Genomic DNA, 57,143 nt, shown 5'->3' with positions numbered 1-57,143 from the left:
GAACAAGGCCGCGTCCAGCGCATCGTCCAGGGGCTCATCCAAGGTCGTTGTTTCCCGCCGGTAGCGCTGCCGAAGGCGGTCGGTGATCTTGTGCTTGAGGATGCCGAAGAGGTATCGCCGGGGATCCATCCCCGACAGGCTGGCCAGCGGCACCGACAGCAACGCCGTCAGTGCATCCTGAACGGCGTCTTCGGCATCTTCGCGGGGCTGAATGTGCAGCATGGCAAAGCGCAGCATGGCCGCCCGCCATTGGGCAGCCCGCTCGGGTTGCCAGGTGTTGGCGACCACTGGATCTGGGGTGCCCCCGTCGATCGACACCGCCGACATCACCGACGTCGCAGCCAGGCATCCAGGGACAGCCGCCCGCCGCCCTGCGTGACGATGGTCAGCAGCATCAGGCCCATGATCAGCGGCACCTTGAACCCCTGGCCCTCGTCGCTGTCAATCTGGTTCCAGCCGGCCCACCCGAGGTCGAAATGCACGGTGTAGACCGCCACCCAGGTGATGAACATCAAACCCAGTCCGGACAGGCGCGACAGCAGCCCCACGGCCAGCAGGGTGCCCAGCGCGATCTCGCCCGCACCGGCCGCCAGCCAGTTGGCATCCACCGGCAGCAGCGACACCGGAAACGGAAAATCCAGCCCGGCAAACCACTCCGGGGCGCTCAGGCCACCCGACAGCTTGCGCCAGCCGGCCATGACGAACTCCTGTCCGAGCCACAAGCGCAAGCCCAGCAGGCCCAGGCCGCTGAGGTGCTCAAGCGCTCGTTCGAGCGAGGAAAGCAGTGAACTCATCCTTGAGGTCTCCGTAGTAGTGAGAGGTCCATGCCGAATCACGCACGAAGGCCTCGATCAGGGCGCGCCAGTGCTCTTCGCCCAGTTGCTGTCGAACCTGTGGGAAGTGCGTCTCCACCATCTGGCTGGCGCCCAGGTAGACCAGGTGCCGATAAACGCGCATCCCGGCCAGCGAGTAGCCCTCGGGCACGTCATCGCTCAAGCCCCTCACGTAGTCGTAAAACGCGGGCGCAGGCATGCCAGCTCCTGGTTGAGGGTGAGCAGCTCGGGCAGGTCGTTGTCCCATTCCAGCAGGATGGGCAGCCCGTGCTCCGACTGCAGGCGACGTGCCATGGCCGCCGTGGGTGGCTCCACAGGCTGGCTGTGCGTGTCGATGTACAGATCGAAACGCTCGTCGAACTCATGTCCGGCCACGTGCATGTACGTCACACGTCGCAAGTCGATGCGTGCGATGAAATCATCCAGGCCGTCGGTGCCATGGTTCTTCTGGTTGACGGTGATGTTGTTCAAGTCCAGCAGGATCTGGCAGTCGGCGTGTTCTGCGACCGCCGCCAGAAAGTCGGCCTCGGACATCGTGCCGATGTTGGTGTACCAGGTGCTGTTTTCAACCGCGATGCGGCGGCCCAGCACATCCTGCACCGCACGGATGCGATCGCCCACGCGGCGTACCTCATCCACGGTGAAAGGAATGGGAAACAGATCATGAAGCTGGTGTGCGTCGCCACTGGCCGCCAGATGGTCGGAATAGTGACGCGCACCCAGGTCATCGATCAGGTCGCTGATGTCTTTCAGGAACACCCGGTCCAGCGCAGAGGTGCCGCCCAGGTTGAGTGAGACACCATGCAGGTGAACGGGCCGACCGCCCGCGATGAGCTGGTGCAACGGCGCCCGATCGCGCCGCACCCAGTTCTCGGGCACGACCTCGAAAAAGTCGGCCTCAATGGCCGACATGTCCCAGTCGGCCATGTCGCGTCGGTAGCCCAGGCCCAGCATGGTGTTCACACTCCAGGCTCAGCTCACTTCTTGCCGCAAGAAGCTTCCTTGTCGTCCTTCTTGCTGCAAGAGGCTTCCTTGTCATCCTTCTTGCCGCAGGAGGCTTCCTTGTCCTTCTTGCCGCATCCGGCGTCCTTGGTGGTGGTTTCCTTCTTGCCGCAGGTGCCAGCGCCACATTTCTGCTCGCCATGGTGACCGGCCCAGGCAGAGGTGGCAATGATGGTGGCGGCCGCAGCGGCCAGGGTCTTGATGTTCATGAGTGTGCTCCTTGGTGCGCCAGCTTGGCGCGTGGGTTGAGGGCGTCAAGGTCTGTGCTTGCCGCCACACCAGCTATGTCGTGCGGCCCGCTCATTCCTGACAGCTTTTTTACGGCGCTCGGATGACTTTGGATGCAAGAGCGTTCAAGCACCAAGGTCATCTGCTGGCAGTGGGCCACAAAAAAGCCGCCCGAAGGCGGCTTGGCAGATCAGGACAAGCCCGAGGTTGGCCGTGTTCACTCAGCCGCGGGCGGCTGGCCCGCCTGTGGATTGCGCAGCCGGATGTGCAGTTCGCGCAACTGCTTTTCGTCCACATAAGACGGTGCACCGGTCAGCAGGCACTGGGCGCGCTGGGTTTTGGGGAAGGCAATCACATCACGGATGGACTCGGCCTTGGTCATCAGGGTGACCAGGCGGTCCAGACCGAAGGCCAGGCCACCGTGCGGGGGCGCGCCGTATTGCAGGGCATCCAGCAGGAAGCCGAACTTCACCTTGGCGTCTTCTTCGGTGATGTTCAAGGCGCTGAACACCTTGGATTGCACCTCGGCGCGGTGGATGCGGATCGAGCCGCCACCCAGCTCCCAGCCGTTGAGCACCATGTCGTACGCCTTGGCAATGCACTGGCCAGGGTCGGTGTCCATGTAATCCTCGTGGCCATCCTTCGGCGCGGTGAAGGGGTGGTGCACCGCGTTCCAGCGGTCGCCCTCTTCATCGTGCTCGAACATCGGGAAGTCCACCACCCACAGCGGTGCCCAGCGGTCTTCGAACAGGCCGTTGGCCTTGCCGAAATCCGAGTGGCCCACCTTCAGGCGCAGCGCGCCGATGGCGTCGTTGACCACCTTGGCTTTGTCCGCGCCAAAGAAGATCAGGTCGCCGTTCTGGGCTTCGGTGCGCTTGAGCACCTCGGCAATGGCGGCATCGTGCAGGTTCTTGACGATGGGGGATTGCAGACCTTCGCGGCCAGCGGCCACGTCGTTGACCTTGATCCAGGCCAGGCCCTTGGCACCGTAGATCTTGACGAACTCGGTGTAGGCGTCGATCTCGCCACGCGACATGGCGCCACCGCCTGGCACGCGCAGGGCCACCACGCGGCCGCCCTTGGTGGTGGCCGGGGTGGAGAACACCTTGAAGTCGACGTCGGTCATGACGTCGGTCAGTTCGGTGAACTCAAGTTTGACCCGCAGGTCGGGCTTGTCCGAGCCGTACCGGTGCATGGCGTCGGCGTACTTCATGACCGGGTAGGCGCCCAGGTCCACGTCCAGCGCCTTCTTGAAGACGTGGCGGATCATGCCCTCGAACATGTCACGGATTTCCTGCTCGGTCAGGAAGCTCGTTTCAATATCGATCTGGGTGAATTCGGGCTGGCGATCAGCGCGCAGGTCTTCGTCGCGGAAGCACTTGGTGATCTGGTAGTAACGGTCAAAGCCGGCCACCATCAACAGTTGCTTGAACAGCTGGGGCGATTGGGGCAGCGCAAAGAAAGTGCCGTCGTGCACGCGCGAGGGCACGAGGTAGTCGCGCGCGCCTTCGGGCGTGGATTTGGTCAGCATCGGGGTTTCGATGTCGACAAAACCGTGTTCGTCCAGGTACTTGCGAACCTCCATGGCCACGCGGTAGCGCAGCATCAGGTTCTTTTGCATGGCGGGACGACGCAGGTCCAGCACGCGGTGCGTCAGGCGCACGGTCTCGGACAGGTTTTCGTCGTCCAGCAGGAAGGGCGGCGTCACGGAGGGGTTGAGCACCTCCAGTGTGTGGCCCAGCACTTCGATCTTGCCGCTGGTCAGGTTGGCGTTCTCTGTGCCTGCGGGCCGGGCGCGCACGACACCGGTGACCTTCAGGCAAAACTCATTGCGCACATCTTCAGCGATCTTGAACGAATCGGCGCGATCGGGGTCAAACACCACCTGCACCAGGCCTTCGCGGTCACGCAGATCGATGAAGATCACGCCGCCGTGGTCGCGGCGACGGTGGGCCCAGCCCATCAGCGTCACGGTCTGGCCCATCAGCGCTTCGCTGACCAGTCCGCAGTAAGTGGTGCGCATTCTTGTGCTCTCCAGAAATGAAAGGGGCCCGAGGCTGGTGGCACCAGCGTCGGAACCCGCTATTGTCGTTCAGGTTTGGGATCGCGCCACCGAGGTGGCCCGCGCCGGGAATCAGTGGCAGGCGCAGGACGTGCCACAGCCGGCCGCGGGCGCGTCGCCACCAGCGTTGCTGGCGCTGCTGGCCTCGGTGGCCGGGGCACTGGCTGCTTCAGCCGTGCCTGTCCCAGCGGCGGCTGCGGCAGCAGGGGCTGCAGCCGTCTGGCTTCCGCCCCTGAAATCGGTCACGTACCACCCTGAGCCTTTGAGCTGAAAGCCCGCGGCGGTGAGTTGTTTTTTGAACGATTCGGCGCCACAGGCCGGGCAGGTGGTCAGCGGCGCGTCCGACATCTTCTGCAAGACGTCCTTGGCGTGACCGCAAGACTCACAACGGTAAGCGTAGATGGGCATGGTGAACCTCGAAAGTACCCGTCTGATTCAATCAGTGCATTTTAGCGGAGGTCACCACCTCAGACATCACCAATGTGCTTGGGGTGCCCCTGATGCGGTGCCATCCACTGTGGCCCCAGCGAGCCCAGGAACATGCCCAGCAGGGCAGCCAGCAAGCCGGCGAGCTGCCCCGGGAAGGCTTCTCCCGCAGTGGGGTGGAACGTGAACCAGATCAGCGTGCCCAGGCCCAGCGCAATCGACAGCACCGCGCCCTGGGTGGTGGCGCGCTTCCAGTACAGGCCGAAGACCAGCGGCACGAACGCACCGACTAAGGGCACCTGGTACGCGCCGGACACCAGCTCATAGATCGATGTGCCCTCCATGGCCACGGCGTACGTCAGCACCGAGCCGGTGAACACCAGCACCGAAATGCGCAGGGCCAGCAGCACCTGCTTGTCTGTGAGGTGCGGATAGATGTTGCGCAGGATGTTCTCGACGAAGCTGGTCGAGGGCGCCAGCAGTGTGGCCGACGACGTGGACATGATGGCCGACAGCAGTGCCCCGAAGAACAGGATCTGCGCGATCATGGGCATGTGGTTGAGGATCAGCGTGGGCAGGATCTTTTGCGAATCGTCGCTGAGCAGTGCGGCCGTCTCGTCGGGCATGATCACCATGGCCGCCGTGGCGATGAACATGGGCACAAACGCAAACAGCAGGTAGCTGAAGCCGCCGATCATGGTGCCGGTGCGGGCTGTGTTGGCGTCCTTGGCCGACATCACCCGCTGAAACACGTCTTGTTGCGGAATGGAGCCCAGCATCATCGTGATGGCCGCGGCAATGAAGAACAGCCAGTCGTGGGTCGTGTTGTCGGGCAGGAAGTTCAGCCAGTCACGCTGCTGGGCCAGCGCCAACACCTGTTCGCTGCCGCCGGCTTGCTCGCCGGCCAGGTAGGCAATGAAACTCAGGCCGCACACCAGCACGATCATCTGCACAAAATCGGTCCAGGCCACGGCCATCATGCCGCCCACCAGCACGTAGGCCAGCACCAGCCCAGTGCCCATCACCATGCCCTGCGTGGGGGTGATCCAGCCGCCCGTCAGCAGGCTGAACACCAGGCCCAGCGCGGTGATCTGTGCGGCCACCCAGCCCAGATAGCTCAGGATGATGGCAATCGAGCAAAAAATCTCGACACCCTTGCCGTACCGTTGCCGGTAGTAGTCGCCGATGGTCAGCAGGTCCATCTTGTAGAGGCGCGCGGCAAAAAACGCCCCGACCAGCACCAGGCACATCGAGGCGCCGAATGGATCTTCGACCACGCCGCCCAGACCGTCTTCCATGAAGGTGGCCGGGATGCCCATCACGGTTTCCGCGCCGAACCAGGTGGCGAAGGTCGTCGTGATCACCATGGCCAGTGGCAGGCTGCGGCCGGCCACCGCGAAGTCGGTGGTGTTGTGCACGCGGGTGCCCGCAAAAACGCCGATGCCCAGCGTCAGCACCAGATACCCAGCCACGAACCAGATCAAAGTGGAGTCCATGTTCGGCAAACCTTTCCGAATAGAGCCGACCAAGAAGAGGCAGCGCCACCGTGGCGGTGACGTATCGCACGGGGGCGCAGTGTAGACCGTGTCAGCGCGCGTTTGTCGGGCCAGCCCTGAAAGCAGGGGTGACCCGCGACCACGCGTCGTCTTTACAAGACGCCCATCACATCAAGCCGCAGCAAAAGCTGGGCCATGACCAGTCCGATGATGAACCCCAGCAAAATGAACAGCACCGCAGACAAGGTGCGGTTGGTTTGGCGTTGTTCGCGCAAGATGGCCAGCAGATCGCGGCGCAGGGCACTGTCACCCTGGCTGAGGTTGTGGTGCACCAGCCGGGGCAGTTCGGGCAAGAGCTTGGCGTAGCGCGGCGCCTCTCGCTTGAACTGGCGCAGCAGGGCGCGCCAGCCCACTTGTTCCTGCATCCAGCGCGCCAGGAAGGGCTTGGCCGTGCTCCAGAGGTCCAGGTCCGGGTCCAGGTCTCGGCCCAGGCCTTCGACGTTCAGCAGGGTTTTTTGCAACAGCACGAGCTGGGGCTGAATTTCGACGTGAAAACGCCGCGAGATCTGGAACAGCCGCATCAGCACCTGGCCCAGTGAGATTTCTTTCAAGGGCCGGTCGAAGTAGGGCTCGCACACGGTGCGCACGGCGGCTTCCAGCTCATCTACCCGGGTGGCAGGGGGCACCCAGCCCGACTCGATGTGCAGCTCGGCCACGCGCTTGTAATCGCGGTGGAAAAACGCGATGAAGTTCTGCGCCAGGTAGTCTTTGTCCACCTCGGTCAGCGTGCCGATGATGCCGAAGTCCAGGGCGATGTAGCGACCGAAGCTGCCCGGGTCCAGGCTGACCTGGATGTTTCCCGGGTGCATGTCGGCATGAAAAAAACCATCCCGGAAGACTTGGGTGAAGAAGATCGTGACCCCGTCTCGGGCCAGCTTCTTGATGTCCACGCCGGCATCGCGAAGGCGCTGGATCTGGCTGATGGGCACGCCTTTCATGCGCTCCATCACCATGACCGTGGGGGTGCAGTAATCCCACACCATTTCGGGGACGATGACCAGATCGAGGCCCTGCATGTTGCGGCGCAACTGCGCTGCGTTGGCCGCTTCACGCACCAGGTCCAGCTCGTCGTGCAGGTACTTGTTGAACTCGGCCACCACCTCGCGCGGCTTGAGGCGTTTGCCGTCGGCCCACAAGCGCTCCACCCAGCCCGCCAGGGTGTGCATCAGGGCCAGATCGTCATCAATGACCGACAGCATGCCAGGGCGCAGCACTTTGACCGCCACCTCGCGGCCGTCATGCAGCACTGCAAAGTGAACCTGAGCGATGGAGGCACTGGCGATGGGCTCGGTGTCGAAGCTGCGAAACACCGCACTCAATGGTTTGCCCAGGGCTTTCTCAACAAGGGCTTCGGCCTGTTTGCCAGGAAATGGCGGCACGCGGTCTTGCAGGCGCGCCAGTTCGTCGGCCACGTCCGGTGGCAGCAGGTCGCGCCGGGTCGAGAGCATCTGGCCAAACTTGACGAAGATGGGCCCCAGGTGCTCCAGGGCCTCGCGCAGGCGCTGGCCGCGCGGGGCATCCAGCCGCCGTCCGAATGACAGGATGCGCGCCAGCAGGCTCCATCCTGGGCTGCGCAGGCTGTCCAGCGCCAGGCCGTCCAGGCCATAGCGCACCACGATCCAGAAAATGTAGGCAGAGCGTAACAAGCGCGGCACCCTGTGTCAGCGGCCCGTTGACCCTGTCGTCGCCCCTGGGCGCCGTGACTGGAGGTTGTCCCAGCCTCGTCCCAAGGCTTCGCGGGCCGATTCGGCGGTCCGCCTCAGCAATTCCGTGGGGGCCGCGCCCAGCGCCCGCGCCAGGTCGTCTTCCAGATCCCAGCGCAGGTTCTTCATCAGCCAGGCTGCCACCTCGGCCATTTGCGCATCGCCCTCGATCTTGACGTCGGGGCGCTGCCCCCGCATGGCCTGCCACGCCATCTGCCAGGGGTGATCCAGGGTCACGGTCAGGGTCAGCGATGGCGCAATGCCGTCAGGATGGGGCTGATCGTGCCATTCAAGCAGGCCCGCCGGCGTGACGGACCAGTTCAGTGCGGGCGGCAGCCCGTCGCGCAATGACAGCAAGCGGCCCACCCATTCCGGGGGGCGCACGCCCGGCGCCGGCACCCACTGAACCGACAGGCGCTGGCCGCTGTGGGGCTTGAGCTTGGCGCAGGCCACGGGCTCGCTGGACAGAACGTGGTTGAGCGCCAGCGTCAGTCGATCGAAAGCCCAGGGCGCAGCATAGGTCAATGGATTCTTCAGCATGGCGCCATTGTAGGTGGGGGACAACCCGAGAGGCTTGTCCGACGCTGACGGGAACTCTTGAGGCGAATTGGCGTCATCCTGTCACGAAAATTGATCCACAATCAACGGCATCTGCCACCCTGGCGCGATTCCTGCCTGGGGTGGCTTTTCAAATTCACCGGTGTTTTGCGCGTCTGAGTGGCTGCCAACCGTCCTGGGTGGCAGACGGCAGCGTGGCCTGCAGTTGTTCATGTTCAATAACCGAAACTACAACCGAACGTTCTTCAACGCGCCCCAATCGGTGACCTCTTTCGTGGCGGCTTTTCTCGAGCCCGCCATCACGGTGGTGACGCTGTTGTTGGCCATGGCCTTTTTTGAAGAGCCCATGTCCCGGGCGCCGATGGCGCTGTGCCTGCTGGTCTTCGCCTTGACCTTCCCGGGACGCAACCGCTTCACGGTGTCTCGGCTGGAGGCCGGGATCGACATCGTCGGTTCCTGGGTGTCGATGCTGGCCATCTTGTGGCTGTGCGGCTACGCCACCAACAGCCTCATGTTCTTCAACGCCGACGTCATGCTGGCCTGGGCGGTGGTCACGCCGCTGATTCAGTGGCTGGCGGTGTGGGTGGGCAAGGCCATCCTCAAGCAGCGTGCCTCGCTGCCCGGGGCTCGCCGTCGCGCCATCGTCGTGGGGGCAGGGCCTCTGGGCGGCAAGGTGGCGCGTGCGCTGCAAAGTCACCCCGACCAGGGCACCGAGTTCGTCGGCTACTTCGATGACCGCACCGACAGCCGCGTGCTGCCCGAGGCCGTCAGCATGCGGCTTGGTGGCCTGCGCGACGTGGCCAATCATGTGTATGCCCATGGCATCCATGAGGTTTACATCACGCTGCCCCTGGGCTCTCAGCCCCGCATCGTGGAACTGATGGAGGCCGTGCAGGGCACCACCGCATCGCTGTACTTTGTGCCCGATGTGTTCGGCATCAGCATCATCCAGGGGCGATTGCAGGACATGAACGGCGTGCCCGTGGTCGGCATCTGCGAGACGCCCTTCACCGGCACCAACGCCCTGGTCAAGCGCCTGTCGGATGTCATCCTGGCCTGCATCATCCTGGTGCTGATCTCGCCCCTGTTGCTGGCCGTGGCCATCGGGGTGAAGATGTCCTCGCCGGGGCCCATCATCTTCAAGCAGCGACGCAACGGCCTGGATGGTGAGGAAATCATCGTCTACAAGTTCAGATCGATGCGCACGCAGGACAACGGCCCCGTGGTCAAACAGGCCACCAAGGGCGACCCCCGCATCACCCCATTCGGTGCGTTCATCCGCAAAACCTCGCTGGACGAGCTGCCTCAGTTCATCAACGTGCTGCAAGGCCGCATGAGCATCGTCGGGCCACGCCCGCACGCGGTGGCGCACAACGAAGAGTATCGGCGCCTGATCAAGGCCTACATGGTGCGCCACAAGGTCAAGCCCGGCATCACGGGCTGGGCGCAGGTCAATGGCCACCGTGGGGAAACCGACACCCTGGACAAGATGCAGGCTCGTGTTGAATACGATCTGGAATACCTGCGCAACTGGACGCTCGGCCTGGACCTTCAGATCATCGTGCGCACGGTGCGCCTGATGGTCTTTGACCGCAACGCCTATTGAGACCCTGCCTGTCAGCAGAGGAGATGAACATGCCCCAACCATTGCCCACGGACGAGCGCTCCGTGATGCCCCGTGTTTGCAGCCTGGCGGTCGTGGCCGCGGCCGTGTGTGCCCTGGTCAGCCCTGTGGCGCACGCCCAGGAAGATGACCTGCCTTTGTTCCTGACCGTCAGCCAGAGCTTCACCAGAGACAGCAACCTGCTGAAGGTGACGGACAACGAAGAAGCAGACACGCTGTCCACCACCGCGGTGCGCGCTGGCTTGAACAAGGCCTATGGCCGCCAGAACTACCGCCTGGACGTCACGGCCAGCCGCAACAACTACTCGAAGTTCGATCAGTTCAATTACAACGGTCTGGTCAGCAGTGGTGAGTTCGTGACCGATATTGGCTCGAACTTCAGGTTGACGGCGAATGCTGACGTGTCTGAAACACTGCCCAAGTTTGAAGACAGCACAGTGAACCGCACCGGACGAAACACGCTTACCACCAAGCGAGCCGCGCTTGACTTGCGCTACGGTTTGTACGGGCGCATGTCCGTAAATGCGGGGTTTACGCGTTCAGACGTGGATTACCGGCTGACCGAGTTCGATAACCGCGAATCGGACACATGGCAGGTCGGGGTCAGGTACCAGCCGCACGAGCTGATGTACTACGGGCTGAATTACGCTCAAACCAACTCCGATTTGCCTGACCGCAGTTTGCCTGAGGAAGTCAAGCGCCGTAATTTGAGCCTGGTGGCCAACTGGCGCGTGACCGGGTTCAGTTTGCTGAGCGGGAGTGTGGGTTACTCCCGAGAACGCTACAAAGAAGAACCGGCACGGGACTTTAACGGTGTGACGGGCTCTGCCGCCTGGACGTTCACGCCTGCCGGCAAGGTGACCTACAGGCTGAACTGGCGGCGTGAGACCAACAATGAAGGTGGCTCGTCTGCAACGGGGTCGCTGTTTGGAATTCCGTTCACGGTTGACCGAAGCGCCAACAGGGTCACCAATCAGTACTCTGCCTCGGCAACGTGGCAGGCGACGTCCAAGATCGCAGCCACGGCCCAGGTGACGCATGTGCGTTATGACGAGGAACTGGAAACCACCAGCACCTCCGTTGGGCAAGAGGTGACGTCATCCAACAACCAGGCAGGGCGACTCAATGTTTTTGTGTTGGGGGTCGATTACCAGCCCATGCGCAGCCTTGCGCTGGGTTGCGATCTTCAGCGCTATGACCGCACGGAGTCGGTGTTCTCGCGCGCTTACAGCGGCCGCATGGTGTCTTGCTCACTCGGCTTCACCCTCGATTGATTCGTGCACGCCCGATGGCCACACCTGATTGCATCCTCCTGACCGGCGCGGCCGGCTACATCGCGTCGCACACCTGGCTGGCCCTGCAAGACGCTGGCTACACGGTGGTGGGGGTGGACAGCTTTGTCAACAGCTCGCCCGTGGTGCTGGACCGGTTGCGCGAGATTGGTGGCCAGCCCATTCATTTCGTACAGGGCGATGTGCGTGACCCTGCTGTGCTGGACCGCTGTTTTGAACTGGGGCAGACCGTCGGGGGCATCAAGGCCGTGGTGCACTTTGCGGCCTTGAAGGCCGTGGGTGAGTCGGTCGAGCGCCCGCTGGATTACTTCGAGAACAACCTGGGCAGCCTGCTGGCCGTGAGCCAAGCCATGCAGCGTCATGGTGTGTTTGACCTGGTGTTCAGTTCATCGGCCACGGTCTATGGCGAACCCGAGCGTTTGCCCATCACCGAAGACGCGCCTCTGAGGGCCACCAACCCCTACGGCCAGACCAAGCTGGTGGGTGAAGAGCTACTGCGCAGCCTGGTGGCGTGCGATGCCCGCTGGCATGTGGCGTGTCTGCGCTACTTCAATCCAGTCGGTGCGCACCCCAGTGGCCGCATTGGCGAAGACCCGCGCGGCATCCCCAACAACCTGATGCCCTATGTGGCCCAGGTGGCGGTGGGCAAGCGGCCGCACCTCAACGTGTTTGGCAACGATTACGACACGCCGGATGGCACGGGCGTGCGCGACTACATCCACGTGTGCGATCTGGCCGAAGGCCATGTGGCGGCGGTGCGCTACCTGGGTGAGCAGCAGCGCTCGGTGACGGTGAACCTGGGCACCGGCCAGGGCTACAGCGTGGTGCAGCTGGCGCAGGCGTATGGCCGCGCCGCGGGGCGTGAGATCCCGCTGGTGTTTGCCCCCCGGCGCACTGGCGACGTGGCGGCCTGCTATGCCGACCCTGCCCTGGCACAGCGCCTGCTGGGCTGGAGCGCCCGCCGCGGGCTGGATGACATGTGTGTGGATTCCTGGCGCTGGCAATCCACCAATCCGGGTGGGTTTGAGGGCTGATGCCATTTGTTAAGGTTTGAACCATGAAATACGACATCCTTCCCGTGATCATGGCCGGCGGCTCAGGGACCCGCCTGTGGCCCCTGTCTCGTGCGCTGTACCCCAAGCAGTTTCTGGTCTTGCAAGACGACAACCAGAGCCTGTTCCAGCAAGCCCACCTGCGTCTGCAGGCCCTGGGCGCCGACGACATCACGGTGCTCAAGCCCTGCGTGGTGGGCAATGAAGAACACCGCTTCCTGGTGCTGGACCAGTTGCGCGAGTTGAAGGGCGAGCCCTCGTCGCTGCTGCTGGAGCCCGCTGGGCGCAACACCGCCCCGGCTGTCACGCTGGCGGCCCTGCAGGCCACGGCCGATGGCAGTGACCCCATCCTGGTCGTCACCCCGGCCGACCAGACGGTCACCAACCCCCAGGCCTACACGGCCGCGCTGCAGTCGGCCATCCGCGCCGCAGCCAATGGCGACATCGTCATCCTGGGCATCACGCCCGACAAGCCCGAAACCGGCTTTGGCTACATCCGCACCAGCGGGGCCGATGCCCAGGGCGTGCGCAACGTGGCCGCTTTTGTCGAAAAGCCCAACCTGGAGACCGCCAAAGCCTACCTGGCCGACGGTGGCTACTTCTGGAACAGCGGCATGTTCGTCATGAAGGCCTCGCGCTGGCTGGCCGCGCTGGCGCACTTCCGCCCCGACATTGCCGAGGCCACGACAAAGTCCTTCGAGGTGCGCAGCACCGACGCACAGTTTGTGCGCCCAGGCAAAGAAGAGTTCAAGGCCGTGCCGTCTGAATCGGTGGACTACGCCGTGATGGAGCAATGCCCTGCCCAGCCCAACAGCGGCTTTGTGGTGCGCATGGTGCCGCTGGACGCCGGCTGGTCGGACCTGGGCGCCTGGGATGCCGTGTGGCAGGTCAGCCCGCACGATGCCCAAGGCAACGCCGCCCATGGCGACGTGCTGATGCAAGACAGCAAAGACACCCTGGTGCATGCCACCAGCCGCCTGGTGGCGGCCGTGGGCCTGGACAACGTGGTGGTGGTGGAGACGCCGGATGCCGTGTTGGTGGCCGACCGCAGCAAGAGCCAGGATGTGAAGAAGATCGTGGCCAAGCTGGAAGGCGCCTCGCGCACCGAAGGCACGCTGCACCGCCGCGTGCACCGCCCCTGGGGCTGGTACGACTCGATCGACATGGGCCCGCGCTTCCAGGTCAAGCGCATCATGGTCAAGCCCAAGGCCTCTTTGAGTCTGCAGATGCACCACCACCGTGCCGAACACTGGATCGTGGTCAGCGGCACGGCCGAGGTCACCGTGGGCGACAAGGTGGTGCTGCTGTCCGAGAACCAGTCCACCTACATCCCGCTGGGCACGGTGCACCGGCTGATCAACCCCGGGGCCATCCCGCTGGAGATCATCGAGGTGCAATCGGGCAGCTACCTGGGCGAAGACGACATCGTGCGCTTCCAGGACAACTACGGGCGTTCGGCCTGAGATCAGCCTGACATCAGTGCCGTGAGCAGGTCGAGGGGTTGGTCGGCGATGACGTCGGCGCCCCAGGCCTCGACCTCACCGTTGTGCCCGATGTAGCCCCAGCCGGCGGCTGCACTGGGCATGCCGGCCGCCTGCGCCGCCTGGATGTCGCGCAGGTCGTCGCCCACGTACAGCACGCTGCCTGGTGGCACCCCCAGCTCAGACGCTGCGGTCAGCAAGGGCAGGGGATGGGGCTTGGCGTGGGCGGTGGTGTCGCCGCTGATGGTGGTGCCTGAGCGATGCGTCAGGCCCAGGCCCTGCATCACCGGCACGGTGAAGCGGTGTGGCTTGTTGGTGACCACGCCCCACCGCAGCCCCCGAGCTTCCAAGGCCTCCAGCAGGCGGTCCATGCCGTCAAAAAGACGGGTGGTTTCGCTCAGGCAGGCCGTGTAGTGCGCCAGAAAGCGTGTGCGCAGCGACTCGAATTCTGCATGCTCCGGGCCGATGCCCAGCCCCACACCGATCAGGCCCCGCGCACCGGCCGATGCGTAGGCACGCAACTGTGCCAGGGGCAGTGGGGGCAGGCCTTGGTCGGCCCGCAGGCGGTTCAGGGCGCCGCCCAGGTCGCCGGCCGTGTCGGCCAGGGTGCCGTCCAGGTCGAACAACACGGCGGTGGGCGCTTGCGCCCAGTCGATCTTGCCTGTCAGTGCCATCTCAGGCCTGCAGCGGCTTGCGACAGGCCACCAGGTAGTTCACGCTGGTGTCGCCTGACAGCCAGTATCGGCCTGTCAAGGGGTTGTATTCCATGCCCTTGAACTGGTTCAGGTCCAGGTGCGCTTCGCGGATCCAGCGGGCCAGTTCGGCGGGACGGATGAAACGGCCGTATTCATGCGTGCCCTTGGGCAGCAGCTTGAGCACGTACTCGGCGCCCACGATGGCAAACAAGAAGGACTTGGGGTTGCGGTTGATGGTGGAGAAAAACACCCAACCACCCGGTTTGACCAGGTTGGCGCAGGCCTGCACCACCGACGACGGATCGGGCACGTGCTCCATCATCTCCATGCAGGTGACCACGTCGAATTGCCCGGCTTGCTCTGCAGCAAGTTCTTCGACCGCCACGCTGCGGTAATCCAGGTTGGCCACGCCGGCCTCCATGGCGTGCAGCTGGGCCACCTTCAAGGGCTTGTCGGCCAGGTCGATGCCAAGCACGTTCGCACCACGGCGGGCCATGGATTCGGCCAGGATGCCGCCGCCGCAGCCCACGTCCACCACGCGCTTGCCCTTGACGTTGGCCAACTGGTCAATCCAGTCCAGGCGCAAAGGATTGATCTGGTGCAGGGGCTTGAATTCGCTTTCCGGGTCCCACCATTTGTGGGCCAGGTCGCTGAATTTGGCGAGTTCTTGGGGGTCGACGTTGGTGGCGGTGCTCATGCCTGTAATGCTACCGCCATTCAGATGCTGCATCCCGAGGCTGTTTGGCGGCAAGCGGGGTGTTCACGCCTCGTCTTCGGCCTCGCGCAGTTGCTTGAGGCGGCGGTACAGGGTGTTGCGGCTGATGCCCAGCCGCCGTGCCGCCTGCGACATGTTGCCCTGGCTGGCCCGAATCGCCCGCTCGATGGCGGTGTGCGACAGGCGCTTCAGGTTGGTTTCGGGCTGCACGTCGTCCGTGGGCTGCAAGGCCAGGGTCTGGCGGGGAGCGGCCACCTCGGACACCAGAGGCACGTCGTCATCCCGATAGGGCTTGGAGAACACGTCGTCCCAGAGGTCTTCGCCGAAGTGCTCCCAGTGCAGCAAGTTTTCGTGCGGTGACAAGAGCGCACACGCGGTGCGCAACACGGCGTGCAACTGCCTCAGGTTGCCTGGCCAGGGGTGCTGCATCAGTGCCTCGACCACCTCATCGGCCATGTCCGGAATGCGCCCATGCTTCATGTCATGGCCCAGCGTGTGCAACATGTCCGAGATCAATGGGATGAGGTCATCACGCTCGCGCAGCGCGGGCATTTGCACGGTCAGGCCAGCGATGCGCCAGTACAGGTCTTCGCGGAAGCGCCCTTGGGCCACGGCTTCTTTGAGTTGGTGGTGGGTGGCGCACACCAGCACAAAATCGACTGCAATCGGGTGGGTGCCACCCACCGGCACCACAGCCTTGTCTTGCAGCACGCGCAACAGGCGGGCCTGGAGCGACAGCGGCATGTCGCCGATCTCGTCCAGAAACAGCGTGCCCCCATCGGCCATGCGAATCTGGCCAGGCGAGCCTTCCCGGCGCGCCCCGGTGAAGGCACCGCCCACGTAGCCGAACAACTCGGATTCGATCAGCCCTTCGGGCAGTGCGGCACAGTTCACGGCCACAAACGGTTTGTCTTGGCGAGGGCCTTGTTTGTGGAGCGTGCGCGCAAAGACCTCTTTGCCGGTGCCTGACTCGCCCTGGATCAGCAGGGGAATGCCCTGGGCCTGCACCTTCAATGCACGTTGGGTGGACAGGTGAACCCTGGCGTCCACCCCATGGCTGCGACGCACCAGGGTGCGCAGTGGCACGCTGGCATTCGGGTTGGCGCGAGGCTTGGGCGCGGCCCCCGAGGCCCACACACGCCGGCGGCGTTCGGGCTCGTCACGCACAAACAGCGTGTCGCCGCGCATGGTCGTGATGCGGGTGGCCTGGCCATTGCCAGGCAGGTTCTGCAGCCGCACGGCGTGGGGCCCCAGCACGCGGTCCAGCGTGATCGATCCGATCTGGGTGTTGGTCAGGCCCAGCCAATCCTGGGCAATGGCGTTGGCGCCCATGATCCAGCCGTCTTCTGACAGCGCGATGAGTCCTTCGCCAACGGCACCGAGGCCTTCGGCGCGGGGGTGCAGTCGCAGCAGCAGGTCTCGGGTGTGGCGGGCGTGGAAGAGCTTGTCTTCGATCATGCGGCTGGCTGAACGAACCAGCGCGCTGGTGTGCGGGTGGTAGCCGCGCTGGTCTCCGGAGATGTCGATCACGCCGCACAGGCGTCCGTCTGGCGCCCGCACAGGGGCGGCCGAGCAGGTCAGAAAGCCATTGCGCTCCAGGTAGTGCTCGGCGCCATGCACAACCACCGGCTGCCCTTCGACCAAGGCGGTGCCGATGGCGTTGGTGCCGCGCAGTTCTTCTTTCCACAGGGCGCCAGGGCGCAGAGACACCCGTTCGGCGCGGCTGAGAAACTCGGGGTCGCCCAGGCTGTGCAGCAGCAGGCCCTGTGCATTGGCCAAGACCACCATGCTGCCGGAATCCCGCATCTGGTCAAACACGAACTCCATGACGGGCCGGGCGTGGTCCAGGAATTCGGACTCTTGCTCGACCGCCGCCTTCAGCGTGCTGGCATTGACCAGTGGCGGGCCGCTGATCAGCTCCATCGGTGACAGCCCGGCCTGGCGACTGCGCTGCCATGAGCGCGCCACGACCTCGCTGACCAGTTCGGGCGACACGTCGCCCGACTCCAGCAGGCGTTGGCGCGCTTCAACGAGGCGGTCCTGGGAGAGGGAGGGGCGCAGGTGCATGGGTGTGTCACGAGATGGAACAGCTTGAGTATGCGCGCCCATCCCCCCTGTGGCACTCGGGTTCCCCCTGTGTCAGTCTGGCGCACCGTCACTTTTTGGCGCGCTGTTTGACACAGCGCATGTCACGGCCAGTGGGCCGGGTTCCCTGGGACAAGGCCAGTCAGCTCCGGGGCAACCCGGATGGCACAGCTTGTGCGCAAGAAGGTCAGCCCATCTCGGGTGAGACCGCCGCCCAACACCGTGCGCGACGTTCCCGATCGTCAAGGACTTTTCCACAGGAGACTTTCATGCGCTACCCTCATCCCGGCCAGGCCGGTGCTCCGCTGAGCTTCAAGGCCCGTTATGACAATTTCATCAATGGGCAGTTCCAGCCGCCCGTCGGTGGGCAGTATTTCGAGGTGATCACGCCCATCAGCGGCAAGGTGTTCACGCAGGCCGCCCGGTCTACCGAAGCGGACATCGAACTGGCCCTGGACGCCGCCCACGCCGCCAAGGACAAGTGGGCGGCCACCTCGCCCACCGAGCGCTCCAACATCCTGCTCAAGATCGCCGACCGCATCGAGCAAAACGCCGAGAAGCTGGCGTATGCCGAAACGGTGGACAACGGCAAGCCCATCCGCGAAACGCTCAACGCCGACATTCCGCTGTCGGCCGATCACTTCCGCTACTTCGCCGGCTGCCTGCGTGCGCAGGAAGGCGCACTGAGCGAGATCGATAGCAACACCATCGCCTATCACTTCCACGAGCCCTTGGGCGTGGTGGGCCAGATCATTCCCTGGAACTTTCCCATCCTGATGGCCGCCTGGAAACTGGCCCCCGCCCTGGGTGCGGGCAACTGCGTGGTGCTCAAGCCCGCCGAGTCGACGCCCGTGTCGATCCTCGTGCTGGCCGAACTGATCGCCGACCTGCTGCCCCCCGGTGTGCTCAACATCGTCAACGGCTACGGGCGCGAGGCGGGCATGCCGCTGGCCACCAGCAAGCGCATCGCCAAGATCGCCTTCACCGGCTCGACCGCCACGGGCAAGATCATCGGGCAGGCTGCGGCCGCCAACCTGATCCCGGCCACGCTGGAGCTGGGTGGCAAGAGCCCCAACATCTTCTTTGACGACGTGATGGCCCAGGACGATGCCTTTCTGGACAAGGCCATCGAGGGCATGGTGCTGTTTGCCTTCAACCAGGGGGAGGTGTGTACCTGCCCCAGCCGCGCCCTGATTCAGGAATCGATGTACGACCGATTCATCGAGCGTGCTGTGAAGCGTGTGGCGGCCATCAAGCAGGGCTGCCCGCTGGACACGGACACCATGATGGGCGCGCAGGCCTCGTCCATGCAGATGGACAAGATCATGTCCTACATGGCGCTGGGCAAGGAAGAGGGTGCCCAGGTGCTGATCGGCGGCGACCGGGCCCAACTGGGCGGCGAGCTGGCCGATGGCTACTACATCCAGCCCACGCTGTTCAAGGGCCACAACGGCATGCGCATCTTCCGTGAAGAGATTTTTGGCCCGGTGCTGGCCGTGACCACCTTCAAGGACGAGGCCGAGGCCCTGCAGATCGCCAACGACACGCCCTATGGCCTGGGCGCGGGCGTGTGGACCCGCGACATCAGCCGTGCGTACCGCTTTGGCCGGGGCATCCAGGCCGGGCGCGTGTGGACCAACTGCTACCACCACTACCCGGCGCACGCCACCTTCGGTGGCTACAAGGAGTCGGGCATCGGGCGCGAGACCCACAAGATGATGCTGGACCACTACCAGCAGACCAAGAACATCCTGGTCAGCTACGACCCCAACAAGCTGGGCTTCTTCTGATCCTGGTTTTTGCCGAGTGACTTGCCTGACCCGGGCGAGTGCTCTGGCCGGGGCCACAAGCCCCGCTTTGTATCGCGGTGATCTCCGCTCGCGCCGGTCGGTGTTCCTTGTGGCACCGACCGGCTTTTTCGTGCTTCGGGATAATCGCCCCAAAGGAGTAGTGCCATGAACCTGACGGTATACGGAATCCCCAACTGCACCACGGTGAAAAAGGCTCGCGCCTGGCTGGACGCGCGTGGGCTGGCTTACCAGTTTCACGACTACAAGAAGATGGGCGTGCCGGCCGACCGTCTGCCCCAGTGGGTGGACGCCCTGGGGTGGGAAAAGTTGATCAACCGCCAGGGAACCACCTGGCGCAAGCTGGATCCAGCCATTCAGGCGGGCGTTGTCGATGCCACCACGGCCCAGGCCTTGATGCAGGACCACCCCAGTGTGATCAAGCGTCCGCTGCTGGAGCGCGATGGCGTGCCGCTGGCGATCGGTTTTGACGAGCCTGCGTGGCTGGCTGTCGTGAGTGAATGAACCAAGCCTGAATTGGCCGCAATGCCCGCAGCGACCCTCAAACGGGGTGAATGTGCGACGGCGTTCGGGAAAATGCCTGCGGATTCCTCCGGAGGGGCTGCCTACCATCAGACCATGAAACTCAACAAGTTCCTCTCCTTGCGTCAGGCTGCGCTGGCGTTGGTGGCGTCCGCAGGCCTGTGGTCGTGCGCGCAGGCGGCCGAGCCCGCCAAGGTGTGCGTGTTCGACCCCATCGGCACCAGTGGTGACGTGCACCGCGCGCTGGAAGACTACCGCTTGCAGATGGCCAAAGCGGGCTATTCGCTGGTGGTGCGCACCTATGTGGATGAAAACGTGGCCGTGGAGGACTTTCGCACCAACCAGTGCGATGCCCTGATGGCCACGGGCATCCGCACCCGCCATTTCGTGCCGGTGTCGGCGGCGCTCGATTCGCCTGGCGCCTCCAGCATCCTGCGCAATGGCCGCATTGACATGGATGCCAGCTTCGACGTGGTGCGCAAGTTCATTGGCATCCTCAGTTCGCCGAAAGCCGCTTCCATGGTCAAGGTGAACCAGTACGAGGTGGCGGGCATCATTCCGCTGGGCGCAGCCTATGCGTTCGTGAACGACAAGCAGTTGAAGACCTTGCAAGCCGCCGCAGGCAAGCGGGTGGCCGCGCTGGACCATGACCGCTCGCAGGCCGAGTTGATCATGCGTGCGGGCGCGCGTCCGGTGGCGGCCAACATCACCAACTTCGCCACGATGTTCAACAACGGCAGCGTGGACGTGATCATCGCCCCGGCCATCATTTACCGGCCATTCGAGTTGCAAAAGGGCATTGGAACGAAGGGCGGCGTGGCGCGCTTTCCGATCACCATCCTGAGCTACCAGATGATCATTCGCTCTTCGGCCTTTCCCGAGGGGTTCGGGCAGGTTTCCCGCTCTCACTTTGCCAAGAACGTGGAAGAGGCGATTCGCATCGCGCGCAAGGCCGATCTGGACATCCCGCCCAAGCTGTGGCTGGACCCCACCCAGGAAGAAAACGACCAGTACATGGTGCTGATGCGTCAAGGGCGCGTGCTCATGGCCAACAAGGGCCTGTTCGACAAGACGGGCTTGAAGATTCTCAAGCGGATTCGATGCAGTGTGGAGCCCGCTTCGGCCGAATGCAGCGAGCGCACCGAGGAGTGGAAATGATGGTGGCACGACGCTCAGGACGCGGGGCCCGCACGGGTGCCTGGTGCATGGCTGTGTGCATGTTGGCGGCCATGCCCGCCGCGTGGGCCCAGGCCGGCACTCAGTCGGCGCTGCGCGCCGTCAGGATGTGTGTGTTCGACCCCTCGGGCACGGCGGGAGACGCCTGGCGGGCCGCCACCGATCACCGGCTGGAAATGCAGCAGCATGGCGTGGACCTTCAGGCCCAGCCCTACACCAACGAACGGGTGGCTGTCGAAGACTATCGCACGGGACGCTGCGATGCCTTGATGGCCACGGCCCTGCGCACGCGGGCATTCAACGGCATGGCCGCCGCGCTGGATTCCATGGGGGCGGCCACCGTGGTGCGTGGCGACAAGGTGGACCTCAATGCCAGCTTCGAGGTGGTGCGGCGGTTTGTCGAGGTGCTCAGCGAGCCCAAGGCGGCCGAACTGATGAGCTCTGGCGAGCACGAGGTGGGTGGGATCCTGCCGATGGGCGCCGCGTACGCCTTCAGCCGCGACCGCAGCCTGAACGTGCTGGGGGGTCTGCAAGGGCGCAAGGTGGCCACGCTGGAGCACGACCAGGCTCAGGCCGAATGGGTGCGCCGCCTCGGGGGCACCCCCGTGTCCGCTGATTCGCTGAACTTTGGCGCCATGTTCAACAATGCCCATGTGGACGTGCTGATCGCCCCCACCATCGCCTACAAACCGCTGGAGTTGCAGCGCGGCCTGGGCACCCAAGGGGGCGTCAGCCGCTTTCCGCTGACCATCTACACCTACCAGTTGGTGCTGCGCAAGGCGGCGGTGCCCGCTGGGTTTGCCCAACTCTCACGCAGCTACATGGCCCAGAACTTTGACCTGGCGATCGCCTCCTTGCGCCTGGCAGACCGTGGTGTGCCGGCCAGCTACTGGGTGGACGTGCCGCCGGCGTCCGTGCAACCCGCCGTGGGCTTGTTGCGCGAGGTGCGCAAGACGCTGGTGGAGCAGGGCGTTTACGACGCCAAAGGCTTGCGTCTGGCCAAGCGCTTGCGCTGTGAGCAGGCCCCCACGGCGGCCGAGTGCGCCAGCAACGACCCCTGGTGATCAAGCCAGCAGCTCAAACCAGTAGCTCGAATGGGCTGCCGGCAACCACCTGTCCGTTGATTTGCAACTCCAGGCGGTGCCGCCCGGGGTAGAGCGTGCGCGTGGTGACGGGCCGAAACGACAGCTTTTTGCGCCAAGGCCAGGTGCCGCCGGCCTCCAGGGTGATTTGTTGGCCCTTGAACACCTTGGGCGCCAGGCTGCCATCGGCCTTGCGGTAGTGCACGCGCAGATCGATCTCCAGTGCCTGGGGCTGAGCGGTGGTCGAGGCCAGCGTCACTGACAAGCCCAGCACACCGCCCACGTGCACCTGCATGATGTCGAGTGCCAGCGTGGCCTGCCCATGGAATGGCTGTCCCAGGCCCCAGGCCGCCATCACCCCTGGATGCCCCTGTTTGATGAGTGTTCGGCAGGCGTGGCGCAGCAGCCGCTGGCGAGTCTTGGGCGCCTCGGGCAAATGGGTCTTCAACCAGTGCAGCAGCAGCTGCGGGTGGTCTTTGGCGATGTCGTTGAGGTGATTGGCCACGCTGCGGCGCACGTACTCGCTGGGGTCGTCTTGCAGCAACGACAGCAGGGGCAGCATGGGCGTCGGGTCGGCCACCAAGGACTGAAGGCGCAGCCCCCAGGGCAGCCGGGGCCGGCTGCCTTCGCTGACCAGCCGACGCACGTGCGCGCTGGGGTCGTGCACCCAGGTGTGCAGCGTGCGCAAGGTCAGCTCAGGGTGATGCACCCAAAAGGGCCGGATGGCAAATTCGGCCGTGAAGCGCTGCGTGAGCGCATGCAGCGCACGCAAGGCCCTGTCCGGGTGGGCCAGGCCGTGGGTGGCGATGTACTCGCCCAGGCCCCACAGGGGCCAGCCGGCCAGCCCCGTCTCGTCGGTTCGCAGCGTGCCCAGCTCTTGATCGGGGTCGTGATCATGGCGTGGCGCGCCGATGCGCTTGAGGCTGGCCTCCAGCACGTCGGCCGCCGCATGAAAGTCGCTGGGCAGGGTGGTGCCCAGCGCCTGGGCCAGTTGTTGGGCGCGGGCTTTGAACGCCAGCCCACCCAAGCCCTGCAGGGCCTGGTCTTCAAAGTGCTGGCGAGGAAATGCGGGCCACACCCGCTGCAGGTGGTGCCCCACCTGGCGCATGACCTCGGCGTTGATCAGTTCCTTGAAGGCCTCGGCCATGGCGACAGCGGTGAGCGTGGCGTCGCCGTTCAGGCGGCCAGCAACTGACGCAGCACAAAGGGCAGGATGCCACCGTGCTGGTAGTAGGCCACCTCGATGGGCGTGTCGATGCGCAGCAGCACGGTCACGGTCTGCCGGCTGCCATCAGCGCGCTCGATGATGAGTTGCGCATCGGCCTGCGGTTTGATCTCGGTGCCCAGGTCGATGCTGATCACTTCATCACCCTTGAGGCCCAGCGATTCCCAGCTGTCGCTGCTTTTGAACTGCAGCGGCAGCACCCCCATGCCCACGAGGTTGCTGCGGTGGATGCGCTCGAAGCTGCGCGCCACCACGGCCTGGATGCCCAGCAGTTGTGTGCCCTTGGCCGCCCAGTCGCGGCTGGAGCCGGTGCCGTACTCTTCGCCGCCAAAGATCACAGTGGGCACGCCCGCGTCCATGTACTTCATGGCAGCGTCATAGATGTAGAGCTTCTCGCCCTTCTGGGCCCCGTCCAGCTGGAACAGGGTCAGACCACCTTCTTCGCGTGAGCCGTCGGCCTGGGGTGGCAGCATCAGGTTCTTGATGCGCACATTGGCGAAGGTGCCGCGCATCATCACCTCGTGGTTGCCCCGGCGCGAGCCATAGCTGTTGAAGTCGGCCTTCTGCACGCCATGGGCGTTCAGGTATTGCCCTGCGGGTGAGGACTCCTTGATCGACCCGGCGGGCGAGATGTGGTCGGTGGTGATCGAATCCCCGAACAGGGCCATGATGCGCGCGCCCTTCACGCCCAGCCCAGCGGCTGGGGGCTGCATCTCGAACCGGTCAAAGAAGGGCGGCTTGGCGATGTAGGTGCTCGTGGGCCAGTTGTAGACCTGGCCACTCACGCCCTTGGTGGCTTCCCACAGCTTGCCAGGTTTGGTCTTGACCTTGGCGTAGTTCTCTTTGAAAGCCTTGCCATTCATGGCGTACTTGAGCAGGGCGTAGATTTCATCGCTGCTGGGCCAGATGTCGCCCAGGTACACCGGTTGGCCCTTTTTGCCGATGCCCACGGGCTCGGTCATCAGGTCTTTGGTGACGTTGCCCGCGATGGCATAGGCCACCACCAGGGGTGGGCTGGCCAGGAAGTTGGCCTTCAGGTTGGGGTGGATGCGGGCCTCGAAATTGCGGTTGCCCGACAGCACGGCCGCACACACCAAGTCGTTGTCGGTGATGGTCTGGTTCAGCTCAGGCGCCAGGTCACCCGCGTTGCCGATGCAGGTGGTGCAGCCATAGGCCGCCACGGCAAAGCCCAGTTGCTCCAGGTAGGGCAGCAGGCCGGCTTTCTTCAGGTATTCGGTGACGATGCGCGAGCCCGGGGCCAGCGAGGTCTTGACGTGCGGCTGCACCGTCAGGCCCGCCTTGACCGCCTTTTTGGCCAGCAGGCCTGCTGCCAGCAGCACACTGGGGTTCGAGGTGTTGGTGCACGAGGTGATGGCCGCGATCAGCACATCGCCGTTGCGGATGCCCACCGTCTTGCCGCCCAAGGCCGTGGGATAGACCTCGCTCAGTTTGTCGGCGGGCTGATTGAAGCCATTCTCGGTCACGGGCTTGCTGAAGAGCTCGGTGAAGGTGCGGCTGAGGTGCGTGATCTCGATGCGGTCTTGCGGGCGCTTGGGGCCGGCCAGCGAGGGGGCCACGGTGCCCAGGTCCAGCTTGACCACCTTGGTGTAGTCGATCTCGCCGGCCTTGGGCACGCCGAAGAGCTTTTGAGCTTTGAAGTAGGCCTCGAAAGCGTCGATCTCGGCCTTGGTGCGTCCGGTGCCCTTGAAGTAGGCGATGGTCTTGTCATCCACCGGGAAGAAGCCCATCGTGGCGCCGTACTCGGGCGCCATGTTGGCGATGGTTGCCCGGTCGGGCAGGGCCAGCGATGCTGTGCCCTCGCCAAAAAACTCAACGAACTTGCCCACCACCTTTTCTTTGCGCAGGATTTCGGTGATGGTCAGCACCAGGTCGGTGGCGGTCACGCCTTCGCGCAGTTGTCCGCTGAGCTCAAAGCCCACCACATCGGGCGTCAGGAAGTACACCGGCTGGCCCAGCATGCCGGCCTCGGCTTCGATGCCGCCCACGCCCCAGCCCACCACGCCGATGCCGTTGATCATGGTGGTGTGGCTGTCGGTGCCCACTAGGGTGTCGGGGTAGGCCACGCCATCCTTCACGTGCACACCGCGGGCCAGGTATTCCAGGTTCACCTGGTGCACGATGCCAAAGCCCGGTGGCACCACGCCAAAGGTGTCAAAGGCCTGCATGCCCCACTTCATGAACTCGTAGCGCTCGGCATTGCGCTCGAACTCGATCTTCATGTTCAGGTCCAGCGCCTTCTTGTCGCCGTAGTGGTCGATCATCACCGAGTGGTCCACCACCAGATCGACCGGTACCAGGGGCTCGATGCGCTTGGGGTTGCGGCCCAGGCCCTCGGCCACGTTGCGCATGGCGGCCAGGTCGGCCAGCAGGGGCACCCCGGTGAAGTCTTGCAACACCACGCGCGCCACCACAAAGGGGATCTCGTCCGTGCGCTCGGCCTGCGGCTTCCAGCCGGCCAGTTGCGCCACATGCTCTGGCGTGACCTTCTGCCCATCGCAATTGCGCAGCACCGATTCCAGCACGATGCGCAGCGACACCGGCAGTCGCTGCAGTCCCGGCTGGTTTTTGGCCAGGGCAGGCAACGAAAAATACTTGAGCGACTTGCCCGAGGCCGTCTTGAACGACTTGAGCGTGTGGGCGAAAGGGTGGGCAGAGGAAGACGATGCCATGAGGACTCCTTGAACTTGAACGAAACACAAGACAGAAGGCGCATGCCGGGACGGCCATCGCCAATCATTCTGGCAGCACCTGACGCACCCGTGGTGACGCGCACAGAGCCCCTGCATGCGCTAGGCTCTTGGTTTTGCCCGACCGCCCCGCATGTCTGCTCTGCATCATCCTCCAGATCGTGCTTCACTGCCTCGACGCCGCCAGTCTGGCGTGGTGGATTGGTTTCTGCTGGCCATGGTGGCGGCCGTGGCCGTGGCGTCGTTCATGCCCGAGCTGGGGCGCAGCGAAGGCATGCTGCACCTGGGCAAGGTCACCGACGTGGGCGTGTTCCTGCTGTTTTTCCTGCATGGCATGGGCCTGTCGACCGACAGCCTCAAAACGGGTGCGGCCAAATGGCGCCTGCACCTGCTGGTGCAGGCCTGCACTTATGTGGTTTTTCCATTGTGGTGGGCGCTGGGCGCATTGGCGCTGGGCCCATGGATCTCGCACGACCTGCTGATGGGTTTTTTCTACCTGGCGGTGCTGCCGTCCACGGTGTCGTCTTCCGTGGCCATGACGGCCCTGGCCAAGGGTGATGTGGCCGCCGCCGTGTTGAACGCCACCTTGTCGACCTTGCTGGGCGTGTTCTTGACCCCCTTGCTGGTGAGCCTGGTCATGGGCAGCCAAGGCGCGGCGATGGACGTGGGCGACACCATGCTGAAGGTGGCGCAGATGCTGCTGCTGCCCTTTGTGATCGGGCACGCCTTGCGCCCCTGGCTGGCCGGCCTCTTTGCCCGCATCAAGCCATGGACCACGGTGTTTGATCGGGGTGTGATCGTCATGCTGGTGTGGGTGGCGTTCAGTGATTCGGTGGCCGACGGCCTGTGGCGCGATCATGGCCTGGGCTTGCTGGCGCAGGCCGCCCTGGGGGCCTTGCTGTTCCTCTTCCCGATGCTGTGGTTCACGCGGAAGGTGTCGCGCCTCATGGGGTTCAGCCGCGAGGACGAAATCGTGGCGGTGTTTTGCGGCTCCAAGAAGACCTTGGCCTCGGGCATGCCCATGGCCAAACTGCTGTTTGGTGGGCAGGCGGCCATGGGGGTGCTGGTGCTGCCCATCTTGCTGTATCACCAGGTGCAATTGCTGGTGTGTGCGGTCATGGCGCGTCGTTATGCGGCCCGGGTGCGGCGCAGGGTGGTGTGATGGTCTCTGTCGACGTGGTGACGCCGCCATCCCTGGAGCCAGACATCCCCTACTGCCCGCCACCCGATGAGGGCGTGCGGATCCATCACCATGACGACGCCTTGCTGGTGGTGGACAAGCCGGCAGGCCTGTTGACCGTGCCTGGGCGTGGGCCGGACCGGCAGGATTGCCTGCTCAGCCGGGTGGCGCGGCAGTTTGGCGATGCGCTGATCGTGCACCGGCTGGACATGGCCACTTCAGGGCTGGTGGTGATGGCCCGCGGCGCAGACATGCAGCGCCGATTGAGCCACCTGTTCCAGTCACGGCAGGTGGGCAAGCGTTATGAGGCGTGGGTGCATGGCCTGCCCCGCGACGACGCCGGCGACATCGATCTGCCCCTGATCACCGATTGGCCCCGCCGCCCGCGCCAGATGGTGTGCCACGAGCGCGGCAAACCATCGCTCACCCGCTGGCAGGTGCTGGCACGGGACGAACGGCGCGGCTTGACGCGCATGTCGCTGGAGCCGGTGACGGGACGGTCTCATCAATTGCGCGTGCACCTGTTGGCCCAGGGGCATCCCATCGTCGGCGATCCGCTCTATGGTGATCCGGCGGTGCAGCGGCCATGGCCACGCATGATGTTGCATGCTTGCGAGGTCTCATTGCCGCACCCGGTGACAGGCCCGCAGGCCCGGGTGCAGGTGTGCAGTCCTGCCTTGTTCCCCATCTAGCGCCGCCCGGTGCAGCGGGGCGCGGGGCGGGATCGGTGGCAAAATCCACCTTTTCCATCTGACCCTGGTTGCCATGAGCGCAGTTGTCATCAGCGGAACCGGCCTCTACACGCCGCCGCACACCATCACGAACGCCGAACTGGTGGCGTCGTTCAACGCCTACGTCGATCTCTTCAACGCGGAACATGCGGCCGAGATCGAAGCGGGCACCGTTCAACCGCTGGCCCATTCCAGCGTCGAGTTCATCGAAAAGGCGTCCGGCATCAAGAGCCGTTACGTCATGGAGAAGACCGGCATCCTCGACCCGACGCGCATGTACCCGCGCTTCCAGGAACGCAGCGATGACCAGCTCTCCATGCTGGCCGAGATCGGTGTCGAGGCCGCCAAGCAGGCCCTGGCCGCGGCCGGCAAGACTGGCGCCGATGTGGACGGCGTGATCTGCGCGTGCTCCAACCTGCAGCGCGCCTACCCGGCCATTGCCATCGAGATCCAGAACGCCATTGGCGCCGGTGGTTATGCCTTCGACATGAACGTGGCCTGTTCGGCCGCCACCTTCGGCCTGGAGCAGGCGGTCAACGCCGTGCGCCACGGCTCCGCCAAATGCGTGCTGGTGATCAACCCCGAAATCACCTCGGGCCACCAGGAGTGGAAAGACCGCGACTGCCACTTCATCTTTGGCGACGTGGCCACTGCCACCGTGGTTGAGCGCGCCGATACGGCCACCTCGGCCGAACAGTGGGAAGTGCTGGGCTCGAAGCTGGCCACGGTGTTCTCCAACAACATCCGCAACAACTTCGGCTACCTCAACCGCAGCGAAGACAGCGATCCTGCCGCCCGCGACAAGACCTTCCGCCAGGAAGGCCGCAAGGTGTTCAAGGAAGTGGTGCCCATCGCTGCGGCCCACATCGAGTCGCAACTGGACGCCTTGGGGCTGGCTGCGTCGGACGTGCGGCGCTTCTGGCTGCACCAGGCCAACCTGTCGATGAACCAGTTGATCGTGAAGAAGCTGATCGGTGCCGAAGTGACACCCGAGATTGCTCCGCTCATCCTGGACGAATACGCCAACACCTCGTCGGCCGGCTCCATCATTGCCTTCCACAAGTCCCGCAGCGATCTGCCCTCCGGCAGCCTGGGCGTGATTTGCTCGTTCGGGGCCGGATACTCGGTGGGCAGCGTGGTGGCGCGCAAGCGCTGAGCGGCCCATGGCCGGCGATTTCACCTTCTACTGGCACGACTACGAGACCTTCGGTCGCGTGCCGCGCCGGGACCGGCCTTCTCAGTTCGCCGGCATTCGCACGGATGCCGAGCTGAACGAGGTGGGTGCACCCTTGATGGTGTACTGCCAGCCGGCGCCTGATTTTTTGCCCGACCCTGAGGCCTGCCTGCTCACAGGCATCGTGCCTCAGACCTGTCTGGCCCAAGGCCTGGCCGAGCATGCCTTTGCCGAGGCCATCGAGCGCGAACTGGCCCAGCCCAACACCGTGGGCCTGGGCTACAACACCATCCGCTTCGACGACGAGGTCACGCGCCACCTGTTCTGGCGCAACCTGATCGACCCTTACGGCCGCGAGTGGCAAAACGGCTGCGGCCGCTGGGACCTGCTGGACGTGGTGCGCTGCACCTGGGCCCTGCGCCCCGAGGGCATCAACTGGCCCAAGCACGACGATGGTCGCCCCTCGTTCAAGCTGGAGCACCTCAGCGCCGCCAACGGCCTGGCCCACGAAGCGGCGCACGATGCGCTGTCCGATGTGCGCGCCACCATCGCCCTGGCGCGACTGATCCGGCTGGCTCAGCCCCGGCTGTGGGAGCACTGCCTCAAGCTGCGCAAGAAAGACGCCGTCATGGCCGAGGCCGGGCTGGACAAGCCGCGCGCGGAGTGGAAGCCCTTCCTGCACATCTCGGGCATGTTCGGGCACGAGCGCGGTTGCATGGCCCTGGTGTGGCCCTTGGCCCAGCACCCCAGCAACAAGAACGAGGTGCTGGTGTGGGATCTGGCGCACGACCCGTCGGCCCTGGGCGGGCTGAGCGCCGAGGATATCCGCCTGCGCATGTTCACCAAGGCGGCTGACTTGCCCGAGGGCGTGGAGCGCTTGCCCATCAAGAGCGTGCACATCAACAAGTCGCCCGTGGTGGTGGGCAATTTGAAGATCCTCACGCCCGAGCTGCAGCAAAAGTGGTCCATCGACCTGACCCAGGCGCACGAGCGTGCCGAGGCCCTGCGGGCGCTGGGGCCGCGCATGGATGGCATCTGGGCCGAGGTGTTCAGCCGGCCTGAAGGGCGCGCCGACGTGGACGTGGACGAAGACCTCTATGGCGGCTTCATCGGCAATGACGACCGCCGATTGCTGACCCGCTTGCGTGGCATGACGGGCGAACAACTGGCCCAGCAGTACGGCGACCGCGCGCCCGCGTTCGCGGACGAGCGCCTGGGCGAGCTGTTCTTCCGCTACCGCGCGCGCAACTTCCCCGACACCTTGAGTGAGGCCGAGCAGGCGCGCTGGCAGGCCCTGCGCACGGCCAGGCTGCATGAAGGGCAGGGCGGTGGTTTGTCGCTGCAAGCCTTCTTCGAGCGCATTGATCAATTGGGCGAGCAGCTGGCGGACGATGACGAACGCGGTCAGGACATCCTGGGCGCTTTGTACGATTACGCCGAGCAGATCGCGCCGTGAGCGCCACGGCGGCCGCCGGGGGCTTGTGTACCCCTGTGTTGAAGTACCTGGGTGCTTATCCGGCGAATGTGTTGCTGCAGGTTCAGTCCCTGGTTGATCAAGGCCGCCTGGCCAGCGTCCTGCAGCAGCGCTACCCCGAGCGCCATGCCGTGCAGTCGGACACGGCGCTGTACGGCTACGTCAGTGAACTCAAAGCCCAGCACCTGCGAGGGGCTGATCCCGTGAGCAAGGTGGTCTACGACAGCAAGCTCAAGGTGATCCAGCATGCCCTGGGTACTCACACCATGGTGTCACGTGTGCAGGGCGGCAAGCTCAAGGCCAAGCGTGAAATCCGCGTGGCCAGCCTGTTTCGTGAGGGACCGCCGGAGTTCCTGCGCATGATCGTGGCGCACGAGCTGGCCCATTTCAAAGAGCGCGAGCACAACAAGGCCTTCTACGCCTTGTGCGCTCACATCGACCCCGACTATCACCAGCACGAATTCGACTTGCGTCTGTGGCTGGTGTCACGCGCCCTGGGCGCGCCGCCGGGCTAGGTCATCGGCGCTCTTTCAGCGCCTCGATGTCGGCTTTCAAGCCGGCGCGACGCTCGTCATCGTCGCTCAGGCGCTTGAGCAACAGCTCCATGTGGTGCACCTGGCGAGCGGTGTCGCCACGCTGTTGCGCGCGCTCGATCAGCCAGCCGAGTTCTTGCTCATTGACCACATCCTGGCGCACCAGGTCGCTGTCAGTGACCGTGCCCACCAGGGCCGCCACCGAGGTGGTGATGGTGAAGGCCAGGGCGGCCAGCCCCCCCACGATGTAGAAGCCTCGGCGCCGCGTGTGGTTCTCTGTGAATGCGGCCATCACGGCGAAGAAGACGATCATCGCGGCCAGCGCGGTCATCGAGATCGTGTAGCCCGTGAAGGCGAAATCCAGGCGCACCGAGCGCACGTCCAGCGTGGACAGCAGCCCCCCGATGAAGCCGCCCATGATCAGCATCCACAGGGCCTGCCGTCCTCGCGCGTGCTGTGGGAACACATCAAAGGCTTGGATGGCGAAGCCGAACAGCGAGGCCAGGCCGGTGATGATGGTGAAGGCGTCCATGGTCAGGTGGGGAGCGAGTCAGGCGAAGTCATGCCAGGGGTGGATTGTGAGGGCGACCGTGTCAGGCGCCACGCGTCAGCGCCAGAATCAAGGGGGTTGTCAACGACGACAAGGCGGTGGACAGCACGAGGCTGCTGGCCACGGGTGCCTCCAGCACCTTGAACTGCCGCGACATCAGGTAGACGTTGGCGCCCACGGCGATGGACCCCAAGAGCACCACGGCGCGGGTTTCCATCTCCGGCAAGCCCAGCCACACGGCGATCAGCCACACCACCAGGGGCTGCAACAGCAGCTTCAAGGCCGTCATGGCGGTGGTGATCTTCCATTGTTCGCGCAGCCGGTGCCCCGCCAGGCTCAAGCCCAGCGAAAACAAGGCCAATGGGGCGGCCAGTTCGCCCAGCCAGCGCAGGGGCGTGAGCACCATGTCGGGCAGCGTCCAGCCGCTCAAGCCGATGGCCGTACCACTGAGGATGCCGATGATCAGCGGGTTCTTCAAGACGCTGACCAAGGTCTTGCCAAAGCCTTTGGGGGTGGGGCTGCCGTGTTTTGCCCATTCCACCGACACCGTCACCAAGGTCCACAGCGTCAGTGAGTTGAACACCAGCACCAGGGCCACCGTGGGCAACGCCGCCTCACCCAGGGCAATGCGCGCCAGTGGAATGCCCAGCATGGCGTTGTTGGAGAAGATGCCCGCCAGCGCAAAGACCGACTGGCTGACACCGTCCAGCCGGAACACCCGCCAGGCCAGCAGCCGCCCGATGACGAACACGATGAGGCAACTGCCAAAAAAGGCGATCAGGGCGCGGCTGTCGACTGGGGGCAGTTGTGACAGCCCGCACATCATCACGAACAGCAGGGCCGGCAAGGCCGCCGAGAACACGAAGCGCGCCAACCAGATGTTGACCTTGTTCGGCCATTTCAGCAGGCGTTGAAGCACCCAACCCAGCCCGATGACGCTGAACATCGGTGCGCAGATCTGAACGTAATGCAGGAAGGCCGACATGAGCGCGACAGCGATGAAAAAAGCCCGGGGCGAACCCGGGCTTTGTGGCTTCAGGAAGCGTTGGCCGATCAGGCGGCCGTCACACCCTTGGCGGTCTCCACGTACTCTTCAATCTGGTTGAAGTTCATGTACTTGTAGACGTTGTCGGCGTCCTTGGCCACCACGCCGATTTCAGCCATGTACTCGGCAGGCGTGGGCAGCTTGCCCAGCTTCGATGCGACGGCGGTCAGCTCGGCCGAGCCCAGGAACACGTTGGTGTTCTTGCCCAGGCGGTTCGGGAAGTTGCGGGTGGACGTCGAGATGCAGGTGGAGCCTTCCTTGATCTGCGCCTGGTTGCCCATGCACAGCGAGCAGCCGGGCATTTCGGTGCGGGCACCGGCCTGGCCGAAGGTGTTGTAGTAGCCTTCCTTGGTCAGCTCGGCGGCGTCCATCTTGGTGGGCGGGGCCACCCACAGGCGCACCGGGATGTCCTTCTTGCCTTCCAGCAGCTTGCCGGCGGCGCGGAAGTGACCGATGTTGGTCATGCACGAACCGATGAAGGCTTCGTCGATCTTGGTGCCAGCGACTTCGGACAGGAACTTGGCGTCGTCCGGGTCGTTCGGGCAGCAGACGATCGGCTCCTTGATGTCGTCGAGGTTGATCTCGATGACTGCAGCGTATTCGGCGTCGGCGTCGGCTTCCAGCAGGTTGGGGTTGGCCAGCCAGGCTTCTTGCGCCTCGATGCGGCGCTGCAGGGTGCGGGCATCGGCGTAACCGTCGGCGATCATGTTCTTCATCAGAACGATGTTCGACTTCAGGTACTCGGCGACCGGCTCCTTGTTCAGCTTGATGGTGCAACCAGCGGCGGAACGTTCAGCCGAAGCGTCGGACAGTTCGAACGCTTGCTCAACCTTCAGGTCAGGCAGGCCTTCGATTTCGAGGATGCGGCCCGAGAAGATGTTCTTCTTGCCGGCCTTGGCCACGGTCAGCAGACCGGCCTTGATGGCGTACAGGGGGATGGCATGCACCAGGTCACGCAGGGTGACACCGGGTTGCATCTTGCCCTTGAAGCGCACCAGCACGGATTCGGGCATGTCCAGGGGCATCACGCCAGTGGCAGCGCCGAAAGCGACCAGGCCCGAGCCAGCTGGGAAGGAGATGCCGATGGGGAAGCGGGTGTGCGAGTCGCCACCGGTGCCGACGGTGTCGGGCAGCAGCAGGCGGTTCAGCCACGAGTGGATCACGCCGTCGCCCGGACGCAGGGCCACGCCGCCGCGGTTGCTGATGAAGGCGGGCAGCTCGCGGTGCATCTTCACGTCCACGGGCTTGGGGTAAGCGGCCGTGTGGCAGAAGGATTGCATGACCAGGTCAGCGCTGAAGCCCAGGCAAGCCAGGTCCTTCAGCTCGTCGCGGGTCATCGGGCCGGTGGTGTCTTGCGAACCCACGGTGGTCATCTTCGGCTCGCAGTAGGTGCCGGGACGCACGCCTTGGCCTTCGGGCAGGCCCACAGCGCGGCCGACCATCTTCTGGGCCAGGGTGAAGCCCTTGCCACTGTCCTTGGGGGCCACGGGCAGGCGGAAGGTGGTGGAGGCGGGCAGACCCAGGAACTCACGGGCCTTGCCGGTCAGCGAACGGCCGATGATCAGGTTGATGCGGCCGCCGGCTTGCACTTCGTCCAGCAGCACTTGCGACTTCAGCTGGAACTCGGCAGCCACGGCACCGTTCTTCTCGATCTTGCCGTCATAGGGGTAGATGTCGATGACATCGCCCATTTCGAAAGCGGTCACGTCCACTTCGATGGGCAGCGAGCCCGAGTCTTCTTGCGTGTTGAAGAAGATGGGGGCGATCTTGCCACCCAGGGTGACGCCGCCGAAGCGCTTGTTGGGCACGAAGGGGATGTCTTCGCCGGTGGCCCAGATCACGCTGTTGGTGGCCGACTTGCGCGAAGAGCCGGTGCCGACCACGTCACCCACGTAGGCCACGAGGTTGCCCTTTTTCTTCAGGTCTTCGATGAACTGGATCGGACCGCGCTTGCCGTCTTCTTCGGGCTTGAACGCTGCATCAGAACGGGTGTTCTTCAGCATGGCCAGGTAGTGCATCGGGATGTCGGGGCGGCTCCAGGCGTCCGGAGCGGGCGACAGATCGTCGGTGTTGGTCTCGCCAGGCACCTTGAACACGGTCACGGTGATCTTCTTGGCGACGGCGGGGCGGGTGGTGAACCACTCGGCGTCGGCCCACGACTGCATCACGGCCTTGGCGTTGGCGTTGCCCGCCTTGCACAGTTCGGCCACGTCGTGGAACGCGTCGAACATCAGCAGGGTCTTCTTCAGGGCCTCAGCGGCCACGGTGCCCACTTCAGCGCTGCTCAGCAGGTCGATCAGGGGCTTGACGTTGTAGCCGCCGACCATCGTGCCCAGCAATTCGGTGGCCTTGGCCTTGGAGATCAGGCCGACGCTCAGGTCGCCATGGGCCACGGCCGACAGGAAGGATGCCTTGACCTTGGCGGCGTCGTCCACGCCGGGGGGCACGCGGTGGGTCAGCAAGTCGAGCAGGAAGGCCTCTTCGCCAGCGGGCGGGTTCTTGATCAGTTCGATCAATTCGGCCACTTGCTGGGCCGTCAGGGGCAGCGGGGGGATGCCGAGGGCAGCGCGCTCGGCAGCGTGTTGGCGATAGGCTTGCAACATGTCGTTTACCTGGTGTGAATGGGGCAAAAACGCGGGCAGCGTGCAAGACATCCCGGGCCGGATGGCACCGGGGTGGGGCAAGACGCCTGCCGGTCACAAGGAAATGCAATTTCCGTGCAGCCCGCTATTTTCGCCTACGAAGAGGTGAAAGTCACGGCTCTGGGGCAGAAAAATGGGTATTTCACCCCGCCGAGGGGGGCTCAGTTGCCACCCAGCATCGACTGGCGAGGGCGCGAGGCCAGGTCACGCTCTGCGGCGCGCTGCACCTCATGCATGCAGCCATCCACCAAACGCTGGCCCTTGCGCGGGTCCAGCAACATGGATTTGGTCAGGATCTGGATCAGCAGGGCCGTGCCCCGGACGTCTTCCAGCCGGATGGCGCCCGTTTGGGAGAGCACCGGTTTCATCACCCAGCTCTGTTTGCCCAGGCGCAGGTTGAAGTAGCCTGGATGGCTTTGGTGGGGGTCGATCGACACCCGCTGGCCGAACTCGCAGTCGTACTGTCCAACCAGCACCCGCTCGGCCGCCGCGAGTTGCTCAGGTGAGGCCAGGGCCATCTGCGTTTGCTGCACCACCTTGGCACTGGGCCGTTGGCTGCGCGTTTCAGATGCTTGCGCCGAGCCCATGAGGGCCGAGCCGCACAGCAGCACCCCGAGAGCCAAGGTGGACAAAAGGGCTGGTCGCTGGGCTGGAGTGGTGGTCATGGGCGTGCTCGCAAATCCGAAGTGCGCCTGAGTGTGCCACCGATGCGTGGCCATGACCACCTGGGGTTTCTTTCCGGTCGTGGGCTGCGTCACGGACGTAACCAACGGATACGTCTGTGACGCCGATGGGCTCAGAAGCTGTCGCCAGGAACGCGCACCCAGCCTTCCATGAGGATGCGGGCGCTGCGGCTCATGATGGCTTTCGTCACCGTCCACTGGCCGTTCACCTGTTGGGCCTGGGCGCCCACACGCAGCGTGCCGGAGGGGTGGCCAAAGCGAACGGCTTCACGCTCACCGCCACCGGCCGCCAGGTTCACCAGGGTGCCGGGGATGGCCGCGGCCGTGCCGATGGCCACCGCGCAGGTGCCCATCATGGCGTGGTGCAGCTTGCCCATGGACAGGGCCCGCACCAGCAGGTCCACATCGCTGGCGTTGATGGACTTGCCGCTCGATGCCGTGTAGGTGGTGGGCGGGGCCACGAAGGCGATCTTGGGGGTGTGCTGGCGGGTGGCCGCTTCTTCGGGGGTTTTGATCAGGCCCATGCGCAGGGCGCCGGCCACGCGGATGGCCTCGAAGCGCTTGAGGGCTTCGGGGTCGCTGTTGATCTGCTCGCGCAACTCGGTGCCGGTGTAGCCGATGTCAGCGGCGTTGACGAACACGGTCGGGATGCCCGCCGTGATCATCGTGGCCTTGAGGGTGCCCAGGCCCGGTACGTCCAGGTCATCGACCAGGTTGCCGGTGGGGAACATCGAGCCGCCTTCGTCGCCATCGTCCGAGGGGTCCATGAACTCGAGCACGATCTCGGCGGCGGGGAAGGTCACGCCGTCGAGTTCGAAGTCGCCGGTTTCCTGCACCTGACCGTCGGTCACGGGCACGTGGGCGATGATGGTTTTGCCGATGTTGGCCTGCCAGATGCGGACCACAGCGGTGCCGTTTTCTGGAATGCGGGCCGGATCGACCAAGCCTGCGTGGATGGCGAAAGCACCCGCGGCGGTGGAGAGGTTGCCGCAGTTGCCCGACCAGTCCACAAAGGCCTTGTCGATGGAGACCTGGCCGTAGAGGTAGTCCACATCGTGCTCAGGCACGCTGGACTTGGACAGGATCACGCACTTGCTCGTGCTGGAGGTGGCACCGCCCATGCCGTCGATGTGGGCGGCGTAGGGGTCGGGGCTGCCGATGACGCGCATGAACAGCTTGTCGCGCGCTTCACCGGGCTGCTGGCAGCTGGCGGGCAGGTCTTGCAGGCGGAAGAACACGCCCTTGCTGGTGCCGCCACGGATGTAGGTGGCGGGGATTTTGATTTGTGCGGGATGGGCCATCACACGCTCCTTCAGTTCACATGGTGCCGAAGCGCGCAAAGCCTTGCACAGCCTCGGTCCGATCCAGCGGACACCACGGATCTGGCTTTGCCAGTCCGTAGGTGTCGCCCCCTTGAGGGGGAGCGCCAAAGGCGCTCGGGGGTGGTCACTTGTTCTCGGCGAGGAAATCCTGCGCAAAACGCTGCAGCACGCCACCGGCCTCGTACACCGACACTTCTTCGGCGGTGTCCAGACGGCTGGTCACGGCCACCTTCACGGTCTCACCATTTTTGCGGTGGATCACCAGGGTCAGGTCGGCGCGCGGCTTGAGGTCGCCTTCCACGTCGAAGGTTTCGGTGCCATCCAGGCCCAGGGTCAGGCGGGTGGTGCCCGGCTTGAACTCCAGGGGCAGCACGCCCATGCCGATCAGGTTGGTGCGGTGGATGCGCTCAAAGCCTTCGGCCACGACCGTCTCGACACCGGCCAGGCGTACGCCCTTGGCCGCCCAGTCGCGCGACGAACCTTGACCGTAGTCGGCACCGGCGATGATGATCAGCGGCTGGCGGCGGTTGAGGTAGGTCTCCATCGCCTCCCACATGCGCATGACCTGGCCTTCAGGCTCCACGCGGGCCCACGAGCCCACCTTGATGCTGCCGTCAACGTTCCGCACCATCTCGTTCTTCAACGTGGGGTTGGCGAAGGTGGCGCGCATGGCGGTCAGGTGGTCACCACGGTGGGTGGCGTAGGAGTTGAAGTCCTCCTCCGGCAGGCCCATCTTGTGCAAGTATTCACCGGCGGCCGAGTTCATCAGGATCGCGTTCGAGGGCGACAGGTGATCGGTGGTGATGTTGTCCGGCAGGATGGCCAGCGGGCGCATGCCCTTGAGCGTGCGCGGGTTGGCCGCCAGGGCGCCAACGCCTTCCGTGTCCCAGTACGGCGGGCGGCGGATGTAGGTCGACATCGGGCGCCAGTCGTACTGCGGGCTGACCTTCTCGCCCTTGTCTGCCTGGATGGCGAACATGGGCTCATACACGGCGCGGTACTGCTCGGGCTTCACGGCGGCCTTGACCACGGCGTCGATTTCTTCGTCCGAGGGCCAGATGTCCTTGAGGCGGATTTCCCTGCCATCAACGACGGTCAGCACGTCGTTCTCGATGTCGAAGCGCACGGTGCCAGCGATGGCGTAAGCGACCACCAGCGGCGGCGAGGCCAGGAAGGCCTGCTTGGCGTAGGGGTGGATGCGGCCGTCGAAGTTGCGGTTGCCCGAGAGCACGGCGGTGGCGTAGAGGTCGCGGTCGACGATTTCCTTCTGGATGACCGGGTCAAGCGCGCCCGACATGCCGTTGCAGGTGGTGCAGGCAAAGGCCACGATGCCGAAGCCCAGCTTCTCCAGGTCGCCCAGCAGGTTGGCTTCTTTCAGGTACAGCTCCACGGCCTTCGAGCCAGGGGCCAGCGATGACTTCACCCAGGGCTTGCGCGTCAAACCCAGCTTGTTGGCGTTGCGGGCCAGCAAGGCGGCCGCGATCACGTTGCGCGGGTTGGAGGTGTTCGTGCACGACGTGATGGCCGCGATGATCACGGCGCCATCGGGCATGGTGCCTTCTTCGGCCTTGGGCATGGCCCATTGACCAGCGATGCCCTTGGCGGCCAGATCGCTCGTGGCCACACGGGCGTGCGGGTTCGAGGGGCCAGCCATGTTGCGCACCACGCTCGACAGATCGAACTCCAGGTTGCGCTCGTACACGGCGTTCTTCAGGCTGTCAGACCACAGGCCCGCGGTCTTGGCATAGGTCTCGACCAGCTTGACTTGGCTCGCGTCGCGGCCGGTCAGCGTCAGGTACTCCAGCGTCTGCTCGTCGATGCTGAACATGGCGGCGGTGGCGCCGTATTCAGGGGCCATGTTCGAGATGGTGGCTCGGTCACCGATGGTCAGCTTCGAGGCGCCTTCACCGTAGAACTCGAGGTAAGCGCCCACCACCTTGTTCTTGCGCAGGAACTCGGTCAGGGCCAGCACCACGTCGGTGGCGGTGATGCCGCTTTGACGTTGGCCAGTCAGCTTGACGCCGACGATTTCGGGCAAGCGCATCCACGAGGCGCGGCCCAGCATCACGTTCTCGGCTTCCAGGCCGCCCACGCCAATGGCGATCACGCCCAGCGCGTCCACGTGCGGGGTGTGCGAGTCGGTGCCGACGCAGGTGTCGGGGTAGGCCACGCCCTTGTCCGCATGGATCACGGGCGACATCTTCTCCAGGTTGATCTGGTGCATGATGCCGTTGCCCGCGGGGATCACGTCCACGTTGGCGAAGGCCTTCTTGGTCCACTCGATGAAGTGGAAGCGGTCTTCGTTGCGGCGCTCCTCAATCTCGCGGTTCTTCTGGAATGCTTGCGGGTCGAACCCGCCGCATTCCACGGCCAGCGAGTGGTCCACGATCAGCTGCACGGGCACCACGGGGTTCACCTTGGCCGGGTCGCCGCCTTCTTTGGCGATGGCGTCACGCAGACCGGCCAGGTCCACCAGCGCGGTCTGGCCCAGGATGTCGTGGCAGGCCACGCGGGCCGGGAACCACGGGAAGTCCAGGTCGCGCTTGCGCTCGATGATTTGCTTCAAGCAATCGGTGACGATGCTTGGGTCGGCCTTGCGCACGATGTTCTCGGCGTGCACGCGGGCGGTGTAGGGCAGGGTGGCCCAGGCGCCAGGCTGGATGGCTTCGACCGCGGCTTGCGTGTCGAAGTAATCGAGGTTCGTGCCCGGCAGGGGCTTGCGGAATTGCGTGTTCATCACTTGCGGTCCTTCAGCGGCACGAAGACCTGGTCTTCAGGGCCGGTGTAGTTGGCGCTCGGGCGGATGATCTTGCCGTCGATGCGCTGCTCGATCACGTGGGCCGACCAGCCGCTGGTGCGGGCGATCACGAACAGCGGCGTGAACATGTCGGTGGGTACGCCCATCATGTGGTAGCTCACGGCGCTGAACCAGTCCAGGTTGGGGAACATCTTCTTGATGTCCCACATCACCGATTCCAGGCGCTCGGCGATGTTGTACATCTTCATGTTGCCCTGTTCCTTGGACAGGTCTTCGGCCACCTTCTTGATGACCACGTTGCGCGGATCGCTCACGGTGTACACAGGGTGGCCGAAGCCGATCACCACTTCCTTGCGCTCCACGCGGGCGCGGATGTCGGCCTCGGCCTCATCCGGGTTGTCGTAGCGCTTCTGGATTTCAAACGCCACTTCGTTGGCGCCGCCGTGCTTGGGGCCGCGCAGGGCGCCGATGCCGCCGCACAGGGCCGAGTACATGTCCGAGCCCGTGCCCGCCACCACGCGCGAGGTGAAGGTGGAAGCGTTGAATTCGTGCTCGGCGTACAGGATCAGCGAGGTGTGCATCGCGCGCACCCAGCTGTCACGGGGCTTCTCGCCGTGCAGCAGGTGCAGGAAGTGACCGCCAATGGAATCATCATCGGTTTCCACCTCGATGCGCTTGCCGTTGTAAGCAAAGTGGTACCAGTACAGCAGCATCGAGCCCAGCGAGGCCATCAGCTTGTCGGCGATGTCGCGGGCGCCGGGGTGGTTGTGGTCTTCCTTCTCGGGCTTGACGCAACCCAGCACCGACACGCCGGTGCGCATCACGTCCATCGGGTGGGCAGACGGCGGCAGTTGCTCCAGGGCCACCTTCACGGCGTTGGGCAGGCCACGCAGCGACTTCAGCTTGGCCTTGTAGCCCGCCAGTTCGGCCACGGTGGGCAGCTTGCCGTGCACCAGCAGGTGGGCGATTTCTTCAAACTCGCACGTGGTGGCCACATCGAGGATGTCGTAGCCACGGTAGGCCAGGTCATTGCCCGTGCGGCCCACGGTGCACAGGGCGGTGTTGCCGGCGGCGGTGCCGGACAGGGCGACCGACTTCTTGGGCTTGAAACCGGGGGTGGTCGTCTCAGGGGTAGCGCTCATGGGGTGTGTCTCCAGATGAGGTAGATCAACGGATGAATGACTTAGCGGATGAATTACTTCTTGGCGGCAAACAGGGCGTCCAGCTTGCCCTCGAAGGCGTGGTAGCCGATGCGGTCGTACAGCTCTTCGCGCGTCTGCATGATGTCGACCACATTGCGCTGGTGGCCATCACGGCGCACAGCGGTGTACACGGCCTCAGCGGCCTTGTTCATGGCACGGAAGGCGCTCAAGGGGTACAGCACCATGCCCACGCCCGTGGGCGCCAGGTCTTCCACGCTGAACAGCGGCGTCTTGCCAAACTCGGTGATGTTGGCCAGCACGGGCACCTTCACGGCGTCCACGAACTTCTTGTAGGTGTCCAGGTCGTAGGCGGCCTCGGCGAAGATGCCGTCGGCACCGGCTTCCACGCACTTGATGGCTCGTTCGATGGCGGCGTCCACGCCGTGCACCTGGATGGCATCCGTGCGGGCAATCAAGAAGAAGTCCTTGTCCGTCTTGGCGTCGGCCGCAGCCTTCACGCGGTCCACCATTTCTTCGGTGGTCACGATCTCTTTGCCGGGGCGGTGGCCGCAACGCTTGGCGCCCACCTGGTCTTCGATGTGACAGGCGGCGGCGCCGGCCTTGATCAGGCTCTTGACCGTGCGCTCGATGTTGAAGGCACTCGGCCCGAAGCCGGTGTCGATGTCGACCAGCAGCGGCAGGTCGCACACGTCGGTGATGCGCCGGGTGTCGATCAGCACGTCTTCCATCGTGTTGATGCCCAGGTCAGGCAGACCCAGCGAGCCAGCGGCCACGCCGCCGCCCGAGAGGTAAATGGCTTTGAAGCCGGCGCGTTGGGCCAGCAGGGCGTGGTTGGCGTTGATCGCGCCAATGACCTGCAGGGGGGATTCTTCCTGCAGCGCCTGGCGGAAGCGGGCACCGGGGGATGAGAGGGCCATGTCATGTCTCCTGTAGGAGGGTTTCACCAAGGAACTGCCATACCCCAACGCAACGGGTGTGCCAGTGTGCCAGAGGCACATCATTTTGCACAAATGGTTTTGCAAGTGATTGATTGTTATGGGTATTTTGGATGGTTCTGCATTCATCCTGATGGGTCGGTGTCTTGGTGATGTTTCATGATTGAAACGTTGATACACTGGTGTGAAACAATGATTGAACCATTGCAACGCCCATGCCCCTGATTGGCTCGTCTCTGACGCCCGAAGACGCCCGACCGCGCATCGTGGCCATCGGCTTCAAACGCATTCACCAGATGCTGCAGGCGCTGGTGCCCGAACTGGCCGACCGCGCGACGGTGGAAGTGCTGGACGCCGGGTTCGACGCTGCGGTGGCCCAGGTGCGCCAGCGCCAGGCCATCCAGGCGGTGGATGTGGTGGTGGCCGCCGGCTCCAACGGCGGCTACCTGCGGCAACACCTGGAGTTGCCGGTGGTGCTGGTCAAGGTGGGGGGCTTCGATGTGCTGCAGGCCCTGGCCACGGCGCGGCAGCGCTCGCCACGCGTGGGCCTGGTCACCTGGCAGGGCGCGCCGCTGGACCTGAGCCCCTTCAACACCTTGTTCGACCTGGGCGTGACCCAGCGCACCTACACCACCGAAGACGATGCCCGCGCCTGCCTGCGGGCCCTGCAGCAACAGGGCATCGAGGTGGTGGTGGGGCCGGGGCTGGTGGCCGATCTGGCTGACGAGATGGGCCTCACAGGCGTGTTTCTCTACTCGATGGATGCGGTGCGCGAGGCGCTGCACGATGCGGTCGAGGTGGCTCGGGCTGCACGCATCGAGCAGGCCAAGCGCGAGCGCCTCAACACCATCCTGGGGCAACTCAGCGATGGCGTGATCGCCGTGGACCGGCAAGAGCGCATTCAGACGGTCAACCCCAGCATGGCGCGCTGGGTGGGGGTGCGCCCCGACGAGTGGCTGGGCCGAACACTCACCGAGGTCTGTCCCGAGCTCAGCCTGCAAACCGTCCTGCGCCTGGGTGAGGCCGATGTCGAGCGCATCGAGCGGGTCAAGGGCAAGACCTTGATCGTCAACCGCCTGCCCATCGTCGAGCAGGGCCTGCTCACCGGCGCGGTGCTCACCTGCCAGGATCCGATCTCCATTCAGCGGGTAGACCGGCATCTGCGAACCCGCACCAAGACCCCCGCGGCCCCACGCCGCCATGCGCTGGAGGAATTGCTGGGCCGCAGCCCCGCCATCGATCAGTTGCGTCGCATGGCCTTGAGTGCGGCCCGCAGTGCGGCCACCGTCTTGCTGATCGGCGAAAGTGGCACTGGCAAAGAGCTGGTGGCGCAGGGCATCCACGCTGCCAGCGACCGCCGCGAGATGCCCTTTGTGGCCTTGAACTGCGCAGCCTTGACCGAAACCCTGCTGGAAAGCGAGCTGTTCGGTTACGAAGAGGGTGCCTTCACCGGGGCGCGCCGGGGCGGCAAGATTGGCCTGTTCGAGGCCGCGCACCGGGGCACCTTGTTCCTTGACGAGGTCGGTGAGATGCCCTTGTCGCTGCAAGCCCGGCTGCTGCGCGTGTTGCAAGAGCGCGAGGTGCTGCGCGTGGGGGCCACCGAGCCCACCCCCGTCAACGTGCGCGTGATCGCAGCCACCCACCGCGACCTGAGAGAGCAGGTGGCGCAGGGCTTGTTCCGTCTGGACCTCTTTTACCGGCTCAACATCTTGCGCCTGGACGTTCCATCCCTCAGGCAGCGGCGCGACGACGTGCCCTTGCTGGCCGAGGCCCTGCACGCCCGGCTGTGCCATCGCCTGGGCAGTGATCCGGCGCGCACGCGCCCCTGGCTGCAGGCCTTGGTGCAGGCTGCCACACGCTACGACTGGCCGGGCAATGTGCGAGAGCTGGAAAACCTGCTGGAGCGCCTGCTGGCCTACGCTGGCGACGAACCGGGAGCAGCGCCTCGTGTGCAGTCCTTGCCCGAACGACTGCGTCTCATTGCCCCTGAATTATTCGATGGCCCGAGTGAGTCGTCTCCGCAGGGGCTGCAACAACTTCAGACGGCGCAAGAAGTCGACCATCTGCGCCAGGTGCTGGCCGCTTGCGGGGGAGATCGCCAGCAGGCCGCGCGGCAGTTGGGCATCAGCCGGACCACACTGTGGCGCAAGCTCAAAACGGCCCCGGCAACACCTTCAGGCCCAACAGGATGACCGAGGTCACGGCATTGAAGGTCACGCCCAGCACCGCCTGCATGTACAGCACCGCTGACAGGGTCTGCGCCTGAAGCCCGTGCTCCAGCAGCACACCCACCAGAAAGCTCAGCACCGTCAACACCGCCCAGCGCTTCAGGTAGACCGGCAGCCAGCGGGCCTGAAGCTGGTTGTGCCGCCAGGCTGCGGCCCGCTCGAACAGGTTGGCGCGGTTCACATCCTTGAACAGCCACCCAAAGAACCAGTAGCGGTACAGCAGTTCCCGCAGGCGCAAGGGATGCTGAGGGGGGTGGAGGGCGGCAGGTGGTGCAGACATGGGGGTCTCCGGGATCACGCCATGATCTTGCCAAGATGCCAAGGGCCTGCATACCGGGAACATCGGCATTTGCGTGTCGTTTCACCGGGCCTTGCGCCCCATGCTGGGGCGCCCGAGGGTTTCGGCCTCTGCCTGACAGCCTTACACTGCGCGCCAGTTGTCCTCGTTGCCCGCATGTCTGCCACTCCATTGAAAGTGTTGTCGTTCATCCCCCCGATGACGCAACTCAACACCCCCTATCCATCCACCGCCTACCTGACAGGTTTTTTGCGGTCGAGGGGTGTGTCGGCCATGCAGGAAGACCTGGCCCTGCAACTCGTGCTGCGCCTGCTGAGCACCGAGGGCCTGCAGGCCATCCACGACGTGGTGAGCACCCAGGCCGACGCCGCCCGGAGCACACCGCCGGTACACAGCTTCATGGCCCAGTTCGATGCCTACCGCGCCACCATCGGACCGGTCATTGCGTTTCTGCAGGGGGGGGACCCCACTTTGGCGCACCGCATCAACACGCGACGCTACCTGCCTGAAGGCCCCCGGTTCGCCTCACTGGATGTGTACGTGGACGACGACGGCGGCGACCCGCTGTCCTGGGCCTTCGGTGCCCTGGGCCTGCAAGACCGCGCCCGCCACCTGGCCACGCTTTACCTGAACGACCTCGCCGATGTGCTGCGCGATGCCATTGATGAGCGCTTCGAGTTCGTGCGCTATGCCGAATCACTGGCCATCAGTCAGCCCACCTTCGAGCCCTTGGCCCAGGCCCTGGCCGCGCCGCCCAACCTGGTCGACACCACCCTGGCCGAGCTGACGCTGGCAGCCATGGCGCGTCACCAGCCCGATCTGGTCATTTTGTCGGTGCCCTTCCCGGGGGCGGTGTATGCCGCCTTCCGCATCGCGCAGACCATCCGCCAGCACCATCCGCAGGTGCGCATCGCGCTGGGCGGCGGCTACGTCAACACCGAATTGCGCGAGCTGAGCGAGCCCCGCGTGTTCGATCACGTCGACTTCGTGTGCCTGGATTCCGGCGAGCGCCCGCTGCTGGCCTTGCTGGAGCACCTGCAGGGCCAACGCTCGCGCGAGCGTCTGGTGCGCACCTTCGTGCGCGATGACGCCGGGCAGGTGCGTTACATCCACTGGCCCGAGCCCGACGTGCCCTTTGCCGACTGGGGCACGCCCACCTGGGACGGCCTGCCGTTGAACCAGTACCTGTCGCTGCTGGACATGCTCAACCCCATGAACCGGCTGTGGTCGGATGGGCGCTGGAACAAGCTCACCGTGGCCCACGGCTGCTACTGGAAGAAGTGCAGCTTTTGCGACGTCAGCCTGGATTACATCTCGCGCTACGAGACGGCCACGGCCGAGGTGCTGGTCGACCGCATCCAGGCCATCGTTGCCGAGACGGGGCAGACCGGCTTCCACTTCGTGGACGAGGCTGCGCCGCCCAAGATGCTGCGCGCTCTGGCCGAAGAGCTCATCCGCCGCCAGGTGGGCATCTCCTGGTGGGGCAATGTGCGGTTCGAGAAATCCTTCACGCCCGAACTGTGCGAGCTGCTGGCCGACAGCGGCTGCATTGCCATCTCGGGTGGCCTGGAGGTCGCCTCCGATCGGCTGCTGCAACTGATGAAAAAAGGGGTGTCGGTGCAGCAGGTCGCCAAGGTCACGCGGGCCTTTGCCGATGCCGGTATCCTCGTGCACGCCTACCTGATGTACGGCTTTCCCACGCAAACCGAGCAAGACACGGTGGACGCGCTGGAGTATGTGCGCCAGCTCTTTGCCAACGGCTGCATCCACTCCGGCTTCTTCCACCGTTTTGCCTGCACCGTGCATTCACCCGTGGGCAAAGACCCCGCTGCTTATGGCGTGCAGCTCATCGAGTTGCCGCCAGTGAGCTTTGCCAAGAACGACATCGGCTTCATCGACCCCACCGGGGTCGACCACGACCGCCTGGGCCGGGGCCTGAAAAAGGCCATCTACAACTACATGCACGGCATTGGCCTGGAGCAAGACGTGCGCAGTTGGTTCCCGATCAAGGTGCCGCGCCCCAGCGTGCGCCGTGACGTGATCGAGCGGGCATTGCTTCAAGGCTGAGCAAAGAACGCCGCCTGAACCTCGGCGGGCAAGGGCTGTCCGGTCAGCCAGGCACGCTCCAGCACATGCCAGTAATGCCGATAGCTGGCCCGGTCGTGCAGCACGCCGTTGTGCGAGATCGGTGCCCAGTGGGCCGCCTGTGCGGCATCCAGGATGGCCACCGCGTCGTCCACCTCGACCGTCACCGGGGCAAAGGCATTGATGATGACGGGGATCTGGTCGGGGTGGATGCTCCACATGCGGGTGTAGCCCAACTCATAGGCGGCACGCTCGGCCGCTTTCGCCAGGCCGCGACGGTCCTTGAACTCGGTGACCACACAATGTGAGGGCGTGATGCCGGCCGCATGGCATGCCGCCGAGATTTCCAGCTTGGCCCGAAGCACCAAGGGGTGGCTGAACTGGCCGGTCACGCTCATGGCACTGGCCGGAATGGCGCCGCGGTGCTCGGACACAAAGTCCATCAGGCCGAAAGACAGCGACTCGATCCCTGGCAAGGCGGCAATCTCATGAACCTGTTGCAGTGCGCGGTGAGTTTCGATCAGTCCATGCACCGGCACGATCCGCTCCACCCCATGGCGCAACCGCGCCTCGCGGATGGTGGCCACGGCCAGACGGGCAGATTCGGCGTCCGCCAGTTTGGGCACCATCAAATACGCCAGCCGCGCGCCTGCGTGCCTGACCAGCGTATCGACCTCTTGTTCAAAAAAGCGGTGGCGGGGATCGTGCACCCTCACCCCCACCCGATCACAGGCGTTGGCCGCGCTGTTCAGCAATTCACAAATCAACGCCAGTTGCTCATCTTCGCCCCCCACGGGCGCGCCATCCTCCAGGTCCAGCGTCACGTCAAACAGTGCTCGCCCAGACTCGCGCGCCATGTCCGCCTGCAGCGCCAGGCTCTTGCGCATGCGGGCTTCAACCCCGGCGTAGTGGTCGCACACGGGCAAGGCATGGCCATGGGCCTCCGCGCCAAAGAGGGCTTGTCTTGGATGGATGGAACTCAAGGTGGACATGAGCAAACCCTGCGAAATCTGCAAAAACTGCATGGATTTTCAGTATGCCAGCGGTGCTGAACGCTGTCTCGCACTCAAGTTGTGCGTCCGCGCACCGAAAAACCGATCACGAAGTACGCGATCGGCCCGTGTTTTCTGTGCCGACAAAGGAAGTACGTGATGCGTTTGAACGAATTGACCTTGAAAGCACGGCTGGCCCTCGGTTTTGGCGTGGTGCTGGCGCTCACAGCCTTGATAGCGGCTGTAGGGTGGCTGCAATTGAATCAGGCCCGCGGGACTGGTCATTTGGTGATGGACGCCACCGAGCGCGCCTTCACCGCCCAGCAATGGCAGGCCCTGACCAGCGTCAACGTGGCGCGCACCTTGGCCATCGCCAAATCAGAGGGTCACGAAGGCGTCAAGCAACACTTCGACCCCTTGATGAAGGCCACGTCCGCCCAGATCAGCGAGCTTCAAAAGCAACTGGAAAACCAGGCGTCCGATGAGGACAAGGCCCTGTTTGCCGAGATTGCCACCAAACGCAAGCACTACATCGAATCACGCAACGCCATTTTTGGTTTGCTCGACCTGGGGGACCCCGGCGCCATGGAGGCCCTGGACAGCGTGCTGATGCCTGCCGCCCAGGACTACCTTGCGACCATCGTGTCGTACGAAAAGCGCCAGCGCGATCTGGCCCAAGGCCGTGTGCAGGGCAGTGATGCCGACATGGCCCAGGCGCAGTGGGTGCTGATGCTGCTGGCCGGCGTGTGTCTGATGCTGGGTGCAGGGCTTGCTTACGCCATGGCTCGTTCGGTGGTCAAGCCACTGCTGCAGGTGGCCAAGGTCACCCGCGAAATCGCCGCTGGCGACCTGACCCACGATGTGCGTGTCAGGGGCACGGATGAGGTGGCCGAGACCTTGCAGGCCGTGGCCGACATGCAGGTGTCCTTGCAACGACTGGTGGGCAATGTGCGCACGGCGTCCGACTCCATCACCGTGGCCAGCAGCGAAGTGGCAGCCGGCAGTCAGGATCTGTCAGGGCGCACCGAGCAGGCGGCCTCCAGCCTGCAGCAGACGGCTTCATCGATGGAGCAGATCTCTGGCACGGTGCAGCACTCTTCCGATGCGGCACGCACTGCCAATCAATTGGCCGCCGGTGCAGCCGCCGCCGCCAGTCAGGGCGGGGAGGTCGTCGGGCGGGTGGTGTCCACGATGGACGCCATCTCCGAAGGCTCTCGCCGCATCGCTGACATCATCGGGGTGATCGACGGCATCGCCTTCCAGACCAACATCCTCGCCTTGAATGCGGCCGTCGAGGCTGCCAGAGCGGGCGAGCAGGGCCGAGGATTCGCCGTGGTCGCCAGCGAAGTGCGTGCGTTGGCGCATCGCGTGGCCGAGGCCGCCAAAGAGGTCAAGACCTTGATCGGTGCGTCGGTCGAGCAGGTGGACGCCGGCTCCAGCCTGGTGCATGAGGCGGGGGCCTCCATGGCGCAGATCGTTGACGCCGTTCAGCGTGTGTCGGATGTGATTGGTGAGATCAGCGCCGCGGCCACCGAACAATCCGATGGCATCCGGCAAATCAACCAGGCCGTCAACCACCTGGACCAGATGACCCAGCAAAACGCCGCGCTGGTCGAGGAATCTGCTGCAGCTGCAGAGAGCTTGAAAGACCAGGCGTCACGCCTGTCTCAAGTGGTCTCGGTGTTCAAATTACCCGCCTGAGCGCCGGCGAAGGCATGAAAAAAGCCGACCTTCGGGTCGGCTTTTTCACCACGGGTGACGTCTGACGTTACCCTGGGCGGCCTCACAGCAGGTGCTTGACGCCGTCTTGCTCGCCTTGCAGCTCGGCCAGGGTCTTGTTGATGCACTCTTGCGAGAAGGCATCGATTTCCAGACCTTCGACGATCTTGTACTCGCCGCCTTCGCAGGTGACGGGGTAGCCGAACATCACCTCAGCGGGGATGCCATATTCGCCCTTGGACGGGATGCCCATGGTGACCCACTTGCCGTTGGTGCCCAGGGCCCAGTCGCGCATGTGGTCGATGGCGGCGTTGGCGGCCGAAGCAGCCGACGACAGGCCGCGAGCGGCGATGATGGCGGCGCCACGCTTGCCCACGGTCGGCAGGAAGGTGTTGGCGTTCCAGTCGTGGTCGTTGATGGTGTCCTTGACCGACTTGCCGTTCACGGTGGCGAAACGGTAGTCAGCGTACATGGTGGGCGAGTGGTTGCCCCACACGGCCAGCTTCTCGATGTCGCCCACGGCGCAGCCGATCTTTGCAGCGATCTGAGAAGCAGCGCGGTTGTGGTCCAGACGCAGCATGGCGGTGAAGTTCTTGGCCGGCAGGTCCGGCGCCGACTTCATGGCGATGTAGGCGTTGGTGTTGGCGGGGTTGCCCACCACCAGCACGCGCACATTGCGCGAAGCCACGGCGTTCAGGGCCTTGCCTTGGGCGGTGAAGATCTGGGCGTTGGCGGCCAGCAGGTCGGCGCGCTCCATGCCGGGGCCGCGAGGACGGGCACCCACCAGCAAGGCGTAGTCGGTGTCCTTGAAGGCGGTCATCGGATCGCTGTGGGCTTCGATGCCGGCCAGCAGGGGGAATGCGCAGTCTTCCAGCTCCATGATCACGCCCTTCAGCGCGTTCTGGGCCTTCTCGTCGGGGATCTCCAGCAGTTGCAGGATCACGGGCTGATCCTTGCCCAGCATTTCGCCAGAAGCGATGCGGAACAGGAGGGCGTAACCGATTTGGCCAGCGGCGCCGGTGACGGCAACGCGAACGGGTGCTTTGCTCATATGCAACTCCGAAAGGGGTGGTGGGCGGGTTGGTGAAAACCCATGATTGTACTGTGGCGCTGCAGTCTACGGACGACTGTGGGTGCCGTCAATGATCTTATGTCTTATATAAGACATCTATCAGACTACCCGTGGACTTTGGCGCTCGGTTGTGGTGCAATCCCATGCGTCGGTCACGCCATCCCTGTGGCTGCGCACTCACCGGCCTATCCGGCCTGATCCTGCCACCCACGTGCTGTTTGCCATGCCTTCATCCCAACCCGTTGACGTGCTGCCTCCTGGCGCCGGGGCTGGGGGCCATGCAAGCGCGGGGGCCGAGCCGGCTGCGCCGTCCTTCAGTCCCTTGTATCAGCAGATCAAGGCCTTGATCTTGCGCAGCTTGCAGGCGGCAGAGTGGCGCCCTGGTGAGGCCATTCCCAGCGAGCTGGAGTTGGCGGCGCGTTTCAAGGTCAGTCAGGGCACCGTTCGCAAGGCGGTGGACGAGCTGGCCGCAGAAAACCTGCTGGTGCGTCGCCAGGGCAAGGGCACCTTCGTGGCCACGCACCACGAAGAGCAGGTGCAATACCGATTTCTTCGGCTTGCGCCCGATCAGGCTGACGCCATGGGGGGCAGCGCTCACCGCACCTTCCTGGACTGCCGTCGGCTTCGGGCGCCTGCCGATGTGGCCCGTGCCCTGCAAATGAAGCAGGGCGAGATGGTGGTCGAGGTGCGTCGCGTCTTGCATTTTGCCGGCCAGCCTGTTGTGCTAGATGACATCTGGCTGCCTGGGCACCTCTTCAAGGGTTTGACCGCCGATCGGCTCAGCGAGTACCGGGGTCCCATGTATGCCTTGTTCGAATCCGAGTTCGGAGTGCGCATGATCAGAGCCGAAGAAAAGCTGCGGGCTGTCGTGGCGGATGACGACACCGGTGCCTTGCTGGATGTGCCCGCCGGCTGTCCGCTGCTCAGTGTCGAGCGGCTGGCATTCACCTACGGCGATCAGCCGGTCGAGTTGCGTCGCGGCTTGTACCGAACCGACCGTCATCACTACCGCAACGAACTCAGCTGAGGGGCACCGCAACGCCTGATTGATCACGAATATCCCGCACTGATGTGGTTTGTCACATGGATGAAGCAAAGCAGTGCAGGTTTCTCGGGCAGGGGATTGCCCTAAAATCCCGGATTCTCTTGAAAGACTAACGACGCTCGGCAGGAGCCCCACAACATGGCTGACAACGCGAAAACCCCACGCCCCGTCTACCGGAACATCCACGTCACGGACATCGTCTCGTATCGCCTGCCTCCGGCCGGCATCGTGTCGATCCTGCACCGCATCAGCGGTGCCGTGCTGTTCCTGCTGATGCCCTTCATCATCTGGATGTTCGACACGTCCGTCTCGTCCGAGATCTCGTTCGACACCTTCACCAGCGTGTTCGTCGCAGGGTGCGCTGATGGCGCCGTCCCTGGCTGGTTCTTCAAGTTGGTGGCCCTGGGGCTGATCTGGGCCTATCTGCACCACTTCATTGCTGGCGTGCGTCACTTGATCATGGACGCCACCCATTCGGTCAGCAAACAGCAGGGCCACTCGTCGGCCATCGTCACCCTCACGCTCAGCGTGGTGTTGACCGTGGCCCTGGGCGCCAAGCTCTTCGGTCTGTTCTGATTCCCACGATCCTTCCCCCCGGAACCACAACCATGTCCCAAAACTACGGAACCAAGCGTGTCGTCACAGGCGCGCACTATGGTCTGCGCGACTGGCTGGCGCAGCGCATCACGGCCGTCCTGATGGCCCTGTACACCGTCGTCCTGCTGGTGCAGGTGCTGATGGCCCCCTCGCTGGATTACTACGGCTGGTCGGCCATCTTCGCCTCCCAGTGGATGAAGTTCCTGACCTTCGTCGTCATCGTGGCATTGCTCTACCACGCGTGGGTGGGCGTGCGTGACATCTGGATGGACTACATCAAGCCCGTCGGCATCCGCCTGGCGCTGCAAGTGTTCACCCTCGTGTGGCTGGTGGGTTGCGCCGGCTGGTCCATCCAAGTGCTGTGGAGACTGTAAAAAATGACTGCCATCGCTACCTCCCTCCCCACCCGCAAGTTCGACGTCGTGATCGTCGGCGCTGGCGGCTCCGGCATGCGCGCCTCGCTTCAGCTCTCCCTGGCTGGCCTGAACGTCGCTGTCCTGTCCAAGGTCTTCCCGACCCGCTCGCACACTGTGGCGGCGCAAGGCGGCATCGGTGCCTCGCTGGGCAACATGTCTGAAGACAACTGGCACTATCACTTCTTCGACACCGTCAAGGGCTCCGACTGGCTCGGCGACCAGGACGCCATCGAGTTCATGTGCCGTGAGGCCCCGAAGGTCGTGTACGAGCTCGAACACTTCGGCATGCCTTTCGACCGCAACCCCGACGGCACCATCTACCAGCGCCCGTTCGGTGGTCACACCGCCAACTACGGCGAAAAGCCGGTGCAACGCGCCTGCGCCGCAGCCGACCGCACCGGCCACGCCCTGCTGCACACGCTGTACCAGCAAAACGTCAAGGCCCGCACCCAGTTCTTCGTGGAATGGATGGCCCTGGACATCATCCGCGACGCCGACGGCGACGTGGTGGGCGTGACCGCCCTCGAGATGGAAACCGGCGACGTGCACATCCTGCACGCCAAGACCGTGCTGTTCGCCACCGGTGGTGCAGGCCGGATTTACCAGGCCTCCACCAACGCCTTCATCAACACCGGTGACGGCCTGGGCATGGCGGCCCGTGCCGGCATCCCGCTGGAAGACATGGAGTTCTGGCAGTTCCACCCCACGGGCGTGGCCGGTGCCGGCGTGCTGCTGACCGAAGGCTGCCGCGGCGAAGGCGCCATCTTGCGCAACGCCAACGGCGAGCGCTTCATGGAGCGTTATGCGCCCACCCTGAAGGATCTGGCCCCGCGTGACTTCGTGTCCCGCTCGATGGACCAGGAAATCAAGGAAGGCCGTGGCTGCGGTCCCAACAAGGACTACGTCCTGCTGGACATGACCCACCTGGGCGCCGACACCATCATGAAGCGCCTGCCCTCGGTGTACGAGATTGGCCATAACTTTGCCAACGTCGACATCACCAAGGAGCCGATCCCTGTGGTGCCGACCATCCACTACCAGATGGGTGGCATCCCCACCAACATCCATGGCCAGGTGGTGATTCCGAAGAACGGCAACCCCAACGAGATCGTCAACGGTCTGTACGCCGTGGGTGAGTGCTCTTGCGTGTCGGTGCACGGCGCCAACCGCCTGGGCACCAACTCGCTGCTCGATCTGGTCGTGTTCGGTCGCGCCGCTGGCAACCACATTGTCGACTTCAACCTCAAGACGAAGAACCACAAGCCACTGCCCAAGGATGCCGCCGACTACACCCTGTCGCGTCTGGCCCGCCTGGACTCGGCCAAGAACGGCGAGTACAGCCAGGACGTGGCCAACGACATCCGTGCCGCCATGCAGAAGCACGCAGGCGTGTTCCGCACCCAGGCGTCGATGGACGAGGGCGTGCAAAAGATCAACGCCATCCGCGAGCGCGTCAAGGCCATCGGCCTGAAAGACAACTCCAAGGTCTTCAACACCGCCCGCATCGAAGCGCTGGAAGTCGAGAACCTCATCGAAGCCGCCCAGGCCACCATGACCTCGGCTGCCGCACGTCCGGAAAGCCGTGGTGCCCACGCCCACAACGACTTCCCGAACCGCGACGACGCCAACTGGATGAAGCACACGCTGTGGTATTCCGAAGGCAACAGCCTGGATTACAAGCCGGTGAACCTCAAGCCCCTGACCGTCGAGTCGGTGCCGCCGAAGGTCCGCACCTTCTGATCGAAGCGAACGAAGCATTAGGAAATCATCATGAGCCAAAAGCGCACTTTCCAGATCTACCGCTACGATCCTGACAAGGATGCCAAGCCCTACATGCAGACCATCGAGATCGAACTCGACGGTCACGAGCGCATGCTGCTCGATGCCCTGGTCAAGCTCAAGGCCGTCGACCCGACGCTGTCCTTCCGCCGCTCCTGCCGCGAAGGCGTGTGCGGCTCGGACGCCATGAACATCAACGGCAAGAACGGTCTGGCTTGCCTGACCAACATGCGCACCCTGCCTGGCACGATCGTGCTCAAGCCGCTGCCAGGACTGCCCGTGGTCCGCGACCTGATCGTGGACATGACGCAGTTCTTCAAACAGTACAACTCGATCAAGCCTTACCTCGTCAACGACACGCCGCCGCCCGACAAGGAGCGCCTGCAGTCGCCCGAAGAGCGTGAAGAACTCGACGGCCTGTACGAGTGCATCCTGTGCGCCAGCTGCTCGACCAGCTGCCCCAGCTTCTGGTGGAACCCCGACAAGTTCGTGGGCCCCGCTGGTTTGTTGCAGGCCTACCGCTTCATCGCAGACAGCCGTGATCAGGACACTGCAGCCCGTCTCGACAACCTCGAAGACCCGTACCGTCTGTTCCGTTGCCACACCATCATGAACTGCGTGGATGTGTGCCCGAAGGGCCTGAACCCCACGAAGGCCATCGGCAAGATCAAGGAACTGATGGTCAAGCGCGCTGTTTGATCGTCACGTGACCTGTTTCTGCTGACCCTGAAGTCATCCATGACCAACGCCCACCACGACGTCGCCGCGCAGCAGCCCCTGGATGCAGACCTGATGCGCCGACTGCGGTGGCGTTGTCGCCGTGGACTGCTCGAAAACGATCTGTTCATCGATCGGTTTTTTACGCGCCACGAATCGCATCTGACGCAAGCTCTGGTACAGGGTTTGCTTCAGTTGATGGACCTGTCTGACAACGATCTGCTCGACCTGCTTCTGGCCCGAAAAGAGCCCGAAGGTGAGTTGAACAACCCCGATGTTCAGCAGGTTCTCTCCTTGATGAGGGTGACCCAGGCAGGATGAATGCTCGTTTTTTCAGCCTTGACGTTCATCACGCAAGACTGAAAAGACGAGTTTGTCTTCATAATGTCTGATCGGGATTTACCCTGGTTACCACATTTCTCTTACAAGACCGACCACTAGGAGTGCTCATGACCCCGTCCGACGTGAAAGCCACCCTGTCGTTCTCCGACGGCAGCCCCAACATGGACTTGCCCATCTACAAGGGCTCTGTTGGCCCGGATGTCATCGACATCCGCAAGCTGTACGCCCAGACTGGCAAGTTCACTTACGACCCCGGCTTCCTGTCGACCGCTTCGTGCAACTCGAAGATCACCTATATCGACGGTGACAAGGGCGAGTTGCTGTACCGCGGCTACCCGATCGAGCAGTTGGCCACCAACTGCGACTTCCTGGAAACCTGCTACCTGCTGCTGAATGGCGAGCTGCCCAACGAATCCGAGAAAAAGGATTTCGTGGCCCGCGTGACCAACCACACCATGGTCAACGAGCAGATGCAGTTCTTCCTGCGCGGTTTCCGTCGCGATGCCCACCCCATGGCCGTCCTGACGGGCCTGGTGGGCGGCATGTCGGCCTTCTACCACGACAGCACCGACATCAACAATCCTGACCATCGCAAGATCGCCGCCATCCGCCTGATCGCCAAGATGCCCACGCTGGTGTCCATGGCTTACAAGTACTCCATCGGCCAGCCTTACATCTATCCGCGCAACGACCTGTCGTACGCCGGCAACTTCCTGCGCATGATGTTCGGCACTCCCTGTGAAGAGTACGTGCCGAACCCCGTGCTCGAGCGCGCGATGGATCGCATCTTCATTCTGCACGCTGACCACGAGCAAAACGCCTCCACGTCGACCGTGCGCCTGTGCGGCTCGTCCGGCACCAACCCGTTCGCGGCCATTGCCGCCGGCGTGGCCTGCCTGTGGGGCCCGGCTCACGGTGGCGCCAACGAGGCTTGCCTGAACATGCTGGAAGAAATCCAGGCCATGGGCGGCGTCTCGAAGGTGGGCGAGTTCATGAACCAGGTGAAGGACAAGAACTCGGGCGTGCGCCTGATGGGCTTCGGTCACCGCGTGTACAAGAACTACGACCCGCGCGCCAAGCTGATGCAGGAAACCTGCAACGAAGTGCTGGCCGAAATGGGTCTGGAAAACGATCCGCTGTTTGCCCTGGCCAAGAAGCTCGAGCAGATCGCCCTGGAAGACGACTACTTCGTGCAGCGCAAGCTCTACCCGAACGTCGACTTCTACTCCGGCATCGTGCAGCGCGCCATTGGCATCCCTGTGCCGCTGTTCACCGCGATCTTCGCGCTGGCCCGTACCGTCGGCTGGATCGCCCAGCTGGACGAAATGATCGGTGACCCCGAGTACAAGATCGGCCGTCCCCGTCAGCTGTTCGTTGGCGCCGAGAAGCGCGACGTCAAGCCGATCGCCTCGCGCTGATTGGTGCAGGCGAGGGCGTTTGCCCCGCGCTTCGAAAAACCCGGCTGTGGCCGGGTTTTTTCATGGCAGGTCGTGTCGTAAAATGGAGGACTTTCCCCAACCTGGGGGCACCTTGCCCCTTCCCCGCGCGACAGGACCATGGGACGCACCCTCTACGACAAGATCTGGGACGAGCACGTCGTCCACACCGAAGACGATGGCACCGCGGTGCTGTACATCGATCGTCAACTGCTGCATGAAGTGACCAGTCCGCAGGCCTTCGAGGGGCTGGACATCGCTGGTCGCAAGCTGTGGCGCCTGTCGGCCAACCTGGCCACCAGCGACCACAATGTGCCCACGACCGATCGTCGCGATGGCATCAAGGACCCGGTGTCCAAGCTGCAGGTGGACACGCTCGATGCCAACTGCGACC

At 64.3% G+C, this 57,143-nt stretch carries 50 protein-coding genes (2 of these 50 only partly in view); 24 read left to right on the top strand and 26 right to left on the bottom strand.

Translation table 11 applies throughout. The features are described from left to right. The 10 genes from WNB94_RS14400 to WNB94_RS14355 all read right to left on the bottom strand — a co-directional run. Positions 1-327 carry the 5' portion of a sigma-70 family RNA polymerase sigma factor gene (locus WNB94_RS14400; protein ID WP_341391099.1) on the bottom strand. The gene continues 306 nt to the left of window position 1, outside the view, so the window shows 327 of its 633 coding nt (coding positions 1-327); it begins with the start codon at positions 325-327; the stop codon falls past the left edge of the window. Then, the gene (locus WNB94_RS14395; RefSeq protein WP_341391098.1) at positions 327-794 is read right to left on the bottom strand and encodes a DoxX family protein; all 468 of its coding nucleotides are present in this window, start codon (positions 792-794) and stop codon (positions 327-329) included. The genes WNB94_RS14400 and WNB94_RS14395 overlap by 1 nt, the downstream gene beginning before the upstream one ends. Continuing rightward, complete coding sequence (locus tag WNB94_RS14390; RefSeq protein WP_341391097.1) at positions 757-1,032, bottom strand: HvfC/BufC family peptide modification chaperone; 276 nt, start codon at positions 1,030-1,032, stop codon at positions 757-759. The genes WNB94_RS14395 and WNB94_RS14390 overlap by 38 nt, the downstream gene beginning before the upstream one ends. After that, positions 1,002-1,787: an MbnB/TglH/ChrH family RiPP precursor modification enzyme gene (locus WNB94_RS14385; RefSeq protein WP_341391131.1), complete on the bottom strand. Its 786-nt coding sequence runs from the start codon at positions 1,785-1,787 to the stop codon at positions 1,002-1,004. The genes WNB94_RS14390 and WNB94_RS14385 overlap by 31 nt, the downstream gene beginning before the upstream one ends. 23 nt (positions 1,788-1,810) lie before the next feature. Continuing rightward, the gene (locus tag WNB94_RS14380) at positions 1,811-2,044 is read right to left on the bottom strand and encodes a hypothetical protein (RefSeq protein WP_341391096.1); all 234 of its coding nucleotides are present in this window, start codon (positions 2,042-2,044) and stop codon (positions 1,811-1,813) included. 236 nt (positions 2,045-2,280) lie between these two features. Continuing rightward, entirely contained in the window at positions 2,281-4,086 is a 1,806-nt protein-coding gene (gene aspS, locus WNB94_RS14375; RefSeq protein WP_341391095.1) for an aspartate--tRNA ligase, read from the bottom strand. A 111-nt stretch (positions 4,087-4,197) separates the two neighbouring features. Then, positions 4,198-4,533, bottom strand: a complete 336-nt coding sequence (locus WNB94_RS14370) for an FmdB family zinc ribbon protein (protein ID WP_341391094.1) — start codon at positions 4,531-4,533, stop codon at positions 4,198-4,200. A gap of 59 nt (positions 4,534-4,592) precedes the next feature. Then, the gene (locus WNB94_RS14365; protein ID WP_341391093.1) at positions 4,593-6,047 is read right to left on the bottom strand and encodes a high affinity choline transporter 1; all 1,455 of its coding nucleotides are present in this window, start codon (positions 6,045-6,047) and stop codon (positions 4,593-4,595) included. A 152-nt stretch (positions 6,048-6,199) separates the two neighbouring features. Then, positions 6,200-7,762, bottom strand: coding sequence for a ubiquinone biosynthesis regulatory protein kinase UbiB (gene ubiB / locus WNB94_RS14360; RefSeq protein ID WP_341391092.1), 1,563 nt, complete (start codon positions 7,760-7,762; stop codon positions 6,200-6,202). Between the two features lie 6 nt (positions 7,763-7,768). Beyond that, complete coding sequence (locus WNB94_RS14355) at positions 7,769-8,350, bottom strand: hypothetical protein (RefSeq protein ID WP_341391091.1); 582 nt, start codon at positions 8,348-8,350, stop codon at positions 7,769-7,771. A 229-nt stretch (positions 8,351-8,579) separates the two neighbouring features. Here WNB94_RS14355 and WNB94_RS14350 point away from each other — a divergent pair, with 229 nt between their 5' ends. From WNB94_RS14350 to WNB94_RS14335, 4 genes are all read left to right on the top strand, one after another. Beyond that, a complete protein-coding gene (locus WNB94_RS14350) occupies positions 8,580-9,974 on the top strand; it encodes an undecaprenyl-phosphate glucose phosphotransferase (protein WP_341391090.1) in 1,395 nt (464 codons plus the stop codon). Positions 9,975-10,099: 125 nt separating this feature from the next. After that, positions 10,100-11,266: a TonB-dependent receptor gene (locus tag WNB94_RS14345; RefSeq protein ID WP_341391089.1), complete on the top strand. Its 1,167-nt coding sequence runs from the start codon at positions 10,100-10,102 to the stop codon at positions 11,264-11,266. A 14-nt stretch (positions 11,267-11,280) separates the two neighbouring features. Further along, entirely contained in the window at positions 11,281-12,318 is a 1,038-nt protein-coding gene (galE, locus tag WNB94_RS14340; protein ID WP_341391088.1) for a UDP-glucose 4-epimerase GalE, read from the top strand. A 23-nt stretch (positions 12,319-12,341) separates the two neighbouring features. After that, a complete protein-coding gene (locus tag WNB94_RS14335) occupies positions 12,342-13,799 on the top strand; it encodes a mannose-1-phosphate guanylyltransferase/mannose-6-phosphate isomerase (RefSeq protein ID WP_341391087.1) in 1,458 nt (485 codons plus the stop codon). Positions 13,800-13,801: 2 nt separating this feature from the next. On the opposite strand, the gene gph is transcribed toward WNB94_RS14335, so the two are convergent. The 3 genes from gph to WNB94_RS14320 form a co-directional block, all read right to left on the bottom strand. Beyond that, positions 13,802-14,491 (bottom strand): phosphoglycolate phosphatase, encoded by a 690-nt coding sequence (gene gph, locus WNB94_RS14330; protein ID WP_341391086.1) that lies wholly within the window; start codon positions 14,489-14,491, stop codon positions 13,802-13,804. A 1-nt stretch (position 14,492) separates the two neighbouring features. Further along, positions 14,493-15,209, bottom strand: coding sequence for a bifunctional 2-polyprenyl-6-hydroxyphenol methylase/3-demethylubiquinol 3-O-methyltransferase UbiG (gene ubiG, locus WNB94_RS14325; RefSeq protein WP_341391085.1), 717 nt, complete (start codon positions 15,207-15,209; stop codon positions 14,493-14,495). A 63-nt stretch (positions 15,210-15,272) separates the two neighbouring features. Further along, positions 15,273-17,294: a sigma-54-dependent Fis family transcriptional regulator gene (locus WNB94_RS14320; RefSeq protein ID WP_341391084.1), complete on the bottom strand. Its 2,022-nt coding sequence runs from the start codon at positions 17,292-17,294 to the stop codon at positions 15,273-15,275. 287 nt (positions 17,295-17,581) lie between these two features. On the opposite strand from WNB94_RS14320, the gene exaC reads away from it, so the two are divergent. From exaC to WNB94_RS14300, 4 genes are all read left to right on the top strand, one after another. Then, entirely contained in the window at positions 17,582-19,102 is a 1,521-nt protein-coding gene (gene exaC, locus WNB94_RS14315) for an acetaldehyde dehydrogenase ExaC (RefSeq protein ID WP_341391083.1), read from the top strand. A gap of 165 nt (positions 19,103-19,267) precedes the next feature. Continuing rightward, a complete protein-coding gene (locus tag WNB94_RS14310; RefSeq protein ID WP_341391082.1) occupies positions 19,268-19,624 on the top strand; it encodes an ArsC family reductase in 357 nt (118 codons plus the stop codon). A 114-nt stretch (positions 19,625-19,738) separates the two neighbouring features. Beyond that, positions 19,739-20,800 carry a putative solute-binding protein gene (locus WNB94_RS14305; protein WP_341391081.1) on the top strand — a complete coding sequence of 354 codons (1,062 nt, stop codon included), beginning with the start codon at positions 19,739-19,741 and terminating at the stop codon, positions 20,798-20,800. 71 nt (positions 20,801-20,871) lie between these two features. Continuing rightward, entirely contained in the window at positions 20,872-21,882 is a 1,011-nt protein-coding gene (locus tag WNB94_RS14300) for a putative solute-binding protein (protein ID WP_341391080.1), read from the top strand. 13 nt (positions 21,883-21,895) lie between these two features. Here WNB94_RS14300 and WNB94_RS14295 read toward each other — a convergent pair whose 3' ends face one another. Both WNB94_RS14295 and acnA read right to left on the bottom strand, forming a co-directional pair. Further along, positions 21,896-23,047 carry a DNA alkylation repair protein gene (locus tag WNB94_RS14295; RefSeq protein WP_341391079.1) on the bottom strand — a complete coding sequence of 384 codons (1,152 nt, stop codon included), beginning with the start codon at positions 23,045-23,047 and terminating at the stop codon, positions 21,896-21,898. A gap of 29 nt (positions 23,048-23,076) precedes the next feature. Continuing rightward, on the bottom strand, positions 23,077-25,815 hold the full coding sequence (gene acnA / locus WNB94_RS14290) for an aconitate hydratase AcnA (RefSeq protein ID WP_341391078.1): 2,739 nt from the start codon (positions 25,813-25,815) through the stop codon (positions 23,077-23,079). Positions 25,816-25,966: 151 nt separating this feature from the next. Between acnA and WNB94_RS14285 the strand changes: the two genes are divergently transcribed. The 5 genes from WNB94_RS14285 to WNB94_RS14265 all read left to right on the top strand — a co-directional run bounded on the left by WNB94_RS14285 (position 25,967) and on the right by WNB94_RS14265 (position 30,907). After that, a complete protein-coding gene (locus WNB94_RS14285; RefSeq protein ID WP_341391077.1) occupies positions 25,967-26,995 on the top strand; it encodes a bile acid:sodium symporter family protein in 1,029 nt (342 codons plus the stop codon). Next, positions 26,995-27,705, top strand: coding sequence for an RluA family pseudouridine synthase (locus WNB94_RS14280; RefSeq protein ID WP_341391076.1), 711 nt, complete (start codon positions 26,995-26,997; stop codon positions 27,703-27,705). The genes WNB94_RS14285 and WNB94_RS14280 overlap by 1 nt, the downstream gene beginning before the upstream one ends. 73 nt (positions 27,706-27,778) lie before the next feature. After that, positions 27,779-28,900, top strand: a complete 1,122-nt coding sequence (locus tag WNB94_RS14275) for a beta-ketoacyl-ACP synthase III (RefSeq protein WP_341391075.1) — start codon at positions 27,779-27,781, stop codon at positions 28,898-28,900. A gap of 7 nt (positions 28,901-28,907) precedes the next feature. Beyond that, positions 28,908-30,374, top strand: coding sequence for an exodeoxyribonuclease I (gene sbcB / locus WNB94_RS14270; RefSeq protein WP_341391074.1), 1,467 nt, complete (start codon positions 28,908-28,910; stop codon positions 30,372-30,374). A gap of 38 nt (positions 30,375-30,412) precedes the next feature. Continuing rightward, the gene (locus WNB94_RS14265; protein WP_341391130.1) at positions 30,413-30,907 is read left to right on the top strand and encodes a M48 metallopeptidase family protein; all 495 of its coding nucleotides are present in this window, start codon (positions 30,413-30,415) and stop codon (positions 30,905-30,907) included. Position 30,908: 1 nt separating this feature from the next. Here WNB94_RS14265 and WNB94_RS14260 read toward each other — a convergent pair whose 3' ends face one another. The 8 genes from WNB94_RS14260 to prpB form a co-directional block, all read right to left on the bottom strand. After that, positions 30,909-31,457, bottom strand: a complete 549-nt coding sequence (locus WNB94_RS14260; RefSeq protein ID WP_341391073.1) for a hypothetical protein — start codon at positions 31,455-31,457, stop codon at positions 30,909-30,911. A 61-nt stretch (positions 31,458-31,518) separates the two neighbouring features. Further along, positions 31,519-32,460 (bottom strand): AEC family transporter, encoded by a 942-nt coding sequence (locus WNB94_RS14255; RefSeq protein WP_341391072.1) that lies wholly within the window; start codon positions 32,458-32,460, stop codon positions 31,519-31,521. Between the two features lie 68 nt (positions 32,461-32,528). Then, positions 32,529-35,123 (bottom strand): bifunctional aconitate hydratase 2/2-methylisocitrate dehydratase, encoded by a 2,595-nt coding sequence (gene acnB, locus WNB94_RS14250; RefSeq protein ID WP_341391071.1) that lies wholly within the window; start codon positions 35,121-35,123, stop codon positions 32,529-32,531. Positions 35,124-35,323: 200 nt separating this feature from the next. Then, a complete protein-coding gene (locus WNB94_RS14245) occupies positions 35,324-35,827 on the bottom strand; it encodes a hypothetical protein (RefSeq protein ID WP_341391070.1) in 504 nt (167 codons plus the stop codon). Positions 35,828-35,958: 131 nt separating this feature from the next. Next, positions 35,959-37,146 (bottom strand): 2-methylaconitate cis-trans isomerase PrpF, encoded by a 1,188-nt coding sequence (prpF, locus tag WNB94_RS14240; RefSeq protein ID WP_341391069.1) that lies wholly within the window; start codon positions 37,144-37,146, stop codon positions 35,959-35,961. Positions 37,147-37,291: 145 nt separating this feature from the next. Then, positions 37,292-39,907 (bottom strand): Fe/S-dependent 2-methylisocitrate dehydratase AcnD, encoded by a 2,616-nt coding sequence (gene acnD, locus WNB94_RS14235; protein ID WP_341391068.1) that lies wholly within the window; start codon positions 39,905-39,907, stop codon positions 37,292-37,294. Beyond that, positions 39,904-41,067 carry a bifunctional 2-methylcitrate synthase/citrate synthase gene (gene prpC, locus WNB94_RS14230; RefSeq protein WP_341391067.1) on the bottom strand — a complete coding sequence of 388 codons (1,164 nt, stop codon included), beginning with the start codon at positions 41,065-41,067 and terminating at the stop codon, positions 39,904-39,906. Before prpC ends, acnD begins: the two co-directional genes overlap by 4 nt. A gap of 53 nt (positions 41,068-41,120) precedes the next feature. Continuing rightward, positions 41,121-42,005, bottom strand: a complete 885-nt coding sequence (prpB, locus tag WNB94_RS14225; RefSeq protein ID WP_341391066.1) for a methylisocitrate lyase — start codon at positions 42,003-42,005, stop codon at positions 41,121-41,123. Positions 42,006-42,238: 233 nt separating this feature from the next. Between prpB and prpR the strand changes: the two genes are divergently transcribed. Beyond that, positions 42,239-44,215 carry a propionate catabolism operon regulatory protein PrpR gene (prpR, locus tag WNB94_RS14220; protein WP_341391065.1) on the top strand — a complete coding sequence of 659 codons (1,977 nt, stop codon included), beginning with the start codon at positions 42,239-42,241 and terminating at the stop codon, positions 44,213-44,215. On the opposite strand, the gene WNB94_RS14215 is transcribed toward prpR, so the two are convergent. Next, a complete protein-coding gene (locus WNB94_RS14215) occupies positions 44,175-44,531 on the bottom strand; it encodes a hypothetical protein (RefSeq protein WP_341391064.1) in 357 nt (118 codons plus the stop codon). The genes prpR and WNB94_RS14215 overlap by 41 nt on opposite strands. A gap of 174 nt (positions 44,532-44,705) precedes the next feature. On the opposite strand from WNB94_RS14215, the gene WNB94_RS14210 reads away from it, so the two are divergent. Then, positions 44,706-46,616, top strand: coding sequence for a B12-binding domain-containing radical SAM protein (locus tag WNB94_RS14210; protein WP_341391063.1), 1,911 nt, complete (start codon positions 44,706-44,708; stop codon positions 46,614-46,616). Here the strand turns inward: WNB94_RS14210 and WNB94_RS14205 are convergent. Then, positions 46,607-47,626 (bottom strand): HpcH/HpaI aldolase/citrate lyase family protein, encoded by a 1,020-nt coding sequence (locus WNB94_RS14205; protein ID WP_341391062.1) that lies wholly within the window; start codon positions 47,624-47,626, stop codon positions 46,607-46,609. The genes WNB94_RS14210 and WNB94_RS14205 overlap by 10 nt on opposite strands. A 159-nt stretch (positions 47,627-47,785) precedes the next feature. Here WNB94_RS14205 and WNB94_RS14200 point away from each other — a divergent pair, with 159 nt between their 5' ends. Continuing rightward, positions 47,786-49,327 carry a methyl-accepting chemotaxis protein gene (locus tag WNB94_RS14200; RefSeq protein ID WP_341391061.1) on the top strand — a complete coding sequence of 514 codons (1,542 nt, stop codon included), beginning with the start codon at positions 47,786-47,788 and terminating at the stop codon, positions 49,325-49,327. A gap of 82 nt (positions 49,328-49,409) precedes the next feature. Here the strand turns inward: WNB94_RS14200 and WNB94_RS14195 are convergent, their stop codons facing one another. Next, entirely contained in the window at positions 49,410-50,396 is a 987-nt protein-coding gene (locus tag WNB94_RS14195; RefSeq protein WP_341391060.1) for a malate dehydrogenase, read from the bottom strand. Between the two features lie 244 nt (positions 50,397-50,640). Between WNB94_RS14195 and WNB94_RS14190 the strand changes: the two genes are divergently transcribed. The 8 genes from WNB94_RS14190 to leuC form a co-directional block, all read left to right on the top strand. Continuing rightward, a complete protein-coding gene (locus WNB94_RS14190) occupies positions 50,641-51,444 on the top strand; it encodes a GntR family transcriptional regulator (RefSeq protein ID WP_341391059.1) in 804 nt (267 codons plus the stop codon). Positions 51,445-51,600: 156 nt separating this feature from the next. After that, on the top strand, positions 51,601-52,038 hold the full coding sequence (gene sdhC / locus WNB94_RS14185; protein WP_341391058.1) for a succinate dehydrogenase, cytochrome b556 subunit: 438 nt from the start codon (positions 51,601-51,603) through the stop codon (positions 52,036-52,038). Between the two features lie 32 nt (positions 52,039-52,070). Further along, complete coding sequence (gene sdhD, locus WNB94_RS14180; RefSeq protein WP_341391057.1) at positions 52,071-52,433, top strand: succinate dehydrogenase, hydrophobic membrane anchor protein; 363 nt, start codon at positions 52,071-52,073, stop codon at positions 52,431-52,433. 3 nt (positions 52,434-52,436) lie between these two features. Further along, complete coding sequence (gene sdhA, locus WNB94_RS14175) at positions 52,437-54,215, top strand: succinate dehydrogenase flavoprotein subunit (RefSeq protein WP_341391056.1); 1,779 nt, start codon at positions 52,437-52,439, stop codon at positions 54,213-54,215. Between the two features lie 30 nt (positions 54,216-54,245). Then, the gene (locus WNB94_RS14170) at positions 54,246-54,953 is read left to right on the top strand and encodes a succinate dehydrogenase iron-sulfur subunit (RefSeq protein ID WP_341391055.1); all 708 of its coding nucleotides are present in this window, start codon (positions 54,246-54,248) and stop codon (positions 54,951-54,953) included. Between the two features lie 39 nt (positions 54,954-54,992). Further along, positions 54,993-55,292: a succinate dehydrogenase assembly factor 2 gene (locus WNB94_RS14165; protein ID WP_341391054.1), complete on the top strand. Its 300-nt coding sequence runs from the start codon at positions 54,993-54,995 to the stop codon at positions 55,290-55,292. Between the two features lie 128 nt (positions 55,293-55,420). Further along, positions 55,421-56,731 carry a citrate synthase gene (gltA, locus tag WNB94_RS14160; protein WP_341391053.1) on the top strand — a complete coding sequence of 437 codons (1,311 nt, stop codon included), beginning with the start codon at positions 55,421-55,423 and terminating at the stop codon, positions 56,729-56,731. 138 nt (positions 56,732-56,869) lie between these two features. Beyond that, positions 56,870-57,143, top strand: the beginning of a protein-coding gene (leuC, locus tag WNB94_RS14155) for a 3-isopropylmalate dehydratase large subunit (protein ID WP_341391052.1). The gene runs 1,136 nt beyond the window's last position; the window shows 274 of its 1,410 coding nt (coding positions 1-274); the start codon lies at positions 56,870-56,872; its stop codon lies beyond the right edge, outside the window.

Source organism: Aquabacterium sp. A3 (genome assembly GCF_038069945.1).
GTDB lineage: Bacteria > Pseudomonadota > Gammaproteobacteria > Burkholderiales > Burkholderiaceae_C > Aquabacterium.
The sequence above is the reverse complement of the archived record's forward strand: the minus strand, read 5'-3'. Positions and strand labels throughout refer to the sequence as shown.

Bases quoted from the DNA above. Each gene is read 5' to 3' on its own strand.
- WNB94_RS14395 (WP_341391098.1), bottom strand. From the start codon at position 794: ATGAGTTCACTGCTTTCCTCGCTCGAACGAGCGCTTGAGCACCTCAGC.
- WNB94_RS14390 (WP_341391097.1), bottom strand. From the start codon at position 1,032: ATGCCTGCGCCCGCGTTTTACGACTACGTGAGGGGCTTGAGCGATGAC.
- WNB94_RS14385 (WP_341391131.1), bottom strand. From the start codon at position 1,787: ATGCTGGGCCTGGGCTACCGACGCGACATGGCCGACTGGGACATGTCG.
- WNB94_RS14380 (WP_341391096.1), bottom strand. From the start codon at position 2,044: ATGAACATCAAGACCCTGGCCGCTGCGGCCGCCACCATCATTGCCACC.
- aspS (WP_341391095.1), bottom strand. From the start codon at position 4,086: ATGCGCACCACTTACTGCGGACTGGTCAGCGAAGCGCTGATGGGCCAG.
- WNB94_RS14370 (WP_341391094.1), bottom strand. From the start codon at position 4,533: ATGCCCATCTACGCTTACCGTTGTGAGTCTTGCGGTCACGCCAAGGAC.
- WNB94_RS14365 (WP_341391093.1), bottom strand. From the start codon at position 6,047: ATGGACTCCACTTTGATCTGGTTCGTGGCTGGGTATCTGGTGCTGACG.
- WNB94_RS14355 (WP_341391091.1), bottom strand. From the start codon at position 8,350: ATGCTGAAGAATCCATTGACCTATGCTGCGCCCTGGGCTTTCGATCGA.
- WNB94_RS14350 (WP_341391090.1), top strand. From the start codon at position 8,580: ATGTTCAATAACCGAAACTACAACCGAACGTTCTTCAACGCGCCCCAA.
- galE (WP_341391088.1), top strand. From the start codon at position 11,281: ATGGCCACACCTGATTGCATCCTCCTGACCGGCGCGGCCGGCTACATC.
- WNB94_RS14335 (WP_341391087.1), top strand. From the start codon at position 12,342: ATGAAATACGACATCCTTCCCGTGATCATGGCCGGCGGCTCAGGGACC.
- gph (WP_341391086.1), bottom strand. From the start codon at position 14,491: ATGGCACTGACAGGCAAGATCGACTGGGCGCAAGCGCCCACCGCCGTG.
- ubiG (WP_341391085.1), bottom strand. From the start codon at position 15,209: ATGAGCACCGCCACCAACGTCGACCCCCAAGAACTCGCCAAATTCAGC.
- WNB94_RS14320 (WP_341391084.1), bottom strand. From the start codon at position 17,294: ATGCACCTGCGCCCCTCCCTCTCCCAGGACCGCCTCGTTGAAGCGCGC.
- exaC (WP_341391083.1), top strand. From the start codon at position 17,582: ATGCGCTACCCTCATCCCGGCCAGGCCGGTGCTCCGCTGAGCTTCAAG.
- WNB94_RS14310 (WP_341391082.1), top strand. From the start codon at position 19,268: ATGAACCTGACGGTATACGGAATCCCCAACTGCACCACGGTGAAAAAG.
- WNB94_RS14305 (WP_341391081.1), top strand. From the start codon at position 19,739: ATGAAACTCAACAAGTTCCTCTCCTTGCGTCAGGCTGCGCTGGCGTTG.
- WNB94_RS14300 (WP_341391080.1), top strand. From the start codon at position 20,872: ATGCCCGCCGCGTGGGCCCAGGCCGGCACTCAGTCGGCGCTGCGCGCC.
- WNB94_RS14295 (WP_341391079.1), bottom strand. From the start codon at position 23,047: ATGGCCGAGGCCTTCAAGGAACTGATCAACGCCGAGGTCATGCGCCAG.
- acnA (WP_341391078.1), bottom strand. From the start codon at position 25,815: ATGGCATCGTCTTCCTCTGCCCACCCTTTCGCCCACACGCTCAAGTCG.
- WNB94_RS14285 (WP_341391077.1), top strand. From the start codon at position 25,967: ATGTCTGCTCTGCATCATCCTCCAGATCGTGCTTCACTGCCTCGACGC.
- WNB94_RS14280 (WP_341391076.1), top strand. From the start codon at position 26,995: ATGGTCTCTGTCGACGTGGTGACGCCGCCATCCCTGGAGCCAGACATC.
- WNB94_RS14275 (WP_341391075.1), top strand. From the start codon at position 27,779: ATGAGCGCAGTTGTCATCAGCGGAACCGGCCTCTACACGCCGCCGCAC.
- sbcB (WP_341391074.1), top strand. From the start codon at position 28,908: ATGGCCGGCGATTTCACCTTCTACTGGCACGACTACGAGACCTTCGGT.
- WNB94_RS14260 (WP_341391073.1), bottom strand. From the start codon at position 31,457: ATGGACGCCTTCACCATCATCACCGGCCTGGCCTCGCTGTTCGGCTTC.
- WNB94_RS14255 (WP_341391072.1), bottom strand. From the start codon at position 32,460: ATGTCGGCCTTCCTGCATTACGTTCAGATCTGCGCACCGATGTTCAGC.
- acnB (WP_341391071.1), bottom strand. From the start codon at position 35,123: ATGTTGCAAGCCTATCGCCAACACGCTGCCGAGCGCGCTGCCCTCGGC.
- WNB94_RS14245 (WP_341391070.1), bottom strand. From the start codon at position 35,827: ATGACCACCACTCCAGCCCAGCGACCAGCCCTTTTGTCCACCTTGGCT.
- prpF (WP_341391069.1), bottom strand. From the start codon at position 37,146: ATGGCCCATCCCGCACAAATCAAAATCCCCGCCACCTACATCCGTGGC.
- prpC (WP_341391067.1), bottom strand. From the start codon at position 41,067: ATGAGCGCTACCCCTGAGACGACCACCCCCGGTTTCAAGCCCAAGAAG.
- prpB (WP_341391066.1), bottom strand. From the start codon at position 42,005: ATGGCCCTCTCATCCCCCGGTGCCCGCTTCCGCCAGGCGCTGCAGGAA.
- prpR (WP_341391065.1), top strand. From the start codon at position 42,239: ATGCCCCTGATTGGCTCGTCTCTGACGCCCGAAGACGCCCGACCGCGC.
- WNB94_RS14215 (WP_341391064.1), bottom strand. From the start codon at position 44,531: ATGTCTGCACCACCTGCCGCCCTCCACCCCCCTCAGCATCCCTTGCGC.
- WNB94_RS14210 (WP_341391063.1), top strand. From the start codon at position 44,706: ATGTCTGCCACTCCATTGAAAGTGTTGTCGTTCATCCCCCCGATGACG.
- WNB94_RS14205 (WP_341391062.1), bottom strand. From the start codon at position 47,626: ATGTCCACCTTGAGTTCCATCCATCCAAGACAAGCCCTCTTTGGCGCG.
- WNB94_RS14200 (WP_341391061.1), top strand. From the start codon at position 47,786: ATGCGTTTGAACGAATTGACCTTGAAAGCACGGCTGGCCCTCGGTTTT.
- WNB94_RS14195 (WP_341391060.1), bottom strand. From the start codon at position 50,396: ATGAGCAAAGCACCCGTTCGCGTTGCCGTCACCGGCGCCGCTGGCCAA.
- WNB94_RS14190 (WP_341391059.1), top strand. From the start codon at position 50,641: ATGCCTTCATCCCAACCCGTTGACGTGCTGCCTCCTGGCGCCGGGGCT.
- sdhC (WP_341391058.1), top strand. From the start codon at position 51,601: ATGGCTGACAACGCGAAAACCCCACGCCCCGTCTACCGGAACATCCAC.
- sdhD (WP_341391057.1), top strand. From the start codon at position 52,071: ATGTCCCAAAACTACGGAACCAAGCGTGTCGTCACAGGCGCGCACTAT.
- sdhA (WP_341391056.1), top strand. From the start codon at position 52,437: ATGACTGCCATCGCTACCTCCCTCCCCACCCGCAAGTTCGACGTCGTG.
- WNB94_RS14170 (WP_341391055.1), top strand. From the start codon at position 54,246: ATGAGCCAAAAGCGCACTTTCCAGATCTACCGCTACGATCCTGACAAG.
- WNB94_RS14165 (WP_341391054.1), top strand. From the start codon at position 54,993: ATGACCAACGCCCACCACGACGTCGCCGCGCAGCAGCCCCTGGATGCA.
- gltA (WP_341391053.1), top strand. From the start codon at position 55,421: ATGACCCCGTCCGACGTGAAAGCCACCCTGTCGTTCTCCGACGGCAGC.